Annotated in this window: 57 protein-coding genes (1 of these 57 only partly in view); 50 read left to right on the forward strand and 7 right to left on the reverse strand. The window is 39.5% G+C overall.

The window, feature by feature from the left end; all coding sequences use genetic code 11:
- Positions 1-37: 37 nt before the first annotated feature.
- Positions 38-1,465, reverse strand: a complete 1,428-nt coding sequence (gene pyk / locus B4N43_RS00825) for a pyruvate kinase (protein ID WP_075990855.1) — start codon at positions 1,463-1,465, stop codon at positions 38-40.
- A 134-nt stretch (positions 1,466-1,599) separates the two neighbouring features.
- Positions 1,600-2,094 carry an IPExxxVDY family protein gene (locus B4N43_RS00830; RefSeq protein WP_232475665.1) on the reverse strand — a complete coding sequence of 165 codons (495 nt, stop codon included), beginning with the start codon at positions 2,092-2,094 and terminating at the stop codon, positions 1,600-1,602.
- A gap of 287 nt (positions 2,095-2,381) precedes the next feature.
- Here B4N43_RS00830 and B4N43_RS00835 point away from each other — a divergent pair, with 287 nt between their 5' ends.
- The 8 genes from B4N43_RS00835 (at position 2,382) to B4N43_RS00870 (ending at position 11,092) form a co-directional block, all read left to right on the forward strand.
- Positions 2,382-2,618 (forward strand): acyl carrier protein, encoded by a 237-nt coding sequence (locus B4N43_RS00835; RefSeq protein WP_028070665.1) that lies wholly within the window; start codon positions 2,382-2,384, stop codon positions 2,616-2,618.
- A 27-nt stretch (positions 2,619-2,645) separates the two neighbouring features.
- Positions 2,646-3,899: a beta-ketoacyl-ACP synthase II gene (fabF, locus tag B4N43_RS00840; RefSeq protein ID WP_120333106.1), complete on the forward strand. Its 1,254-nt coding sequence runs from the start codon at positions 2,646-2,648 to the stop codon at positions 3,897-3,899.
- 84 nt (positions 3,900-3,983) lie between these two features.
- Positions 3,984-4,724 (forward strand): ribonuclease III, encoded by a 741-nt coding sequence (rnc, locus tag B4N43_RS00845; RefSeq protein WP_088160073.1) that lies wholly within the window; start codon positions 3,984-3,986, stop codon positions 4,722-4,724.
- A gap of 24 nt (positions 4,725-4,748) precedes the next feature.
- On the forward strand, positions 4,749-6,131 hold the full coding sequence (gene hisS / locus B4N43_RS00850) for a histidine--tRNA ligase (protein ID WP_286732337.1): 1,383 nt from the start codon (positions 4,749-4,751) through the stop codon (positions 6,129-6,131).
- A gap of 243 nt (positions 6,132-6,374) precedes the next feature.
- Positions 6,375-7,370 carry a pyruvate dehydrogenase (acetyl-transferring) E1 component subunit alpha gene (gene pdhA / locus B4N43_RS00855; protein WP_046674850.1) on the forward strand — a complete coding sequence of 332 codons (996 nt, stop codon included), beginning with the start codon at positions 6,375-6,377 and terminating at the stop codon, positions 7,368-7,370.
- A gap of 29 nt (positions 7,371-7,399) precedes the next feature.
- Positions 7,400-9,031, forward strand: a complete 1,632-nt coding sequence (locus tag B4N43_RS00860; protein ID WP_286732338.1) for a pyruvate dehydrogenase complex dihydrolipoamide acetyltransferase — start codon at positions 7,400-7,402, stop codon at positions 9,029-9,031.
- A gap of 382 nt (positions 9,032-9,413) precedes the next feature.
- Positions 9,414-10,604, forward strand: a complete 1,191-nt coding sequence (locus tag B4N43_RS00865) for a serine hydrolase domain-containing protein (protein WP_075990859.1) — start codon at positions 9,414-9,416, stop codon at positions 10,602-10,604.
- 128 nt (positions 10,605-10,732) lie between these two features.
- Complete coding sequence (locus B4N43_RS00870; protein ID WP_145327175.1) at positions 10,733-11,092, forward strand: CoA-binding protein; 360 nt, start codon at positions 10,733-10,735, stop codon at positions 11,090-11,092.
- On the opposite strand, the gene B4N43_RS00875 is transcribed toward B4N43_RS00870, so the two are convergent.
- The 3 genes from B4N43_RS00875 to B4N43_RS00885 form a co-directional block, all read right to left on the reverse strand.
- Entirely contained in the window at positions 11,089-12,339 is a 1,251-nt protein-coding gene (locus B4N43_RS00875; RefSeq protein WP_075990861.1) for an ROK family transcriptional regulator, read from the reverse strand. The two genes, B4N43_RS00870 and B4N43_RS00875, sit on opposite strands and share 4 nt — an antisense overlap.
- 151 nt (positions 12,340-12,490) lie before the next feature.
- Entirely contained in the window at positions 12,491-15,892 is a 3,402-nt protein-coding gene (locus tag B4N43_RS00880) for a DUF1080 domain-containing protein (RefSeq protein WP_286732339.1), read from the reverse strand.
- A gap of 12 nt (positions 15,893-15,904) precedes the next feature.
- Complete coding sequence (locus tag B4N43_RS00885; RefSeq protein ID WP_088160080.1) at positions 15,905-17,173, reverse strand: Gfo/Idh/MocA family oxidoreductase; 1,269 nt, start codon at positions 17,171-17,173, stop codon at positions 15,905-15,907.
- A gap of 383 nt (positions 17,174-17,556) precedes the next feature.
- Between B4N43_RS00885 and B4N43_RS00890 the strand changes: the two genes are divergently transcribed.
- Together B4N43_RS00890 and B4N43_RS00895 are read left to right on the forward strand one after the other, a co-directional pair.
- On the forward strand, positions 17,557-19,698 hold the full coding sequence (locus B4N43_RS00890; protein ID WP_286732340.1) for a glycosyl hydrolase family 95 catalytic domain-containing protein: 2,142 nt from the start codon (positions 17,557-17,559) through the stop codon (positions 19,696-19,698).
- A 165-nt stretch (positions 19,699-19,863) separates the two neighbouring features.
- Complete coding sequence (locus tag B4N43_RS00895; RefSeq protein WP_286732342.1) at positions 19,864-21,111, forward strand: glycoside hydrolase family 88 protein; 1,248 nt, start codon at positions 19,864-19,866, stop codon at positions 21,109-21,111.
- Between the two features lie 195 nt (positions 21,112-21,306).
- On the opposite strand, the gene B4N43_RS00900 is transcribed toward B4N43_RS00895, so the two are convergent.
- On the reverse strand, positions 21,307-25,182 hold the full coding sequence (locus tag B4N43_RS00900) for a hybrid sensor histidine kinase/response regulator transcription factor (protein ID WP_286732343.1): 3,876 nt from the start codon (positions 25,180-25,182) through the stop codon (positions 21,307-21,309).
- 136 nt (positions 25,183-25,318) lie between these two features.
- On the opposite strand from B4N43_RS00900, the gene B4N43_RS00905 reads away from it, so the two are divergent.
- From B4N43_RS00905 to B4N43_RS00940, 8 genes are all read left to right on the forward strand, one after another.
- Complete coding sequence (locus tag B4N43_RS00905; protein ID WP_286732344.1) at positions 25,319-28,600, forward strand: SusC/RagA family TonB-linked outer membrane protein; 3,282 nt, start codon at positions 25,319-25,321, stop codon at positions 28,598-28,600.
- A gap of 13 nt (positions 28,601-28,613) precedes the next feature.
- The gene (locus B4N43_RS00910) at positions 28,614-30,374 is read left to right on the forward strand and encodes a RagB/SusD family nutrient uptake outer membrane protein (protein ID WP_286732346.1); all 1,761 of its coding nucleotides are present in this window, start codon (positions 28,614-28,616) and stop codon (positions 30,372-30,374) included.
- Between the two features lie 167 nt (positions 30,375-30,541).
- Positions 30,542-31,810, forward strand: a complete 1,269-nt coding sequence (locus B4N43_RS00915) for a DUF2264 domain-containing protein (RefSeq protein WP_182983482.1) — start codon at positions 30,542-30,544, stop codon at positions 31,808-31,810.
- A 42-nt stretch (positions 31,811-31,852) separates the two neighbouring features.
- The gene (locus B4N43_RS00920; RefSeq protein ID WP_088160085.1) at positions 31,853-33,127 is read left to right on the forward strand and encodes a glycoside hydrolase family 88 protein; all 1,275 of its coding nucleotides are present in this window, start codon (positions 31,853-31,855) and stop codon (positions 33,125-33,127) included.
- A 396-nt stretch (positions 33,128-33,523) separates the two neighbouring features.
- Positions 33,524-35,551 (forward strand): DUF7594 domain-containing protein, encoded by a 2,028-nt coding sequence (locus B4N43_RS00925; RefSeq protein ID WP_286732350.1) that lies wholly within the window; start codon positions 33,524-33,526, stop codon positions 35,549-35,551.
- Between the two features lie 523 nt (positions 35,552-36,074).
- Positions 36,075-36,710 carry a hypothetical protein gene (locus B4N43_RS00930; RefSeq protein ID WP_088160087.1) on the forward strand — a complete coding sequence of 212 codons (636 nt, stop codon included), beginning with the start codon at positions 36,075-36,077 and terminating at the stop codon, positions 36,708-36,710.
- 158 nt (positions 36,711-36,868) lie between these two features.
- Entirely contained in the window at positions 36,869-37,222 is a 354-nt protein-coding gene (locus B4N43_RS00935) for a DUF7674 family protein (protein ID WP_286732351.1), read from the forward strand.
- A gap of 142 nt (positions 37,223-37,364) precedes the next feature.
- The gene (locus B4N43_RS00940) at positions 37,365-38,318 is read left to right on the forward strand and encodes a helix-turn-helix transcriptional regulator (RefSeq protein ID WP_075990871.1); all 954 of its coding nucleotides are present in this window, start codon (positions 37,365-37,367) and stop codon (positions 38,316-38,318) included.
- Between the two features lie 338 nt (positions 38,319-38,656).
- Here B4N43_RS00940 and B4N43_RS00945 read toward each other — a convergent pair whose 3' ends face one another.
- Entirely contained in the window at positions 38,657-39,127 is a 471-nt protein-coding gene (locus tag B4N43_RS00945; RefSeq protein WP_075990872.1) for a DinB family protein, read from the reverse strand.
- 339 nt (positions 39,128-39,466) lie between these two features.
- Between B4N43_RS00945 and rplC the strand changes: the two genes are divergently transcribed.
- The 32 genes from rplC to argB form a co-directional block, all read left to right on the forward strand.
- Positions 39,467-40,084 carry a 50S ribosomal protein L3 gene (rplC, locus tag B4N43_RS00950; protein WP_046674864.1) on the forward strand — a complete coding sequence of 206 codons (618 nt, stop codon included), beginning with the start codon at positions 39,467-39,469 and terminating at the stop codon, positions 40,082-40,084.
- 5 nt (positions 40,085-40,089) lie between these two features.
- Entirely contained in the window at positions 40,090-40,719 is a 630-nt protein-coding gene (gene rplD, locus B4N43_RS00955) for a 50S ribosomal protein L4 (protein WP_075990873.1), read from the forward strand.
- A gap of 1 nt (position 40,720) precedes the next feature.
- Positions 40,721-41,011 (forward strand): 50S ribosomal protein L23, encoded by a 291-nt coding sequence (gene rplW / locus B4N43_RS00960; RefSeq protein WP_075990874.1) that lies wholly within the window; start codon positions 40,721-40,723, stop codon positions 41,009-41,011.
- Between the two features lie 6 nt (positions 41,012-41,017).
- On the forward strand, positions 41,018-41,845 hold the full coding sequence (rplB, locus tag B4N43_RS00965) for a 50S ribosomal protein L2 (protein ID WP_046674867.1): 828 nt from the start codon (positions 41,018-41,020) through the stop codon (positions 41,843-41,845).
- Entirely contained in the window at positions 41,845-42,111 is a 267-nt protein-coding gene (gene rpsS / locus B4N43_RS00970; RefSeq protein WP_002997495.1) for a 30S ribosomal protein S19, read from the forward strand. Before rplB ends, rpsS begins: the two co-directional genes overlap by 1 nt.
- A 6-nt stretch (positions 42,112-42,117) precedes the next feature.
- Complete coding sequence (gene rplV / locus B4N43_RS00975) at positions 42,118-42,552, forward strand: 50S ribosomal protein L22 (RefSeq protein ID WP_070570408.1); 435 nt, start codon at positions 42,118-42,120, stop codon at positions 42,550-42,552.
- Between the two features lie 11 nt (positions 42,553-42,563).
- Positions 42,564-43,355, forward strand: a complete 792-nt coding sequence (gene rpsC, locus B4N43_RS00980) for a 30S ribosomal protein S3 (RefSeq protein WP_075990875.1) — start codon at positions 42,564-42,566, stop codon at positions 43,353-43,355.
- Positions 43,356-43,414: 59 nt separating this feature from the next.
- Positions 43,415-43,837, forward strand: coding sequence for a 50S ribosomal protein L16 (gene rplP / locus B4N43_RS00985; RefSeq protein WP_046674870.1), 423 nt, complete (start codon positions 43,415-43,417; stop codon positions 43,835-43,837).
- 92 nt (positions 43,838-43,929) lie between these two features.
- Positions 43,930-44,148 carry a 50S ribosomal protein L29 gene (rpmC, locus tag B4N43_RS00990; protein WP_046674871.1) on the forward strand — a complete coding sequence of 73 codons (219 nt, stop codon included), beginning with the start codon at positions 43,930-43,932 and terminating at the stop codon, positions 44,146-44,148.
- Between the two features lie 14 nt (positions 44,149-44,162).
- Positions 44,163-44,417, forward strand: a complete 255-nt coding sequence (gene rpsQ, locus B4N43_RS00995) for a 30S ribosomal protein S17 (RefSeq protein WP_046674872.1) — start codon at positions 44,163-44,165, stop codon at positions 44,415-44,417.
- Position 44,418: 1 nt separating this feature from the next.
- The gene (gene rplN / locus B4N43_RS01000; protein ID WP_046674873.1) at positions 44,419-44,787 is read left to right on the forward strand and encodes a 50S ribosomal protein L14; all 369 of its coding nucleotides are present in this window, start codon (positions 44,419-44,421) and stop codon (positions 44,785-44,787) included.
- A 2-nt stretch (positions 44,788-44,789) separates the two neighbouring features.
- Positions 44,790-45,134: a 50S ribosomal protein L24 gene (rplX, locus tag B4N43_RS01005; RefSeq protein ID WP_070570406.1), complete on the forward strand. Its 345-nt coding sequence runs from the start codon at positions 44,790-44,792 to the stop codon at positions 45,132-45,134.
- Complete coding sequence (rplE, locus tag B4N43_RS01010; protein ID WP_046674875.1) at positions 45,134-45,703, forward strand: 50S ribosomal protein L5; 570 nt, start codon at positions 45,134-45,136, stop codon at positions 45,701-45,703. The genes rplX and rplE overlap by 1 nt, the downstream gene beginning before the upstream one ends.
- The gene (gene rpsN / locus B4N43_RS01015; protein WP_028071569.1) at positions 45,696-45,965 is read left to right on the forward strand and encodes a 30S ribosomal protein S14; all 270 of its coding nucleotides are present in this window, start codon (positions 45,696-45,698) and stop codon (positions 45,963-45,965) included. Before rplE ends, rpsN begins: the two co-directional genes overlap by 8 nt.
- Positions 45,966-46,101: 136 nt before the next feature.
- On the forward strand, positions 46,102-46,503 hold the full coding sequence (gene rpsH / locus B4N43_RS01020; protein WP_223584601.1) for a 30S ribosomal protein S8: 402 nt from the start codon (positions 46,102-46,104) through the stop codon (positions 46,501-46,503).
- Between the two features lie 21 nt (positions 46,504-46,524).
- Positions 46,525-47,079: a 50S ribosomal protein L6 gene (gene rplF / locus B4N43_RS01025; RefSeq protein WP_088160090.1), complete on the forward strand. Its 555-nt coding sequence runs from the start codon at positions 46,525-46,527 to the stop codon at positions 47,077-47,079.
- Positions 47,076-47,438 (forward strand): 50S ribosomal protein L18, encoded by a 363-nt coding sequence (rplR, locus tag B4N43_RS01030; RefSeq protein ID WP_172392455.1) that lies wholly within the window; start codon positions 47,076-47,078, stop codon positions 47,436-47,438. The genes rplF and rplR overlap by 4 nt, the downstream gene beginning before the upstream one ends.
- Before the next feature lie 12 nt (positions 47,439-47,450).
- Positions 47,451-47,969 (forward strand): 30S ribosomal protein S5, encoded by a 519-nt coding sequence (gene rpsE / locus B4N43_RS01035; protein ID WP_075990876.1) that lies wholly within the window; start codon positions 47,451-47,453, stop codon positions 47,967-47,969.
- A 5-nt stretch (positions 47,970-47,974) separates the two neighbouring features.
- A complete protein-coding gene (gene rpmD, locus B4N43_RS01040; RefSeq protein ID WP_046674880.1) occupies positions 47,975-48,154 on the forward strand; it encodes a 50S ribosomal protein L30 in 180 nt (59 codons plus the stop codon).
- Positions 48,155-48,273: 119 nt separating this feature from the next.
- Positions 48,274-48,720 (forward strand): 50S ribosomal protein L15, encoded by a 447-nt coding sequence (gene rplO, locus B4N43_RS01045; RefSeq protein ID WP_070570400.1) that lies wholly within the window; start codon positions 48,274-48,276, stop codon positions 48,718-48,720.
- A 3-nt stretch (positions 48,721-48,723) separates the two neighbouring features.
- Positions 48,724-50,061, forward strand: a complete 1,338-nt coding sequence (gene secY / locus B4N43_RS01050) for a preprotein translocase subunit SecY (RefSeq protein WP_046674882.1) — start codon at positions 48,724-48,726, stop codon at positions 50,059-50,061.
- Positions 50,062-50,070: 9 nt separating this feature from the next.
- Positions 50,071-50,853 carry a type I methionyl aminopeptidase gene (gene map / locus B4N43_RS01055; protein WP_046674883.1) on the forward strand — a complete coding sequence of 261 codons (783 nt, stop codon included), beginning with the start codon at positions 50,071-50,073 and terminating at the stop codon, positions 50,851-50,853.
- A 74-nt stretch (positions 50,854-50,927) separates the two neighbouring features.
- Positions 50,928-51,146, forward strand: coding sequence for a translation initiation factor IF-1 (infA, locus tag B4N43_RS01060; RefSeq protein ID WP_002997456.1), 219 nt, complete (start codon positions 50,928-50,930; stop codon positions 51,144-51,146).
- 45 nt (positions 51,147-51,191) lie between these two features.
- Entirely contained in the window at positions 51,192-51,308 is a 117-nt protein-coding gene (ykgO, locus tag B4N43_RS01065) for a type B 50S ribosomal protein L36 (protein WP_013665024.1), read from the forward strand.
- Positions 51,309-51,338: 30 nt separating this feature from the next.
- Positions 51,339-51,716, forward strand: a complete 378-nt coding sequence (gene rpsM, locus B4N43_RS01070; protein WP_046674884.1) for a 30S ribosomal protein S13 — start codon at positions 51,339-51,341, stop codon at positions 51,714-51,716.
- Between the two features lie 10 nt (positions 51,717-51,726).
- Positions 51,727-52,116 (forward strand): 30S ribosomal protein S11, encoded by a 390-nt coding sequence (rpsK, locus tag B4N43_RS01075; protein WP_046674885.1) that lies wholly within the window; start codon positions 51,727-51,729, stop codon positions 52,114-52,116.
- A 60-nt stretch (positions 52,117-52,176) separates the two neighbouring features.
- Complete coding sequence (rpsD, locus tag B4N43_RS01080) at positions 52,177-52,785, forward strand: 30S ribosomal protein S4 (RefSeq protein WP_046674886.1); 609 nt, start codon at positions 52,177-52,179, stop codon at positions 52,783-52,785.
- Positions 52,786-52,881: 96 nt separating this feature from the next.
- Complete coding sequence (locus tag B4N43_RS01085; protein WP_046674887.1) at positions 52,882-53,874, forward strand: DNA-directed RNA polymerase subunit alpha; 993 nt, start codon at positions 52,882-52,884, stop codon at positions 53,872-53,874.
- A gap of 108 nt (positions 53,875-53,982) precedes the next feature.
- Entirely contained in the window at positions 53,983-54,486 is a 504-nt protein-coding gene (rplQ, locus tag B4N43_RS01090; RefSeq protein WP_088160092.1) for a 50S ribosomal protein L17, read from the forward strand.
- A 157-nt stretch (positions 54,487-54,643) separates the two neighbouring features.
- Positions 54,644-55,789 carry an aspartate aminotransferase family protein gene (locus tag B4N43_RS01095; RefSeq protein WP_286732357.1) on the forward strand — a complete coding sequence of 382 codons (1,146 nt, stop codon included), beginning with the start codon at positions 54,644-54,646 and terminating at the stop codon, positions 55,787-55,789.
- Positions 55,790-55,933: 144 nt separating this feature from the next.
- Positions 55,934-56,896 (forward strand): acetylornithine carbamoyltransferase, encoded by a 963-nt coding sequence (locus tag B4N43_RS01100; RefSeq protein ID WP_075990879.1) that lies wholly within the window; start codon positions 55,934-55,936, stop codon positions 56,894-56,896.
- A gap of 51 nt (positions 56,897-56,947) precedes the next feature.
- Positions 56,948-57,671 carry the 5' portion of an acetylglutamate kinase gene (gene argB, locus B4N43_RS01105; RefSeq protein WP_286732358.1) on the forward strand. 74 nt of this gene lie beyond the right edge of the window, so only the first 724 of its 798 coding nucleotides appear in the window; its start codon is at positions 56,948-56,950; its stop codon lies off the right edge, out of view.

Genomic DNA, 57,671 nt, shown 5'->3' on the forward strand with positions numbered 1-57,671 from the left:
AGAACGCTATTTTTTTTGCTTTAATCCTTATTGTCCATTATAGCTGGGAAACACGGATTGTATTTGTTTTACCTTTTTCGATTAACGGTGTCGAAGCTGTATTGATAATGATAGATCCAGGTTTAACGTAGTTATTTTTTACAATAAATTTGTTAACATCATGGATAGATCCATCCGTGCTTTCGAACTTGTCGTAGATAAAAGTTTTTACTCCCCAAAGTAGGCTGAGTTGTTTCAGTAATTTTTGTGTTCCTGTGAAAACTAAAATATCTACATTTGGTCTATAACTTGTAATTTCAAACGCTGTTGCACCAGATGATGTCAATACCGCAATTGCAGATGCATTTGTTTTTTGAGCAAGGTAAACCGAAGAAGCGCAAATCGCATCCGGAATAAGTGTTCCGTCGTGGATTTCACTAACTTTCTCATTATAATAAGGATAAGAAGTTTGTTCCACGTGGATAATGATTTTGCTCATTGTTTCGATAACGATTTCAGGGAATTCACCGACTGAAGTCTCGCCACTTAACATCACGGCATCCGCTCCATCCAATACGGAGTTGGCTACGTCATTTACTTCAGCACGTGTAGGACGTGGTGTAGTGATCATACTTTCCAACATCTGTGTCGCAATGATCACTGGTTTTGAAAGATCTCTACATTTCTGTACGATGATCTTTTGAAGTCCTGGTACCTCTTCCATTGGAAGCTCAACACCCAAATCTCCACGAGCAACCATAACAGCATCTGTAGCTTCGATAATTGCATCAATATTTTCAATCGCTTCTGGTTTTTCAACTTTTGCGATTACACGTGCATGGCTTCCTTTTGCCTCGATGATTTTTTTACATTGAAAAATATCTTCTGCCGAACGGACGAAAGACATAGCGATCCAGTCTGCACCATGATCCAAGGCAAAATTCAAGTTGTCTAAATCTTCTTCGGTCAACGAAGGGATCGATACTTTAGTATTTGGTAAGTTAACGCCTTTACGTGAAGTAAGGACACCTCCGTGTACAACTTCACAGGTAACAGTGTCTTTATGATTGGTCTCTAAAACACGAAGTTGAAGTTTTCCGTCATCAAGTAAAATGATTTCGTTGGCTTCAACATCGTTTGGAAAGTTTTCGTATGTAATGTAGATTCTGTTTTCGTCTCCGATAAGTTCGTGTGTTGTGATTTCAACTTTTGAACCATTCACGAGAACAGCGCCACCTTCTTTCATTTTTCCGATCCTAATTTTTGGACCTTGTAAATCGGCTAAGATGGCAACATTGAATCCTGTTTCATTATTTATTGCATTTATAGTTTCGATTACCTTAAGGTGATCTTCCTGGCTGCCATGAGAGAAATTCAACCGGCACACATCAACCCCTTTGGCAATCATGTTGGTCAAAACTTGTTTGTCTGCCGAGGCAGGGCCTAATGTTGCGACAATTTTAGTCCTTTTTTGAACTTTTTCCATCTGTTATTTTGTATTTTAAATGTTCTTCATTAATCACAACAAATAGCTCACTATATTGTTGTGTTTTGTCAAAACTAAATCGAATTAATTTAGATCTAAACTGGGGTGTATTTGCTACACTAACCTACAGTTTGCTAAAATATGAGATTTTCTTTAGATTTCAATATTTTTGGCGATATTTCTTTTGCAATGACAACTTCGGGTAATTTGCTGATCCTTTTGATAATATGTTCCACGTCATCCTCACAGATGTAGTTTTTGATAATGATAAAAAAATCAAAGTGGGGGTTTTCGGGAATTAAATAAGTTCCTTCGATGCTCTTATTGTTGATAAGAAAATATTCCGTATCAGCATCGGGGATAAGGTAATGAAAAGCAGTGAAGTGGTAGCTTATTTTTTTCTTTGTGTCAAAGATAATATGATATTCAAGTTCTTCTTCGGGTTTGTTTTTTTGTCGGCCATCATGGTCGTATTTACTTTCTTTTCCTCTGGAAAAATTCAGATTAGTCTCCTTGTTGATAAAATGGCAGAGTCGGTAATCTTTCAGAGAACAGGTGATGGCGAGTAGGGTAAAATCCAACTCTTCGTCCATATCCATATCTAATCTTGCTACTAACTTATTGACCACTTTAATGCTTAAATATATGCTCCTCTGCTAACGAAGGTACTAATAAATTTAAGGTTGGAATATACTTTTTGTGTAAAATTTGAGTTAATTAGCTGAGCGTTTGGAATACAAAATATTTTTTGTTATACTTGAACTAAGTTAATATAGAGTGGGTTAGCTAGTATAAGACGCGAATAAGTTCGGTCGCCTAACGTGGTGACTTTCATCTAAATATCAATTTAGGTTTGAATTTTGATGAAATTTATTTTTCTTTGCACAGATTTATTAAACAATTAAACTATAAAATCATGTCAGATATCGCTTCAAGAGTAAAAGCAATTATCGTTGAAAAATTAGGTGTTGACGAAAACGAAGTAACACCAGAAGCTTCATTCACTAATGATTTAGGTGCTGATTCACTTGACACTGTTGAGTTGATCATGGAGTTTGAAAAAGAATTCAACGTTGCTATTCCTGATGATCAAGCAGAGACTATTGGTACTGTTGGTCAAGCAATCGCTTATTTAGAAAAAAACGTTAACTAACTAATTTAATTAGGCTAATCGTAATAAATGGAGCTTAAAAGAGTAGTAGTAACAGGATTAGGCGCCCTTACACCAATTGGAAATACCGTCTCAGCTTACTGGGAGGCGTTAATAAATGGTGTAAGCGGAGCTGCTCCTATTACGCATTTTGATGCGTCAAAATTCAAGACTCAGTTTGCATGTGAGGTAAAGGGGTTTGATCCGCATGAATTTATGGATCGTAAGGAAGCTCGTAAAGTCGATCCTTTTGTCCAGTATGCAATTGCGTCAACAGATGAGGCAATTAAAGATGCTGGCTTAGATTTTGAAAAATTAGATACAAATCGTATCGGAGTAATTTGGGGCTCAGGAATAGGGGGGTTAACAACTTTCACTGAAGAAGTTGCAAACTTTGCAAAGGGAGATGGAACACCTCGTTTCAATCCTTTCTTCATTCCTAAGATGCTCGTTGATATTGCTCCAGGACATATTTCAATGCGTCATGGTCTTCGTGGGCCTAACTTTTCTGCCGTATCGGCTTGTGCCTCGGCTACCAATGCAATGATAGATGCTTTTAACTATATTCGTATGGGCAAAGCAGATGTGATTGTTACGGGTGGATCAGAAGCTACAGTCAATGAGGCTGGAATTGGTGGGTTCAATGCTATGCATGCTTTGTCAACTAGAAATGACGACCCTAAAACAGCCTCACGTCCTTTTGATAAAGATAGAGATGGTTTTGTTTCGGGAGAGGGTTCAGGTGCCTTGATCTTAGAAAGTTTGGAGCATGCCTTAGCACGTGGAGCAAAAATCTATGCAGAGATTGCAGGGGGTGGAATGAGTGCTGATGCACATCATATCACAGCATCGCATCCTGAAGGATTGGGCGCAAAATTGGCTATGACAATGGCTGTAAATGATGCAGAGATGGATTTTTCAGATATTGATTATATCAATGTTCATGGGACTTCTACACCGGTCGGTGATATTAGTGAAACGAAGGCTATTGTTGACCTGTTTGGTGAACATGCCTATAAACTGAATATCAGTTCAACTAAATCAATGACAGGTCACCTTTTGGGTGCTGCAGGAGCTATAGAAACTATCGCTTCTATATTGGCTGTTCAAAATGATATTGTCCCTCCGACAATCAATCACTTTACAGACGATCCGGAAATTGATAACAACTTGAATTTTACATTCAACAAGGCGCAAAAACGTACAGTTAATGCGGCGTTGAGCAACACTTTCGGTTTCGGTGGGCATAATGCTACCGTTATTGTGAAAAAATATAAAGCTTAATGTTTGATCCTTCAAACATGGTTTGATAATATGAGCTAGCGACAGGTTCTTTAACTAGGACTTGTCGCCTTATTTTTAGAAGAGATGCCTTTTGCAAGGATATATAAATTATATTTTTCGCCAGATCGGGAATACGTTAGAAAACTAAAAAACCTGCTTGGATTTGTCCCCGGAAATGTACATCTGTACAAGATGGCTTTTAGACACAAGTCTGTTGCCGTTACAATTAAAGAGGGCGCAAAGAATAGCAACGAACGTTTAGAATTCTTGGGTGATGCTGTTTTGGGTTCGGTTGTGGCTGAGCTGTTATTTAAGAAGTATCCTTATAAAGATGAAGGGTTCCTGACTGAAATGCGTTCAAAAATTGTCAGTAGAGCAAACCTAAATCAACTTTCTAGAAAGTTGGGTTTTAATGAGCTTATCCAGTTTGATGCGCGAATGATCAGTTTTCCGAATAAACAGGGATCCTTATTGGGTGATGCTTTTGAGGCATTGGTAGGGGCAGTCTATCTGGACAGGGGCTATGTTTTTACAAAGAGCTTTTTGTTGAATCGAATTATTAAACCGCACGTCGATATTCATCTATTGGAACAGACGGAAACAAACTTTAAGAGTCGGTTGATTGAGTGGTGTCAACATACGGGCAAAGAGATCGTATTTCGGCAAACAGACAATCCGGAAGGAGAGTCTTCTAAAATGTTTAGTATTGAAGCGGTCGTTGATGGCATTGTTTGTGGACTTGGCCGTGATTTTAATAAGAAATCTGCAGAGAAATCTGCAGCCGAAAAAGCCTGTGAATTCCTTAAAATTCTGGAAGTAGAATAAAGGATTTTATTAACTTTGCCAAATATGGCAGCAGTAAAACCTTCTTTGGCAAAAGGAACGCGTGATTTTTCACCTTCCGAAATGATCAAACGTAACTATATTTTCGATACACTGAAAACGGTATTCAGAAAATATGGCTATAATGAAATACAGACCCCTTCATTTGAAAATTTGACAACCCTTACCGGTAAATACGGTGACGAGGGTGATAAATTGATCTTTAAGATTCTTAATTCGGGTGATTACTTGGCGAAAGCGCCAGATAACCTGCTTCATGATAAAAATTCCAATAAGCTCATTCCTCATATATCAGAGAAAGCATTAAGATATGATCTTACGGTGCCGTTTGCACGCTATGTTGTGATGCACCAAAATGATATTACCTTACCATTTAAGCGTTTTCAGGTGCAACCTGTGTGGCGTGCAGATCGTCCGCAACGCGGAAGATACCGTGAGTTTTATCAATGTGATGTCGACGTGGTCGGGTCAGAAAGTCTATTGAATGAAGCTGAGTTTATTTTGATTTATCAAGAAGCCTTCGAACGTTTTGGACTGAAAGATTTTAATATTAAAATCAACAACCGGAAAATTCTTTCAGGTATTGCTGAAATCATCGGAAAACCGGAACTGATTGTGGATATGACTGTCGCGATCGATAAATTGGATAAAATCGGGTTGGAAGGTGTCAACAAAGAATTGTTGGAAAGGGGTTTCACCGAGGCAGATCTTGCTATTTTGAAACCTATAATTTTATTGGAAGGCTCGAATGATGAGAAACTGTCTTCCTTAAAAACGATTTTAGCAACTTCTGCTGTCGGTTTAAATGGTATCGCTGAGATTGAGGAAGTGTTTGACTATGTCGGCAAATTAGGTGCTGAAGAAAAATTGCTTAATCAAATCATAGATCTGGATATTACATTGGCTCGAGGCCTCAATTATTATACAGGTTGTATTTTTGAGGTCAAGACGAATGAGGTTGCCATGGGAAGTATCGGTGGCGGTGGTCGCTACGATGATCTCACGGGTATGTTTGGTCTGAAGGGGCTGACCGGAGTCGGTGTTTCCTTTGGTGCGGATCGTATCTATGATGTGTTGGAAGAGCTGGACTTATTTCCTATCGGTAAGGCCGATTCTACCAAACTCCTGATTATAAATTTTGATAAACAACTGGAAAGTTACACCCTGAATTTACTCAATAAGCTTCGGAAGGAAAATATCGCTTCGGAACTCTATGCTTCTCCTGTAAAATTGAAGAAACAAATGGGTTATGCGGATGGGAAAGGAATCCCCTACGTATTATTATTGGGTGACGAAGAGGCTACTTCAGGGCAATTGTCATTAAAGGACATGGAAAGCGGGGAACAGGTAAAGGTAACTGAAAGTGAGCTGATACAAAAACTTCGATAGCAAACAGTTTGCATAAAATAGATTAAGCCAAATGATTATTAAGTCCTTTGGCTTTTTTATTTTCATAAGTTTTTGATTTATTTGATTGTGCCGTTCATTTATTTGTAATCAAATGCTATATACTTTAAATCAAATGTCTTAGAAGTGTCTTAAAGTATAAATAAAATTGATTTTTGGGCAAGGAAATTCGTCCAAAATTATTAGATTTGTAGTCTAGAATAGTAAGAAAATCAAAACTTTGAAATGAGTTCAACACCTATAACAAAAGAGACATATTTGGAGTGGTATAAGTCTATGTTACTTATGCGTAAGTTTGAAGAAAAAGCAGGTCAACTTTACGGACAGCAAAAGATTCGTGGTTTCTGTCACTTGTACATAGGACAAGAGGCTGTAGTCGCTGGAACGATGTCAGTAATCAAACCGGAAGATTCTTTAATCACTGCTTATCGTGATCACGCCCACGCTTTGGCTAAAGGCGTTTCTGCAAATGCTTGTATGGCTGAATTATATGGAAAGATCACGGGTTGTTCAAAAGGTAAGGGAGGTTCTATGCACTTCTTCTCCAAAGAACACAAATTCATGGGTGGCCATGGTATTGTTGGTGGTCAGATTCCTTTAGGTGCTGGTATCGCATTTGCTGAAAAATATCTTGGTACAGATAATGTAAATATCTGTTATATGGGTGATGGAGCTGTGCGTCAAGGTGCATTCAATGAGACATTGAACATGGCGATGTTGTGGAAACTCCCTGTTATCTTCGTGTGTGAAAACAACGGTTATGCAATGGGTACTTCTGTACAACGTACAACGAACATGCAGGATATTTACAAAATGGGCTTAGGTTTCGATATGCCTTCTGCTCCGGTTGATGGAATGGATGTTGTTGCTGTACACAATGCGATGGACGAAGCTGTTCAACGTGCTCGTGCAGGTGAAGGTCCAACATTCCTAGAAATTCGTACATACCGTTACAAAGGACACTCAATGTCTGATCCAGCTAAATATCGTACGAAAGAAGAACTAGAAGCGTATAAAGACCGTGACCCATTGTTGTCGACTAAACATGCTATTTTAGAAAACAACTATGCAGATGACGCTTGGTTTGCAGAAGTTGAGGCTGATGTGAAAAAGGTCGTTGAGGAGTCGGTGAAATTTGCAGAGGAATCTCCTTATCCAACTGCAGATGAATTGTACAAAGATGTATATGTACAACAAGACTATCCATTTATTTTAGATTAATACTCTTTAACTTGATAATATAATAAAGAATGGCTGAAGTAGTAAGAATGCCGAAAATGAGCGATACAATGACCGAAGGGGTCATCGCGAAATGGCACAAAAAAGTTGGTGATAAAGTAAATTCTGGTGATTTAGTAGCTGAGATTGAAACAGATAAAGCTACGATGGACTTTGAGTCTTACCAAGAAGGAACTCTTTTATATATTGGTCCCAAAGAAGGCGAAGCAGTAGCTATTGATGCTGTTATTGCTGTTTTAGGAGAACCGGGTGAAGATTTTCAAGCATTGTTGAGTGGTGATGCACCTGCTGCTGAAAAAGCACCAGAAAAAACCGAAGAAAAAAAAGCAGAAGAAGTTTCTGGTCCAGAATCTTCGGCTAGTACTGTAACTCCTGAAGAATTGGGATGTACTGTTATTACAATGCCTTTGTTAAGTGATACCATGAAAGAGGGGGTCATTGCGCAATGGAACTTCAAAGTTGGTGATACGATAAAATCTGACGATGCTATTGCTGATGTAGAAACTGATAAAGCGACTATGGAGGTTACAGCTTATGCTGATGGCACCTTGTTATATGTTGGTCTTGAAGCTGGACAAGCTGCAAAGGTAAACGACATCATCGCGATCGTTGGTCCTGCTGGAACTGATATCACACCTTTGTTAAATCAAAAATCTGCACCTGCAAAGGCGGAAACTGCTGAAGCTCCTAAAGCTGATTCAGCTGCTGCTGTAACTGCTGCACCGGTAGCATCGTCTTCAAGCGATGATTCTCGTGTGAAAGCTTCTCCTTTAGCACGTAAAATTGCACAAGAAAAAGGTATCAATTTAAGTGATATCAAAGGTTCTGCAGATGGTGGCCGCATTGTGAAGAAAGATGTTGAATCGTTTGTTCCTGTTGCTGCACAACCGGCGGAGACAAAAGCTGTAGCTGCTCCTGGAACAGAAGCAAAAGCAATCACTTTGCCTACATTTGTTGGTGAAGAGCGCTATACTGAAAAACCAGTTAACCAAATGCGTAAAACTATTGCGCGTCGTCTAGCAGAGTCATTGTTTACAGCTCCACACTTCTATTTGACTGTATCAATTGACATGGACAATGCAATGGCTGCTCGTGCGCAGATCAATGAGGTTGCTCCAGTAAAAGTTTCTTTCAATGATATCGTTGTAAAAGCTGTTGCTGTTGCTTTGAAAAAACATCCTGCTGTAAACTCTTCATGGCAAGGCGATAAAATCCGTTTCAATGAGCATACCAACATTGGTGTTGCAATGGCTGTTGAAGATGGTTTATTAGTTCCTGTTGTGCGTTTTGCAGATGGTAAATCATTGTCACATATCTCTGCAGAGGTGAAAGACTTCGCCCAAAAGGCGAAAGCTAAAAAATTACAGCCTGCGGATTGGGAAGGATCTACATTTACAGTTTCCAACTTAGGTATGTTTGGAATTGATGAATTTACATCCATTATCAACTCACCAGATGGAGCTATTCTTTCTGTTGGTGCTATTCAAGCAGTTCCTGTTGTTAAAAACGGTGCTGTAGTTCCTGGTAATGTAATGAAAGTGACTTTGGGTTGTGATCACCGCGTGGTTGATGGTGCAACTGGAGCTGCATTTTTGCAAACATTAAAATCTTTGGTTGAAAATCCAGTAAGATTATTAGCATAATCCTTTAATAGAGGAATTAAAAGCCACTTTAGTAATAAAGTGGCTTTTTTTATGGCCTTAATTGATTAAGCTCATTCCACAGGAAAGCTTTTTTTACCGATAATTTCTATCGTTATCCGTTTGGTTGAAGGAAGTACAGGTTGTTCAACTCTATAGTGAAAGAGACGCTGTGCGTAAAAAAGGTAACATATACGATGAATAACAATTATTGTAGGGAAAAATTCGTTTTTTTATACTAAAATCTTCATTTTAGCATTATTATCAGTATGCTGGTCCTTCTATTACGAGCTTCAATAATTTGATATTATTTAGGACACAGGAAATAGGGGGTATTTATTGATATACAATACAGAAAACACAAAAATCCGGGAGACTTAGTATAGTGAAATTATTTTTTTTAAAGGGAATGGTCGCTCTTTTGTTTGTATCTACAGTGGCTTGTAGTTCAAAAGAGAAAAAACAGAAGGAAGCAGCGATAGCGCAGGCAAAAGTGGATAGCACAAGGCTCGTCTATAATCCAAATAATGCAGATCAGAAGATCGATGCTTTTATGAAAAATCTTCATTCAAAAGCTGCATTCAATGGGAATGTTCTTGTTGCGAAAGATGGTAAAATCCTATATCAGAATACATTCGGCTGGGCAAATTACTTAAAACGGGATAGTCTAAAAATTGATGACAAATTTGAACTCGCTTCCGTTTCTAAACCGCTTACAGCTGTCGGAATTTTAAAGTTAGTAGAGGCAGGAAAGTTACGTCTCGATCAAACGATCAATGACTTCTATCCGGATTTTCCTTATCCTGGTATTACCATAAAAATGTTATTGACACACCGTTCGGGATTACCTAATTATGTTTATTTTTCCGAGGAACATTGGCCTGATCGTAAGAAAGGAATGACGAATCAGGATGTGATGAAAATGCTGACTGAATTTAAACCCAATCGCTATGGTGCGCCAGGAGGGCGTTTCTTTTACAATAACTCCAACTTTATGGTCTTAGGGGCCATTATTGAAAAGATATCAAAGCAAGATTACGCTACGTATATGAAAGACAGCGTATTTAATGTTGCAGGAATGACAAATACAGCTGCACTTTCTAAGGCAGTGTATGATAAAATTCCGACTAACGTTATTGGACATGACAAGGTATGGCGAAGATCGGTCGTGCAAAATTTTCAGGATGGACCGCTTGGTGACAAAGGAATTTATAGTACGGTGCGTGACCTTTATCGTTTTGATCTTGCTTTGAGAGATGGACGATTGTTAAAGCAGTCAACATTGGATTCGGCATACCGAGGATATCCGGATGCCAAAAAGGGAATTTTTAGCTATGGTTATGGTTGGCGTACGTTTGAGCATGGTAATGATCATATCGTATACCATACAGGTTGGTGGCACGGTTTTAGACATATTTATGTAAGAGATTTAAAGAGAAACATAGTTATTGTTTTACTTTCTAATATGACAAATGGAAGCTTGGTCAAATTGGACGAGCTTTATAAAATCATGGGAATGCCAGTATTGCGTAAAAATGCGTATAGCAACCATGGTGATTTTATCATCGATGAGTAATTTTTGAGCGATGCTACTTTGAGAATTTAGATTATCTTCTTTATCCTATTGTAACGAGAAGGCAAAGAAGATAATCTACATGCCCTGAGTATGCATGCAACAGGTAAACACAAAAGATATAAAAAGGGATGAAAAAAACATTGATTTTAGGTGCTAGTACCAATCCTTCACGTTATTCGAATAAAGCTGCAAATATGTTGCATAAACATGGGCATGCTATCGTTAATATTGGCTTGAGTGGAGGGGAAGCCGCCGGAGTTCCTATTGAAAAGAAAGGTGATATCCATACAGATATTGATACTGTGACAATGTATCTTAGTGAGCCTAATCAGAAAGAATATTACGATTATATATTAGCGACGAAGCCAAAACGAATAATATTTAATCCTGGTGCGGAGAATGCAGAATTGGAACAGCTCGCTATGGAGCACGGTATTAAGACAGAAAGAGCCTGTACTCTTGTCTTGTTGAGTACAGGGCAGTTTTAGATTTTGGATTTATGAAGCAATTCAACCGATAGGTACTTCGTGATAAAATAATTTGTCAGACCCACGGTATTGCTGTCGAGATTTAGACTTGACACTTTGATGTCACAATGTTCCTTCAAAATGGCCATGGTATAGGAATTTATGGCTTGTTGTATCGGAATCGTGATCAATTCATTTGCTTTTGCAATTTTTCCACCCAACACGATCAATTCGGGATTGAGTAGCTGTATTAAAGATGCAAATGCTTTTCCTAGGTTTGTTCCTAGTTTTGAAATCTGATTTATTGCAAATTGATCACCCTTGTTTGCCGCTTCAATAATATGTGTCGGTGTTAAATGTTGTAATTCATCGGGTTGTAATTCATTTAATTTAGTCAGCTCTCCTTTTTGGATTTCCTGTTTAGCATTGTTGACCAAAGCAATTCCGGAAGCTACGGTTTCCAAACAGCCTCTTTTCCCACAATAGCAAAGTTCACCGTTGTCGATAAAGGGCATATGTCCTACTTCGCCGGAGTAGCCATCACGGCCTAGGTAGACTTCGCCATTGGACACGATTCCTAAACCTATCCCCCAATCCATTAGGATAATTAAACTGTTTTTTGTGTTTTTTGCCAATCCAAATTTCAATTCAGCATAAGCTGCACCTTTAACGTCATTCAGAATGAAGACCGGTTTTTTATATATGCGCTCAAAATAGTTTGTTATGGATTGATTGTCGTCATGTAAAAAAGTCTCGTTAGTACCTTCTTCAGCATTGATTAGTCCTGGCATGCCAATAATAATCCCTGTTAGGTTCTCAGTATCAACTGATTTATCGATAAGATATTGATCAACGATTTGTGTGATAGCGGCTAGATTTTCTCCATTTCGAGATAATTCATTATCCAGCTCAACAGTTTCAGCAATAATGTTCTGGTTGTTGTCCATTATGCTCAGTGTGATGGAGAAACGTTGGAGTTCAATCGATAGCACCTGAAACAATCCATCACATAGCTTATATAAATTGGGTTTACGTCCACCAATAGATTCTCCTTTGTCAAATTGACGGATAAAATCATCTTCCAGCAATTCTGCAATAAGGCTATTTACCGTAGGCAGGCTTAAATAGAGGTTTTTTACAATGTCATTTACCGATACAGATCCTAATTCGGCTATTAATTTTATAATGGAGATTTTGTTGAACAGATTTTTCTTTTCAGGTTTACTCTCCAATTTTTTGTTAATCAGTAAGTTTACGGCTTTAGTCATAAAACGTCAAATTTTGAAATAGAATCCTCAGGGCTTTAATTTAGCAAAAGTTTTGGAATCATTTGGTTATTTTTCTCACTTGACAAGCAAGTGGGCTAATTAGCAAAAAGGGGATAAGATTCCTTATCCCCTCTCTACGTATAAGTTTAGACTATTTGAGTTTTTTTACTCGAATATCTTTAAAGAATACTTCGGTACCGTGTCCTAGAAACCCGATATGACCAGAGGTTCGTTTAAGCCCAGGATGTTGTTTGCCATCCAGGGTTCCATTTTTGCTTGCCTCGGCGATATCCGCATCCACGATAACCGCGCCATTCAGTGTAACTTTGATGCGATTTCCTTTCACCACGATTTCCTCGGAGTTCCATTCACCTACGGGTTTTAAATGACCTTTTTTGGCAGGAACAACTCCATAAATTGAACCGTGATATTGGTATTGCTTTAAGTCTTTATAAACATCTGCACCATCATCAAGTACCTGGATTTCCATGGCCTCATATGCGGCATCCCCCTCCAGAGGAGCGCGTATTCCCACACCATTGTTGGCACCAGGCGTTAATTTGAAGTCGAAGCGATAAATGAAGTCTGCATATTCTTCTTTTGTGTAAAGGTTTCCACCAAATTTTGCATTTGGATACACCCAGATATAACCTTCGTCGTTGACAACATAAGCTTGGTTTTCTGTCCACTTGTCGAGGTTTGTTCCATCAAAAAGTACTTCAAAACCTTCTTTTTTCTCTTGATCGCTCAATTTAAAGATTTGTTTTCTTGGGAATTCCTTGATAAAAAGATCTCTATAATAAACAACTGAACCATGCGCTTGTAACTCAATTTGTTCGGTAGGGAAAATTGATTGGTTTCTATCCCAATAGTTTTCAAGAGGAATATTATCGGTTACTAACTGTCCATTTAACCAAACTGTGACTTTATCGTCTACCATTTTGATTTTAAATGTATTCCATTCGCCAGTAGCATTGTCGGCAACCTTCAACGGTTTGCTTTCATTTTTCTGGTTGTTATATAATCCGCCAGAGCCAACTTGGGCGCCGACTCTTGTATTCGCAATATCCCAAATTTGTACTTGGGGAGTACCTCTCAAGTAGATACCGGCATCACCTTCTATACCGCCATAGTTTTCCAATTTCCAGTCTACCAGCATTTCAAAATCGCCATATTTCTTTACGGTCGCCAGATTATCGCCTTTACCACTGAAGGCAATTTCACCATTGGATGCTGTCCAACCTTTGCGCATGATATCGTCGGCTTTAGCTTGTTCTGCTGCTAAAGTTTTCTCGTTCATTTTACTGCGTTTGATCGGATCTGCTACCAAACCTTTCCAGCCACTTAGGTCTTTACCATTGAACATCGAAACATAACCTTCTTTGATCGGCATTTCAGCGAGATAGCGAACAACAGCTTCCTTAAGGTATCCACTTTCACTACCCGACAATTTACCGATTACCTGTTCAAGAACCTCTCTAACCTTTTTGCCATAGAACTTGTTGTCCATTGCAATGTTCATCGCTACATTGGCCGCAGTTCCGCCAAGTTGCGCGTCGCTCATTAAATCAGCGGCAAAAACTAAAGACTGGTATGTTCCTGTAGGTTGTAACGCAGATAATGCTGCTTTTTTCTGATCTGTGGTTTTGGCAACGTTGAATGCATCTCTTAATAACAAAGTTTTCTGTTCAGGCGTATTCGAAGAAGAAGAAATTGATTTAATTAATCCACTGTATACCGTATTGAAAAGATTATCGTCTTTTTCTGTTCGGGAAAGAGATACCAATTCTGGCAGTGCGTTGGAGGTAGACCAGCTAGCCAAAGACTCAATTGCTGCGGACCGTAGACCTGTATTATTGTTGTTAAGGTATGCAGTTACAGCTTTCAATGACTGGGCGTCACCAAGCCCAGCAAAAATAGGGAAATACTTAGCGGTATTAGGCGCTGCAGACTTCGATATATTAGCTGCTAGTTTTTCTGTTAATCCCTTTGAATTTGTGCTTGACTGAACCACATTGACAATGGCACGTTGCAATAGCACGGCAGATTTATTGTCTGTTGTATTGTTTAACCTACCGAATAGTTCTTCTAAGTCCGATTCCTGAGCGACATTTGGGAGTGCTTTGTTGATCGCTTCTTCGACAGCAGGGTTTGCACTCTTTATGGCTAATACAGCTTTGGATGATGCATTGTTGGAACGTTTACTTAAAATATCCAGCAATTGAATCTTTTTGTCGTCGTCTACAGTGGCAAGTGCATTGTTGACATCAGTAACGACATTTGCATCTTTCGATGAAAGGATCAATGCTTTTACCGAATTGTTAAATTGTTGATCAGCGTTGAGCGCCTGGATTAAGGTATTGGTTTCTTTACCCTGAGATAGTGTATTTAGTGCACTTAATCCAGCTAATTTAGTTACGGGAGACTGTGTTTTATTTACTAATGCCTGGATTAGTTTTAAGCTGCTTGCCGAACCATTGTGGGCTAAGTAGTTCAATACACTTTCTTGCACTTCAGGAGTACCCTTGCTTGCTAAAGCAAGCAAGCTTTTTGCGTCGGCGCCTTTTCCGTATTTTCCGAGTAATTGTAATGCAATGTTACGGTAAGCACCATTATCGCTCTTAACAGCTGCTAACAAGTTCTTTTGTTGTTTCGCTGGGTCGATGGTTGTCAATAATTTAAGCGATGCAATTTGGCCGTTGATCGATTTTGCTTTTTGTGATTCCTGGAAAAACTTGTTTAGGAACTTAACCGCATCTTGGTCGTGTTTATTGTCGATCAATGCTTGAGCATAGTCAATACCAAGTCCTACTGCATCCAATTTGTCATAGCTATAGCCGGCAGCATTTAGTTTTTCCTGGAATAGCGATTCAGAAGCTGTGCCCCCGATTTTGCTCAGCGCGATCAATGCTGTTCGTTGGAAGCCATCCGAATTATATTTTTGCGTTAATCCTAAAATGGCACTTTCAGCATTTTTATCTTTTAGATCTCCGAGTGCTGTAACCAGGGCAATGGCAGTTTTCTCTGTTGTGGATGCTGCTAAAGCTTTTTCTAAGGCTGCTGTCGATTCAGGGGTACGAATAGATACTAGGGTTCTCGCTGCTGCATCGGCGAGATAATCGTTTGTCAAACAATTAGCGACAGCTGGTATAGCTGTATTATCGGCGCATTGACGTAACAGGCGTAGGGCAAAGACCTGATTTGTTGGTTCACTCAATTGCGCTATGGATTTTGCCAATCCTTCAACGAAAACTCTTTTTTGTTGTTCTTTACCAGGCTGATTTACATAGAACGAATAGCTGTTTGCCGCAAATTCTATCGGAGCATTGTTGCTACCTGGTGCTTTAAGTCCTTTGAGGAACGTAACGACGTCATCAGAAGAAAAACCTTCCAGCTCATGCATGGCAAGTAAAAACTTTTCTTTTTCTTCAGCCGGCTGTTGTGCCAATACGTCTGCTATTTTAGTTGCAGTCGTTCTATTTTGTGGTTGCTGAGCGTAGGTTGCACTAGATATAAGAAGCAATACGGTCAGCGAATTGAATATTCTTTTCATTGGGATATCTTTTTAAATAGACCAAGGGCCTCTCATTGGTTGGTGAATTAATCTATTTGCGGCGTCGTCATTAATAAATAGCTCATTTTGGGAGTCATATTTTAGTGATCTGTTCAGTCGCAATGCTGCTAATCCCATATTGACCAAGGTACAAGAACGGTGTCCATTGATCTCATTCAGTGCAAACTTTTCTCTTGTGCGAACGGATTCCAAGAAGTCAGTAATCTGTGGTGCAGGTTCAGGGTACTGTGCAAGTTTTCTTTCCAAATCTGGTATATCTGATTGGAATCCTCGATATAATTTACCTTTTGGACCTTCAATATAGGCTGCCTTTTCATCTTTTGCTTCACCGTCTAAAATGATCTGACAACCATCGGCATAGGTAAATGTAATTCGTCTCCATGTGCCCACGGCATCCGGATGTTGCTGCGGAGCATCAACGTCGACGGTAATCGGACTTTCGTTGTCTTTACCTAAGAAGTATTGAACAGGATCCATATAATGTTGCCCCATATCTCCTAGACCGCCACCATCATAATCCCAATATCCTCTAAAAGTGGTATGCACGCGGTGTTTATTGTAAGGCTTATATGGCGCCGGACCTAACCAGAAATCGTAGTCAAGTTCAGCCGGTACTTTCTCCTCTGGTAAATTTTCCTTTCCTACCCAATAGAACTTCCAGTCAAATCCGGTATGTTTGCTTATTGTAACTTTCAAAGGCCAACCTAACATGCCAGTATCAACTAATTTTTTGATTTTGCTTACTGGAACATTCATTCCATAAAAATCATCCTTGAAACGAAACCAGGTATTTAAACGGAAGATATTGCCATGTTGTGCAATGGCTTCTTTCACTTTTTTACCCTCACCGATAGTACGTGTCATTGGTTTTTCACACCAGATATCTTTTCCTGCTTTTGCCGCTTCAATGGACATCAGTCCATGCCAATGTGGTGGAGTAGCAATATGCACAATATCTACTTCTGGAGATTTAATCAACTCCCTAAAGTCATGGTATTCCTTCACACCACCGCCTAAGTCTGCTTGTGCTGCCGCTAGATGGGTTTTGTCCACATCACAAATGGCTACTGTTTTAGTTCCGGCGTAGCCAAAGTGTCCACGGCCCATATTGCCGACACCAATTACACCTTTGGTTAGATGGTCGCTCGGAGCAAGATAGCCCTGTCCTCCGAGTACAAAGCGTGGTACAATAGAAAATGCCGCAGCACCGACCACGGATTTTTTTATGAAATCACGCCTTGATGAATTCTGTTCTTTCATTTTGGTTGGATTAGTTGTTTTATAATTGATCCACTATTAGGCTGTTAAAAATAACGGCATTGGATATTTAATCTTAAAAATAGATAAAAAACTAATAAATGTAAACTGATAACTAAAATTTTACGTATTGTTTATTTGTGTTTTGTTAAAAAATAACAAAAGAATACTGTTGAATTCATTTCTTTCATATATAGCTACCTCATTATTGCCTATGCTGTGTTGTTTTATCTACTAAATTGTTACATTTCAGTGTGGTAGCTATTCGATGTGGTAGACAGAAAAGGACTTGATCTCGATTTTCCTCAATCGTTTTCGTAAAAGAGGCTTGATTTCAGGAGAATAATCCAGCATCTTTATGGTCGCTCTGATAGCATTAAATCCTAATGATGAATCTAAGAATACTGTTTTTACTCGTTTGCATCCTATGCCAGCCATTTGGAGGATCAGCTCAATTTAGAATTCCAGTGTTGGGCCATACGATTTATGAAGGAGTGTTTACTGGAAATGGTCTCCTGGGAACGATGACTTACTTAGCCGGTAAGAATTCGATGCGTGTGGATATTGGAAGAACTGATATTTATGATCATCGAGCGAATTCGGCCGATAAATTGTTTGATCAGGCGCGTATGTCGTTAGGTCATTTTGAAATAGAATTTGAACGCCCGATTGTGCAGGCACAAGGAGAAATTCATTTAAAAGATGCCTATGCTGAGGCGAAAGTCGGCACAGACCAAGGGATGGTGAGAATTCGGACGACCACCTTATCAAATGACAACATTATTTTGCTAGAGGTATTTAAAAAAGATTTTAACGGGAATTACCATCTTACATGGAAACCCGACGAAGCCATCAGCCCAAGGATGGGATTCAGCTATACGCAAAAACCGAAAAACTATCCGACAAATCCAAAAGGAAGTTTTGGCACCCAAGGCGAAATAAAATATTTTGATCAGCCTCTTCTAGCCGGGGGAGGGTATGTGACGGCTTATTGTGGCAGATCCGGCAAAGAAGTGGATACCTATTTAATTACCGTAGATTATAACCAGCAGGGAACCGCTTATGTCAAAAAGGCGATCAATTATGTTCAGAATTTTAAAGAACAAAAGTTAACGAAGGGACTGGCGTCCCATCGCAAGTGGTGGACAGACTATTTTGTAGCATCTACACTGGAGCTGCCAGATACGGTTTACCAGCAGTTTTATGAAATGCAACTGTATAAGCTTGCCAGTGCAACAAGGTCAGATAAACCCGCTATGGATTTACAGGGGCCCTGGACAAGTCCAACTCCGTGGCCAGCGTACTGGCTTAATCTTAATATGCAACTTGCTTATTCCCCTGTTTTCAAAGCGAACCAGCTCGGTATTACAAACTCGTTGATCCAGATGATTGATCGGAATAAAGATAATTTAAGACAAAATGTTCCCGAGCCTTATCGCTATAACAGTTTGGCTGTAGGTCGCTCCTCGGGGCCAAGCTTATGGAGTCCTGTTCTTCTGGCAAAAAATGTTTCATTGGATGCGGCTTCCGATGGTGAAAAGGAGCTAGGTAATCTCGTATGGCTGTTGCATAGTTATTATCAATATTATCGAGCGACCCTGTCGCAGGAAGTATATGATCGCTTATTTCCGCTACTGAAGGAAGCGATAAATTATCATTTGCACTTATTGGAAAAGAATCAAGCAGGAAAATACCATATCGGTGTGAAAACCTATTCACCAGAATATTCAAAAGGGTATGCTTATGATACAAATTATGATCTTTCTATTTTCAAATGGGGGCTCAAGACGCTTATTGAGCTGGATCAAGAAAGAGGCGGCAAGGATAAACTTCATGCTGTCTGGACAGACGTATTGGCCAACTTGATTGATTATCCACAAGATGTCGATGGCTTTATGATCGCAAAAGATCTACCGTATGGCGAGTCGCATCGTCACTATTCGCATCTAATGATGATTTATCCTTTTTACGATATAAACTGGGATCAGGTAAATAATCAAGCTCTTATTGAGCGCTCTATTGCACATTGGCAGAGCAAAAAGCAATTGTTGCAGGGCTATTCATTTACGGGGGCTGCCTCTATGTATGCCATGATGGGAAGAGGAGACTCGGCTTTGGCTTCGCTGGATGTGCTATTGCAGAAATATATTAAAGCCAATACACTATATGCTGAAAGTGGTCCGGTGATAGAAACCCCACTGGCAGCGATGGCCAGTATTCAAGAATTGTGTATGCAGTATTGGAATGGTGTATTACGCGTGTTTCCTGCTATTCCTCATAAATGGAAGGATGTTTCCTTTACCAATTTTTTGACAGATGGTGGAAATCTCGTATCAGCAGAGCGGAAAAATGGAAAAACGGCCAACATCCGGATCAAAAGTCAATATGGAGGTCGTCTACGTTTAAAATCCGATATCGGAATACCAGAGGTAAAGATACAGGGAAAAGGTACGTTTGATATAAGGAGAGATGGAACAATTGATCTGAAGCTTGATAAGGGAGCAATCGCTTTGATTAATGTACATTGATAAAAGTAAGCTAAAGAAATTACGTTGAAACTGAATATTCAAGCTCCTTGAGCCAATTGCTTAATATTCCTCGATCAATTGAAATAAAGAAAAAGAGCGGATTATTTAGGTATAGAATTAAAGCGCTAATGCGCTGACCAAATAAAAATAAAAGAATAGAAAATAATGAAATTAAAACAACTTTCCGTGTTATTATTGGCCATTTTGGGTACTTCGACTGTCGGTCAGGCGCAAACGGCAAAACCGAATCTATCCAAAGCGTTTATTCAGCAGCAGCTAGATGCTGCAGCGAAGCAAATAAAAGTCCTGGCGAACGAAACTCCGACAGAAAAGTTTCCAAAAACTTTCGAAAATGGCAAAGAGGTATTTTCTTCGTCGAGCTGGTGGTGTTCGGGGTTTTATCCAGGGACATTGTTGTATTTATATGAAGGCACCAAAGATGAAGGGTTATTAAAGAAAGCAACCGAGAAATTGACCTATCTAGAAAAAGAAAAGAACAACAAGGGCACACATGATTTAGGGTTTATGTTATTCTGTAGTTTCGGAAATGCACTTCGTCTCACGGGCGATACGCAAAAGTATGGACCAGTACTCAGCACCGGTGCGAATTCCTTAGCATCTCGCTATAGTCCCATTACCAAAACGATCCGTTCTTGGGATCACGGATCATGGCAGTATCCGGTTATAATCGATAATATGATGAATCTGGAGTTTTTGACACAGGTGTCTAAAATGACTGGAGATAAAAAATTCTATGATATTGCGGTATCTCATGCTGAAACAACTTTGAAAAATCACTTTAGAAAAGATTATAGTTCATACCATGTGATCGATTATGATAAAAACACAGGTAAGGCGATTGGTAAAAAGACCCATCAGGGCGCATTTGATGAATCGGCATGGTCAAGAGGACAAGGATGGGCGCTGTATGGTTATACCATGATGTACCGCGAGACAAAGAAGGAAGAATTTTTGAAGCAGGCCCAGCAAATCGCAAAGTATATCCTAAGCAATCCGAATTTGCCTGCTGATCTGGTTCCTTACTGGGATTTTGATAAAGATAAAATTGCGCAGTCAGATAAAATGTATCCGAATAAGGATCTGCGGGATGTATCTGCGGCGGCATTATATGCATCTGCTTTGTTAGAGCTCTCACAATATACGAAAGGGAGCGAAGCTTTGAATTATTTTGAAAAAGCAGAAACTATTCTTAAAAATCTGTCGAAAGCACCTTATATGGCACCTTATGGTCAAAATGGAGGTTATATATTACAACATAGCGTTGGAGCGCTACCGTTGAATTCGGAAATCGATGTGCCTTTGACCTATGCCGATTACTATTATGTGGAGGCCCTGGTCCGATATCAACGCTTATTGGCGGGCGAACCAATGATCAAAGAGATTGCTAAATAAGGCTGTCAACAGCTAAAAGCTTATTTTAGTGGGATCAGATCGTTTAAAAAATGATTTGTTTTAAGTAAGATTCGAACTTGATTAAAAGCGCAGTTAAAGCTAAAAGACAGAGGTGGCGTAGCCACCTCTGTCTTTTTATTGGCTCTTACGGAGTTTATTGGATCTTATAGAGACCACAATTCGATATAGCAGGGTTTAGCTACTTTGGTTAGGCGTCGCGGTCTGTTCCGATGGATTGTATCCAAACTGTTTTTTAAATTCCTTGCTGAAGTATTTTCTGTCGGAAAAGCCCACGGTATAAGCCACTTCACTGATATTCATGGTCGATGTCAGTAATTCTCTCGCTTTGTTTAACCTATACGTTTTGACATAATTGTTGAGTGACAAATTGGATATGGCCTTCAACTTGCGATAGAGAATTGGTGCGCTCATTCCCATTGTACGCGATATATAATTAACATCAAAGCCATCTGACTGGATATTAGCTTCGATCAACTCATTTAGGGATGAGATGAATTGCGCATCAAGTTCATTGTCGAATGAAGCTGTTTTGACCTGAAATTCTTTACTCTTTTTGTGGCTGATAGCCATGAGATTCTGAGCGGAGAGAAATAGTTGTTTATTGTCGAAGGGTTTTGTCAAATAGATATTGGCGCCCAGTTCTAGTGCTAAGGTTTGTGAATGGCTATCGGTTACGGCCGTCAGCAAAATGAACGGAATGTGGCTTGTTACCATATTTGTTTTAATGGCCTGACACAATTGAGCACCGTCCATGTAAGGCATCATGAGGTCTGAAATAATCAGATCAGGGATATATTCCAATGCTTTGGAAAGAGCCTCTTCACCATTGTTTGCTGTAATGATCGTGTAGGTATCCTGAAATAGATTGACAACTGTTGCTAATAATTCTTTATTGTCTTCTACAATTAAAATAGTTTGTTGTAAGGAAGTATCAAGCGTGCTTGGTACAGGTGTGCTAACGTCTTCTGTTTCCTTTCCAAGGAGGCCTATTGCTTGCAGCTCTACTTTCTCGCCAGCTTGTTTCGGTAAGGTTACCGTAAATACCGTCCATTTTCCTTTTTCATCGTCCTGTGAAAAACAACGAATGTCTCCCTTGTGTTGCAGCACAATTTGTTTGGTAAGTGCCAATCCAATGCCTGTGCCGATCGCATCATTAGCTTGTTCTTCACGATAGTATTCTTCAAATATTTTAAACTGATTGTCTGTAGCAATGCCAATGCCGTTATCAACTATGTTTATGGAAAACGAGTCATCACTTTCGATCAACTCCAAGTAAACTGTACCATAATCGGGTGTGTATTTGATAGCATTGGACAGTAGATTAAACATCACTTTATCAAATTGCACGGTATCGATGGATTGTAATCCTACTGCATCCAACTGACGTATATAATAGTTGAGATGTTTTGTTTTGGCAAGGTCATTCAGTAGGTAGAACGTGTCTTCTATGTATTCTCTAAAAGAGATGTCGGTTTTCTTCAGTACAAAGTGTTTGTCATCGAATTTTTTAAAGTCCAGCAGCTCGTTGATAACACCAAGGAGCTTACTGGCATTCTTTTTTATCCGTTTTACTTTGTTTTGTGTAGAAGTCAGATTGGCCGTTTCGGAAATAATTTCGTCTAATGGAGCTGTAATCAAAGTCAACGGTGTGCGAATTTCGTGCGATATCTGTGTAAAGAATTTTATTTTCTTTTCCTGTTCCCGTTCTGAATTGATCAACATCTCACGTTCGACAACAAACTTGATGACAAAATGTACACCCAAGGTAAACAAGCCGGCATACAACAGATAGGCCCACCAGGTTCTCCAAAAGGGAGGTTTAATATCGATATTGATCCGTAGGGGTATACTGCTCCAAATGCCATCGTTGTTACTGGCGAATATGGTCAAAGTATGCATTCCGACTGGAATATTGGTATATCGTATTGACGGAGTACTTGTTTCAACCCAATCCTTGTCAAAGCCATCAAGCTTATATCGGTATCTATTCTTTTGTGGTTTGATGAAATTAGAACCTGAGAAATTAATCGTAACAAAGTTTTCATCATGTCGGAGTTTGAGCTGATAGCTGTTGTGATCGGTCGTTTTCTGAAGCCGTCCGTAGTTCAATGGTGTCTCTTCGAGAAAGATATTCCGGAAGAGTACCTCGGGGATAGTCTGATTGAAAATTATTGTTCGGGTATCCATGGCAACTACGCCATTGAGTGTTGTGACGAATAGTGTTCCTGTTTTGCTGGCAAAGACTTTGGCTCCAAGTAGATTTTTGACCGGTAAACCGTCATACTGATTCAGGAGGTAGCTATGTTTTGTTTTGGGATTATAGCATATTAATCCATTTTTACTGGTAAGCCATACCTGATTGTTCACAAAGATGGGCCAGCCTAGCGAATTGTTCGGAAAGCGAGAGACCTTGGTTAATTGATCATGCTGATCAAAATGATATAAGTATTCTTTGGATGTCAGCCAGATGTCCCCGTTCGGGTGAACATAAAACCCACCTAGCGTTAATGTATCCAGCTGTTTTATTGGGTTTATGTTTGATTCATTTGGTTTTTTGCGAAAAAGTGTACCTCCTCTGAGAAAATAAGTCTGCTGTTTATTGTCCGCTTGGATATCATCAATTGTACCTGTTTTTAATGCAGCGTTATACGCTGCAGGTTTTCCAGGATCGACGATGTAAAGCCCTTTATTGGTTCCGAGGTAAATGCGATGTACGGGATCGACGTAAATGCTATAAATATTGTTTTTGAGATTCAAGACATCTTTTTCCAGGTAAAAGTGTTGTGTGTTTCCAGATTGTGCATCGATAATGGAGTAGCCCCCGCCATACTGTGCCGCATAAATTTTGTTATCTCTAACATATAGATCCTTGATCAGGTTTGACCGGGTCAATTTTGACAAAGGAGAGGTCGTTTCTGTTCTTTTGTCAATTTTGTTGATTCCCTCTTCCTCCGTTCCTATCCAATAGGCATTGTCTGATTCGGCGAAGCTACCGGTGATATCACTATTGAGGCTGAGACCAGGACGCGAACGTGTTGAGTAATGCTGTATGGGGATCAGTTCGGGGTAGATGGCATTGATTCCGCCGAAATAAGTTCCTATCCAGGTGATCTGTTGTCGATCAATAAAAATATCATAGATTGAATTTTGACTCAATGAGTTTTTGACGGAGGTATTATGTTTATAGTTTAAGAAATGTGGTGCCCCATTAAAGATGGAGAGTCCTTTTAATGTACCGATCAGCAGGTCTCCCTGTTTAGTTGGGACAATTTTCCGGATGTTATTGCTGAGCAGATTGCTATTTGTTTCTGTTAAGTTATTCCATTTTTTATCAGCGAAGTTATATTGGAATATTCCATGCAATTTTGTGCCAACCCACAGGATGTTTTTATGGAGATATAGGGCACAGAAAATACGTTCTTTTAAAGGGAGCGCAGGCAGTATCAGATTCTGGATATGGAGGACCTGATTATTTTGCAATGAAAAAGATTCTATGCCATTGTAACTGGCTATTATATAGTTGTTGGGGCTAGTTTGAATAATGGATTGCACCCGCGGACGGTCAAGAATTTTCTTGAGATTGTAGGTTCCAGCTGTCGGGACAGCCTGATAGAGTCCTTTGTCAGTGCACAAAAATATCTGGTCTGAAAGAAACTGAATGTCGGTAACAGCAATTTTTTCCTGAAAAGGTTTTCCCTGTTTAAATACGGCTTTACGTTTGTCGATGTCGAAAATAAATAACTGCGTTGCTGTAGCAATAAAAAGGGCATTATTTGCGTTGATGGCAATCTTGTTAATGTAATCTACCTTTTTAAATACCGTATCCTGTACGAGGATATTGGTGATATTTTGGGAGTCATAGACAAAAAGGTTGGCTCCGCCACCGAACCACAGTTTACCTTGTTTATCTTGAGCAATTGTTAATACCGCCTGTTTATCCAATACGTTCTCCTGGCTCAGTGTCTCAAATTTCAGATTCTGGGCATGACCAATGGAAATGATGGATATCAGCAGTAAAAAATGTCTCGATAAAATAGGTAGTATGCTCATGGTTATGGGGTATTTGTGTCAAATTTAAGATTTTACCCCCAAATATTTATGAATTTCACCCCTCTTAATTTGCTTATAGACTCATCTTTGACCTATTAAACAACCAATTTTTATTATAAAACTAATTTCCTAAAGTATGGCAAAGTTTTACAAAGTTGGACTGTCTGCTATGATGATGTTTACTGTGGGTGCGAGTATGGCACAACAGAAAATTTCAATTACGGGGCGGATTACAGACAGTCAAGGAGCACCTTTATCGGGTGTAACGATTCGAGAAAAGGGTGGAAGTGTTTCTACTTCTACAAATGCAAACGGTACCTATTCATTGTCAGTTGGCTCCAATGCAACAATTGTCGTTTCCTATATCGGTTATCAAAATCAGGAAGTTGTTGTCAATGGACGTAATGTCGTCAATGTAACTATGGATGGTACAAGTGCTGCCATTGATGAAGTTGTAGTCGTGGGGTACGGACAACAGAAGAAGGCGAAATTGTTAGGGTCGGTTGCGACGATTGATGGCAAGAAGCTTGAAAGTAGAGCGGTAACGAACGTATCTTCGGCACTTTCGGGGCTTGCAGCCGGTGTCCAAGTCAAAGTCGGTAATGGTAAGCCTGGTAGTGATGGAGCAACCATTCGCGTACGCGGTACAGGTACCATGAACAATAATGATGCTCTTGTCATTATTGACGGTATTCAGGGGGTAATGGATGCAGTAAATCCGGAAGATATTGAAACAATATCAGTATTAAAAGACGCGTCTTCGGCAGCTATCTATGGTGCGCGGGCCGCGAATGGAGTTATTGTCATTACAACAAAGAAAGGAAAAGGCGGACAAGCGCCGCAAATAAAATATTCAGGTTTGTTTTCGAGAACAACGCCAAGCGCAAAGCCTGAATTTGTAAGCGATTATTTGAGACATATGAGCTTGTTTCAAGAGGCCGCAGAAAATATCGGCGAGAAAGGCCCATATACGCAAAGTGCTATTGATACCTGGACGGCGGCAAATGCTGATCCAAATGGTTTGACTGCTCAGGGCATACCAAATTATGTCGCATATCCCAATACAAACTGGGGCGATTGGATTTATGAGAATGCCTGGTTAAAAAGTCATAATGTCAGTGTTTTGGGGGGGAGTGAAAATATCCGCTACAATCTATCTGGAAGAATACAGGATAACCCTGGCATTATGCACAATACAGGGATGAAACGCTATGAAGGGCGGGTGAATCTGGAGACAGATGTTACCAACTTCCTGACCGTGGGTACACAGACATTTGTTGTTAAAGAAGAACGTTCTATGGCTTCAGATGCCAATCTGTATAATTTTTTGCGGCAAACTACACCAGGTATTTACCCAATGTATGACAGTAAGTTTGGAAGCGCTGTGCTCAGCTCCGGAGAATCATCTCAGCTGAACAATTTATTGACCTACCTTTACGATAATAAAGGAAGTAATGAACGTACACGGCTCAACGCAACCTTATTTGCAAATGTTAAACTTTGGAAGGGTTTGACATTTGAAACGAAATTTAATTACCAGAGCCGATTTGATGAAGTGAAAACCTGGTCTGATCCGTCACCACGGTATGACTTTTCAACCATGACGATTACGTCGACTCCTGTTAACCTTGCGACCTCGACGACTGGACAGTCCTATAATAAAATTTACAGAAAATCTTTTGATAACGTATTGCGTTATAACACGACGATTGGTAAACATACGATTGGTGCATTAGTTGGTCATAATGAATTTTATTACAACGATTCTGGATTTAGTGCTTCTACAAAAGGATTGATAGATGCTACCATTACTAATATCGGTACAGGAACCGAGATGAATAGCATCTCCGGCGCAGAATCTGATAACTCCATGCGTTCTTTTTTCGGTCGCTTTAGCTACGATTATGATGGGAAATATTTAGCCGAATTTAGTTTACGCCGAGATGGTTCATCAAAATTTGGTCTTGGCAAGAAATATGGTACTTTCCCTTCTGTTTCGTTAGGATATATATTGTCTAAGGAATCATTTATGAAGGCGGTAGATCCTTATTTGCAAGATATTAAAATTCGTGGATCGTGGGGTAAATTAGGGAATGATGGCGGAGACGATCTCAACGTATATGGATGGCATGGTGTGTATGGCCAGGTAGGTTATTCTTTCAACGGCGCGCAGGCTAATGGTCTTAGATTGTCACGTTTTGGCAATAACTTGTTGCAATGGGAAGATTCCGAAAATAAGGAGCTTGGATTGGAATTTGCAACATTAAACCGACGCGCATCCGTGGAACTAAGTTTATACGATCGTAAAACTTCAAATATTATTCGTACAGCGCAGATGCCAATTACTGCGGGTACTGCTAGTGCTCCCTTTTATAACCAGGCCGCTATGCGTAATAAAGGAATTGAGCTTAACCTGAACTGGCGGGATAAGATCGGGGATTTCAGTTATAACATTGGTGGTAATTTCTCGTATAATAAAAATAAAGTTACGGAATACGAGGGTAAGCTGGTTCAAGGTATGGTTGATGACGGAACGGGAAAAATGGTATGGCAGACTAATTTAGGTGATGTATCTACAGGTGGTGTAAACCGAAGACTTGAGGGATACCAGTTGGATGAATTCTATTTACGTCAAGTATATAGAGGAAATGGTAGTTATTTTAATTCCGACGGATCCGTCAATGTTAACGGTGGACCTACTACAGGGATGATCCGTACGGATCAGGATTACGAGTGGGCAAAAGCGATGAAAGCTGCTGGTTATTCTTTTGTAACCTCATCCCAAGCCATTGCGGATAGCTATGGTTCGAATGCACGGATGTATTATGGAGACTTGATCTATGCCGATCTGAACGGAGATGGTATTTATGGAAATAATGCCGACCAGTACTTTACCGGAACGTCGACAAGTCCTAAATATATCTATGGATTTAATCTCGGATTCTCTTATAAAGGTCTTGATATGTCTATGATTTGGGCAGGAGAGGCTGGAGGACAGTATTATTGGACAGATGCTGGTTATAATAACAATGTGTTGATCCTTGGTAACCAGGTAACCACTCGTATTGCAGATGACCATTATTTCTATAACCCGGCGGCACCAAATGATCCACGTACCAATCAAAATGGATATTTCCCAAGATTGAAATACGGAACTTCTGCAGAAAATATCAATAATCAGGCAAGCGATTATTGGTTGTATAATGCAAATTTTTTAAAGCTTAGAAATTTGCAAATAGGTTATACGTTTGATAAGAAACTAACTGAAAAAGTTAAAGTACGTAGTTTAAGGGTATTTTTCTCTGGAGAGAACCTATTGATGTTTACTGATTTTCCGGGGTTAGATCCAGAAGTTGGTGCAGGAGCAGAATATCCAACAATGAAACAGTTTGCTTTTGGTTTGAATATTGGATTCTAAAAAGAGAAAGATTATGAAAAATAATATAAAAAAATATAATTTGTGGAGTAAAAAAATATTGCTTAGCGTGACTCTCGGTTCAGCAACATTGTTTTCTGCTTGTCAGAAGGATTTATTGGATACAGTACCTAAAACACAGGTATTGACCAATAATATGTGGCTAACTGAAAACCTTACGGACCAAGGTGTAAATGGTGTATATCAAGGTTTGCGCCTCGGTCAGATGCTTTATGTATATGATTCCTATGTTACTCTCCAAGGCCGGGATAATTCAACCTTGATGAATGCAACGGCAACAAGTTCATCGGGGATTTTTTCATCCACTTGGCAAAATTTATATGAAGGTGTTCATCGGAGCAATAATGCGATCTATGGGATAGCCAATGTGTCACCAGTGGGAGCAGAGAAAAAGGCTAAATTAACTGCAGAAGTAAAATTCTTACGCGCCTATTACTATTATCGATTGAATCAGTTGTATAAAGGAGTGCCTATTTATACCGATCCAATCGAATGGGACAAAGTTGATAAACCAAGGAATACTGAACAGGAAGTTTGGAGCTTTATCATTAAAGATCTCACGGATTGTATCAACGAAGCTCAGTTACCAAATCGCTATGATAAAGGAAATGCAAACTTTGGTAGGGTGACAAAATCTGCCGCTTATGCGCTCCGTGGCAAGGTTTATATGTATACAAAAGAATGGGCAAAAGCAATCGCTGATTTCGAACAGGTTAAAAACTTGGGACACAGTTTGTTTAGTAATTATGCGTCTCTATTTAAAGGAGATAATGAACAAAGTCCGGAGATTATATTTAGTATTCAGAATATCGCATTGGCAGGATACGGTTCGGATTATCAGTTCAGATTTGGGTCGCGCTCAGCATTTGGATCCAATTGGAATACTTATTTAGTACACCCTGATGCGGCAGACCGCTATCAACGCAAAGATGGATCTAAGTTTAATTGGAACGATTACTTGCCAGGCTATAATCAGATGGCACCGGGCCAAAGGGAGGTGTTTTTCCTTCGGAATAATTTGACTGCTACTGAAATATCGAATATAGAAAAACGGACGACAAACAAGCTTGATATGTCTTTGTATTTGCCTACCGGTAATGAAGAACGCCTGAAGAAAGCCTATGAAGATCGTGATCCTAGATTAGCTAGCAATGTCATTCTACCATATTCTACATTTGTGGGAGCCAATGGTGCAACAGATCAAACCTTTACTTCTAGATGGCCATATAGACAGGAGTTTGGTGGCGTGTTTGATTTGAGAACGGATATCGTCACTGATTTTTACTACTACCCACGTAAGTTTGTTTACGAAGGTGCTAATCCAGGTATCCCAAACAGAGAAGCTGGCGCATATGATTATATCGTCATGCGTTATGCGGATATCCTTTTGTTATGGGCGGAGGCATTGAATGAGTCGAAAAAACCAGGCGAAGCTGTGCTTAAGGTAAATGAGGTCAGAAAGCGTGCAGGAGTTGGAGAGTTATCGTTAGGAATTGGTGAGCAGGATCTTCGGAAAGAAATTCGTGAAGAACGCCGTCGTGAGTTGATGTGTGAAGGTGTTATCTATTTTGATGAGTTGCGTTGGAATACATTGAAAGAAACATCCTTTTACACAGGAAACGGCATTAAGCAAGCATGGGGAGGAGTCGTTTCTCCGTATGACTGGAGAGGTGATCAGCTCTATACATTGCCAATTCCACAAGTGGAACGGGAACGAAACACAGCCTTGACACAAAATAGTGGCTGGGACGATTAAGAAATAGGAGAAGATTTTTCTGTCTCCTGTAAAGAAGTTGTTATCAATCGCTCATGCAATCGTTTGCTCGAGCGATTGATTTCTTTTTGTTTGTTTTTTTTAGTTAAAATAAAGATTTTTAATGTTTTGTGTAACACTTCGATTGTGTTCGTTATAAACCAATGTCAATGAAAAGAAGACTCTTATTAAAACTATTGGGCGGTGCCGGGATGGGAGCCCTGGCGACATCTTTTGCTGGTGAAGCGAAAGCCAATGTTACCGCGTCGGAAAGAAATAATTACCGCGAGAACGATCGTGCCTATTGGGTATCTATCTTACACAAGATGGCAGCTCCCATATTGAGCAATATCAGTAAGGAACAATGGCGTAAAAATATGCCGATGGAGGTGAGCCCGACTTTTGATAGTAGGGATCCCGGCGTTGGATACCTGGAAGCCTTTGGGCGTTTGTTGGCTGGAATGGCACCTTGGCTGGAATTAGCGGATGACGCAACCGAGGAAGGTAAATTGCGTAAAAAATTACGTGACCAAGCATTATTGGGTATACAATATGGTGTAGATCCAAAATCTCCGGATTATTTTACTTGGCGAGGACCTTCATCTCAGACCCTTGTGGATGCAGCGCATCTTGCACTGGCTTTTCTGAGAGCCCCAAAAGCTTTATGGCAGCCTTTGGACCAGGCCACTAAGCAAAGAGTCGTCGAAGAGTTTAAACTATTGCGCAAAATTAAACCGAATGAGAGCAATTGGCTGCTTTTTGCGGCAATGACAGAAACATTTCTTTACAGCATAGGAGAGGAATGTGCACGGGAAAAGATCGATTATGCGGTCAATAAATTTGATCAGGAATGGTATGTGGGGGATGGCTGGTATAGTGATGGTGCCCATTTTAGTTTTGACCACTACAATGGTTATGTGATCCATTGTATGCAGGTGGAGTCACTGCGTCATAACATTTCAGCGGGAGGAAAATACAAGGAAATGTATGAGCGAGCCTATAAACGAATGCAGCGTTATGCGCATCACCTGGAACGCATGATCTCTCCGGAAGGGCATTATGTCGTTGTTGGACGCTCCTCAACTTATAAAAATGCCGCATTCCAGCCTCTAGCGACTGTTGCTCTAGAAAATAAGCTGCCCGAAGATATTTCGAAGGGTCAGGTCAGAGCCGCATTGACCACGATACTCCGCCATATTTATATTGACAAAACCTTTGCACCCTCAGGATGGCTGCGTATGGGCGTAGTGGGTGATAAACAATCCAATCTCGCAGATTACTATACAAACGCAGGCTCGATGTATGTGGCCTCTCTGTCATTCTTGCCATTGGGGTTACCGGCAGACGATGAGTTCTGGACCTGTGCTCCACAACCCTGGACTTCCCAAAAATGCTGGAATGCTGAGCAATTTCCCAAGGACTATTATGTAAGTTATTAAACGAAAAAAGAATAAAAAAGCAAAGATTAAGGACTGGATAAAATGAAGATACAACACTATATTACGGGGGCTTTAATGATCGGACTAGGAATGCAGGGAATTTCCTGTTCCAGTCAGCGAAACTTAGGGACAGTGAAATTGGGGCTTGACAAAGAATTTGTCCGTACCAATTTAGAAAATGCACACAAGCAGATCGCCTACCTCGCAGCATCGATCGATGAATCGGATATGCCTACAACCTATAAAGATGGTAAATATGTGAATTGGGGTTCAAGCTGGTGGTGTTCTGGATTTTATCCCGGTACAGTGCTCTATCTCTATGAATATACCAAAGATGAGAAGCTATTAACGGAAGCCAAAAGTAAGTTGAAGGAGCTCGAGAAGGAAAAGAACAACAAGGGAACACATGATTTGGGTTTTATGTTGTACTGCAGCTTTGGTAATGCATTACGCTTGACGGGAGATTCGGCTGCTTATAAGGAAATTTTAAGTACCGGAGCAGCCTCATTGGCGACCCGTTTCCACGAAGCACCCAAAACTATCCGTTCATGGGATGGGGGCAAAAACTGGGATGGCCAACCTTGGACTTACCCAGTGATTATTGACAACATGATGAACCTGGAGTTTCTGACGGAAGTTTCCAAAATGACAGGTGATAAGCGTTATCGTGATATTGCGGTGCAACATGCCAATACAACGATGGTCAATCACTACCGAAAAGATTACAGTTCCTACCATGTCGTGGATTACAATCCAAAGGATGGAAGCATTATTTCGAGAAAGACTGCTCAAGGTGCGTTTGATGAGTCTGCATGGGCTAGGGGACAGTCTTGGGGACTGTATGGTTATACGATGATGTACCGCGAGACCGGCGACAAGAAATATTTGGAGCAAGCTCGACATATTGCACAGTTTTATCTGAATCATCCCAATCTTCCAAAAGATCTGATACCTTATTGGGATATGGACCAGAACAAGCTTACTCCGGATAGTAAATATTATAGCCAGAAAGATCTTCGTGATGTGTCGACCGCTTCGGTGACCGCTTCGGCTTTGCTGGAACTGGCGCAATACACAACAGGTGGTGAAAGCCAGCTGTATATCTCAAAGGCTGAGCAGATGTTGCGGTCTTTATCATCTAAACCCTACAAAGCAGATTATAAAGAAGCCGGTGGCTATATTTTAAAACATAGTGTTGGTTCGATTCCACATAAAACAGAGGTTGATGTTCCTTTAACCTATGCTGATTACTATTATGTAGAGGCATTGGTTCGGTATGATCGGTTGCTCCAAGGAGAAAAGGTAATCAAGCCATAGAAACTATCATAAGTGCCTAGTCTTTGAAACAATGTTTGATTTATTGTTTCAAAGACATGATAATAATTCTATTGAATACTACAATTTTTAGAGCGAATTTTTTATTAGGTCACAATAGATCATGAACCATAAACATATATCAAATCCTGCTCCTTTGATATGGAAAGATGGTTCAGTTCTTATCGTTTTTAAAGGACGTAGCCGTGGAAAGAACTATCCATTTCAGAGCGAGCTAAAAAGAGGTAAATAGCCAAGAGAAATTTTCATTGGGAGGATCTCTTGTTCAGGGCTGTTCCATTAGTAGCAATAGATAAACAATATGATCTACATCTCCCGGATGTATTAGAGGCATATTGTTCCAATTATAAACTACCAATATCATAAATCTAACAAAGAATGAGAACAACAAACAGTAAACTCAGATTCATTGCAGTCGCACTGATGAGCACACTTTCGGCAATGATGGCCTGTCATAAGGATATGCTGAAGCCCGAAAGCTCTATTGCTCAGCTGCAAAAAAAAGCAGCTACTTTTGATTCCGCAAATGAGGTCAGCCTTTTGCCCGTCGCAGATGCGTATGTTCAGGATGGGACTAACGCCAGTACCAATTATGGTGATAATAGTTGGCTGATTGCCAAAGATGATGCTCCAGGTTATCGAAGGGATATCTATCTGCGTTTTGATCTGACCGCATTGCCCAGCAATGTTGCTAGTGTACAGTCAGCACGTGTTGAATTGGCTGGTGGGGTTTCCAGTGCTGCGGATACAGCAAATGCCAAGTGGCTGTACTACACAACGCTTGAAAAAGATTGGGGTGAGAAAACGATCAATTGGAATAATGCGCCAGCGACAGGGACAAAGCTTGGAGAGGTCAATGGAAAACTAAAAGTTACAAATGGAATTGTCTATCTCGATATTCCCTCCTCAGTGATTCAAGAAGCTTTGGATTCGGACAGAAAATTGTCTATTAAGATTGTCGCACAGCGAAAAACCTCCGGTTCTACTTCATTTTATTCCGACTTTCAGTCTAAAGAAGCACAGGATGTGGGACTTCGACCAAAATTGAAAATTGATTATACAGCATCGGGGCCAAACTTTTATAGCAACCTAGTCATGGATAAAGTAACCTTTGACTCCATTCAGCTTGATCTAGCAACATTATCCGCCGCCCAAACGCTAATAAACAATCAAGTTACTGTTAAAGCAAATGATGCATTGAATACAGTTCCTGTTCCGGTTGCAAAAATTTCAGATCCCGATGGCAAGAATAAAGTGCAGACTGATGCAGCTAAGGTGTATTCGTTGGCGCTACAATATTTTTTGTTTCAGGAGCAGGCAAATGCAGGGCAATATGTTGATAAGGCGAAGGAATTTCTTCTTTCTTGGGCAGCCGTTAACGCAGCAACAAGCCAAACTCCCGATGAAAGTATATATCTTCCATTTCTTACAGGATATTCACTTATTCGTGCAAAAATTGATGCTAACAGCAGGGTGACGATCGACAATTGGTTACGGACAAGATATAACTTTTACAAAACTCAATCGGTCAGAACCAATAATTGGGAAACTATCCGTAATCTGTTGATGATTGATATCGCTTATATACTGAATGATGGAGCGCTTATCAACCAAGCGACGTCAGATTTTAGTACTCATCATAATAAAAATTATCGTGCGGATGGGGCTAGCATAGATTTTCTTGGCAGGGATGCCTTTGCCTATCATGTGTATGATCTAGAGTTTATCGGACAGATTGGTCGCACTTTTTATATCAAACGAGGCCGGCATATGCTTGATAGTTTGGTAAATCACCGTGCTACAAAATGGGTTAATTTAAGAATTAATCCCAATGATACGCCAGTCTTGGGTGGATCTATTAGGGATGCGGTCTCTTTTATGGCCCCTTATGTCTTGGATCCTGACAATAATATTCATCTTGAATTTGTCAACACCGAATGGGCTCCTGACAAAACTAGAGCTGATTATAATAAACCGTTTAATGCGGCAGGATCCAGCTATGCTTTTGTCCAGATGGCATCCATTATGAAGGGCGAGATGTTCGGTTTCCTGAAAAAGTTAAATCCTAGTTTCAACAGATATACTGATTTGCGTTACTATATTAACTCTTATGGGCCATCTTTAAGTACTTCGCCTATGACCAATGTGACATTGTATGGTGATACTCCTTTCCGTGGCTGGTATAAACAGCTTGGCATTGGAAGTTACAGTCTTACTGATTTGCAAGGACTGGGTGTTACGAACGACCAACTGAGCAGTATTAGTATTCCAAAAGGTTTTAAGGTTACACTCTATGAAAATGGAGATTTTACAGGAGATTCTGTGCTATTAACTGGACATACCATTGATTTGTCAATCTTAAACTTTAACGATAAGACATCTTCGCTGTTGATTGAATATCTTTAGTCAATTTATCTAAATGAAAAGGTGTTTTTTGTAATTATAGTGTGTGCTTGACCTATGTCCATTTCTTCTATGTAGAAACATTGGTGCGATATGACCGGTTGCCCCTTGGAGAAAAGGTAATCAAGCAATAAGAGCTATTTTTTTGAGTTTTCAACAAAGTTATTAACACGATGTGGAAAAGTGAAGTATGTAAGGTACTTCACTTTTTTTGTTTTATAGGATTGAACCCGCTCTATCTTACGACATGTTTCTTCATGTCGTATTTGATCCTATTCTCTGTCAAATACAGGCTCTTTCGTCTAGTGCACATAACAATATCTAGCTTATATCAATTTCTATATTAACAGGGCTTTTATAGGGGTATAACAGGGGATTAGCAGGGGGTTAACAGGGGTAATACCCCTATTAACCCCCTGCTAACCCCTAGTAAAAATAGTGTTACTCCTCTTTTAATAGGGAATTTGGTGTTATCTTGGTAATAATTTATATACCAATTAATTATAAACAAAAGGAGAGAAACTTTATGGCAATTTTACAAAATGGTCCGAACGGCCCTATTGTTGGGAAATTTGGTTCGGTGAATGCTTACCTATTGAATGGCCAAAATATCATACGCGGCGGTAAAAGAAAACGAACGTCTCCGCCTAGCGAGGCCGAGCTATTAAATAGAGAAAAACAGAAAATTGCAGGTAAGTTTGCCGCATGGAATAAAAGAATTCTTGAGTTTGGCTATCAGTCTCTAGCGAAAAAGGGAAGTCGTGTAGGTGCTTTCCAATTGGCACAGCGCCACATTTTTAAAGAAACTCTTGAATTAGATGAAGAGAATAAGCCTTTTGTTAACCTTGAAAAGCTATTGCTGTTTTCGGGTCCGCTTACCCCATTAGCCAACTGTCAAGTAAGCTTGGATGGCGACCAGATTGATCTTAGCTGGACTGTAGATGATCAGTATAAAAGTAGCATATATAAAATCAATTTGGGATTGATAAGCTTAGATGCCGAGTCGCATCTAAGAACCTCTATTGCCAATGTCAATCAGGGCACCTGCTCGTTGCAATTTGAGGAGATAAGCAGAAAAACAGGTGATCTCCATGTTTATGTTGGTGTGTGGGATACACTGGAGGGAGACTTCTCGAATTCCATCTATTGTGGGGTTATATAGTTGTTTTCGACGGAATCCATAAGCTGGCTTAGAAAGATGTTATGTGCAAAGATAAGATTAGTGGCAAGGCTTTATAATTTAAAGCTTTGCCATTTTTGAGATTATTCAACTTAAATAGAGCTAGAAGAGATATGAATAATATGTTTTGATATTGTGCTATGAAAAATAAAGATTTATTTATCGCCGATTTGATTAGGATATTTCCAAATTTAGAAGAAGAAATTCTGGATGAAGATTATAGTTTTTCTATTACTTTACAAATGGGAAGTCTTAAACGGTATATTCAGAAAGCTATAGATGATGACAACTCAGATCTATTTGATGCTGTGGTAGCTTTTCTTAACGAAAATTTGCCTTTGGTTGATAAGAAGGTACAGAATACAATTTTTATTAGCTTTTTAGAGAAATTAGACTTCTCAGGTACACCCAAATTTAAACAGAAGCTAGTTGGAACCTTAAGAAGAACTCATGGTTACTGGAAGTTACACGATCGGAAAAAAATACCTGGTTAAATTAAGATTGGACTATGGATATGAATTTAGAATATGATAGTTGTAATTGTAGTTTTCGAATAGCGAATTATCATTATGTTTGAGAGCTAACTTTGCACTTTAAAGCTTAAATCGGTGTATTTTTTGTTGTACTTTTATCCCAATGACCGATATTCAAAAGAGATTCGACCGCATACTTGCTATTTATATGCATCTACAGGCTAAACCTGTGGTCACTGCTGCTGCTTTGGCAGAACGCTATGAAGTAAGTCCGCGTACGATTTATCGTGATATCAGATCCCTGATGCAAGCAGGGATTCCGATTTACGGTGAAGCGGGAAGCGGTTATTCTTTGGTGGAGGGATATAAAATGCCACCTCTGCAATTTACCCGAGAGGAGGCATTGAGTTTTGTGGCAGCGGAGAAACTGGTGGAAAAGTATACAGATCGGAATCTTGCGCATCATTTTACAACAGCATTGCTAAAAATGAAAGCCATATTACGGGGTAACGAAAAAGAACAGGTAGCCTTAGTTGGGGATAACTTTCTGGTGCGCGGTGGGCGTCATCAATTCAATGAGAAGCTAACCCATGGCACCAATATACTGATCGAAAGCATCGCTGCTAAAAAATGTGTGGAAATCTATTATTCCAAACCTTCGGATAAAACTCCAGAAAGGCGTGAAATCGAAGCTGTGGGTATTTTTGTGGAGAGCAAGTTTTGGTATGTCCTCGCTTTTTGTAGATTACGACAAGATTACAGGCAATTCCGTTTGGACAGAATAAACAATATTAGAATACTTGCCGAAGATTTTGGAAAAGAGCATCCCGAGTTATCTTTCTTTCTGAATAAACGTCATGACGTTCCCACGACAAAAGTCGTTGTGCAAGTAGATAAGGATATGGCCCGCTATATGGAATGGGATCGTCACTATTTTGGTTTCCAAAAGGAAACTGTCACCGATAATTATGTAGAGATGCATTTCGAATGCATTAATATGGAGAACGGCTTTGCGCGCTGGTATCTGATGTTTGCTGATAAAGGAACAATTATTGAACCCGAATCGTTAAAAGAGGTCGTAAAGCGTCTGCTTTCATCGGCTTTGGAACAAATCTAAAAGATACTATCCATAACCTAATTTACAGTAGTTTTTTGAGCAACTGCGGATGCAGAGATTCGATATGCCTTCGGTATCTGTTCGAGCCTGCTTCGTGTCAGAGTCAGCTTGTATCCGCGGTGAGTCTGACATGAGTCCGTGGTGACTCCGAGTTTAACTCGGAGTCACCACGGTTGTACTTCTTTCTCACCCCGCATTTATGTGCGATAGGGCACGAATCAGACCAGAAAGAGGGGCGAATAGAAATCGAAGGATGCTCAAATAGTGGGAATAACACGGACTCAAGATCGGCGCAATGGATAATCGGTGCGAGTATGAGTTTTTGAGGAGGTGACTAACTACCCTCTTTCCCAAAAAAATGGAGGTTCTATACCAAGTAATCTTAGATAAACAAATCCTTGGCCACGGTGGTGGATTTCATTATCGATAAAATAAAGGATGCTGTGAATGACTGGCGATTTGTACTGGCCGAATAGGTTGAATTCTTCGGCAAAGCGTTCTTCTGGAATTTGATTGAACAATTCACTGATCTGAGGAGTAGCTTCATCCCAGGCCTGAAGCAATTGTGCTTTGGTCGAATAACTGAGATTCTCATTGAGTTCGCCGCTCTTGTTGGTGACAATTTCTTGGAGACCTGGCGCAGCAATACCTAATAGCTCCTTAATCATATCTGCAAAAGTGCGCATGCCTTCTACTTTGTAATTGAACAATCCTTCTTCTGGAAATTTTTCAATAGTCTGTCTTGTCAGGTTTCTGTGGCCTAACCAATGCTGAAGTAGCTCGTTTTTGGAAATGATTTCTGTTTTCATGATTCTCGTATTTTAAAGTTTTTATAGTAAGCAATACATCGCCTTCTGCGTTGTACGATAGTTCAAAATTAGGGTGATCTGTGACAACTGTATGGCAGCAGAAATAAATGCAAGTAATTTTATTTTTCTGGAGGTGATTTAATCGGAGCGGAGAGCTGGATAGGTATTATTCGGAAATTTGACGCGGATAAAGAAAAGATCTAGAAAATAAAAAAAATAATTCACTAATTATTTGACAGTTATAAAAATGTTTGTAACTTTGCAGTCCCTTAATGGGAATAGTATGTCTTGAGCGAAGCCCTACTGCTTCGAAGGACTTTTAATTAATTAATTTACAACATGTCAGGTATTATTGGAAAAAAAGTAGGAATGACGAGCCTGTTTAACGCTGATGGGAAAAATATTCCTTGTACAGTGATTCAGGCCGGGCCGTGCGTGGTTACGCAGATACGTACGGAAGAAAAGGATGGCTACTCGGCAATTCAACTTGGTTTCGACGAAGCTAAGGAGAAAAACACGACAGCTCCTTTGAAAGGGCACTTTGCGAAAGCAAACACAACGCCTAAGCGTAAGTTGGTAGAGTTTAAAACTTTCCCAGATGCAAAACAACTTGGTGACGTAGTTGACGTTACTCTTTTTGAAGAAGGTGAGTACGTAGATGTAGTCGGTACTTCAAAAGGTAAAGGTTTCCAAGGTGTAATGAAACGTCATGGATTTGGTGGTGTAGGTGGTGCGACTCACGGTCAGCACAACAGATTACGTGCTCCAGGTTCATTAGGTGCTTCATCATGGCCTTCACGCGTATTCAAAGGTATGCGCATGGCTGGTCGTACAGGTGGTGACAGAGTTAAAGTTCAAAACTTACAGGTGTTGAAAGTTTACGCTGAGCAAAACCTTATCGTTGTTAGTGGTTCCATTCCAGGAGCTAAAGGTTCTTATGTAATCGTAGACAAATAGTAGAGATGGAAGTTAAAGTTTTAAATTTATCAGGTAAAGAAACAGGTGCCAAGGTGCAACTTCCTGAGTCGGTATTTGGGTTAGAGCCTAACGATCATGCGATCTATTTGGATGTGAAACAATACTTAGCGAACCAACGCCAAGGAACTCACAAATCTAAACAACGTAACGAAATCGCGGGTTCTACTCGTAAATTACACAAACAAAAAGGTACTGGTGGTGCTCGTGCGGGTTCTATCAAATCTCCATTGTTTAATGGTGGTGGTCGTGTATTCGGTCCTCAACCTCGTGACTACTCGTTCAAATTGAACAAAAAATTGAAACAAGTAGCACGTAAATCAGCATTGTCTTACAAAGCAAAAGATAATAACATTGTGGTATTGGATGAAGTAAAATTCGATGCTATCAAAACTAAAAACTATGTTGCTTTAATCAATGCGTTGAATGTAGCTGATGAGAAAACATTGTTGGTATTGCCAGCTTACGATGAAATTGTTTATAAATCAAGCAGAAACTTGAAAAAAGCAAAAGTTATTGTTGCATCTGATTTAAATACATATGATGTATTGAACGCAACAAAATTATTGTTGACTACAGATTCTGTTAAATCTTTGGAGGAAGCATTAGCTAAGTAATATGGAAATTATTAAAAAACCTATCTTGACTGAGAAAGCTTCTATGTTAACGGAGAAATTAAACCGTTACGCTTTCAAAGTAGATCACAGAGCAAACAAAATCCAGATTAAAGCAGCTGTTGAGGCTATGTTTGGTGTTACAGTTCTTGCTGTAAACACTGCAGTAGTAGCTGGTAAAGCAAAAAGCCGTTACACAAAAGCAGGTTTCGTATCTGGTAGAGCTCCTAAGTATAAAAAGGCTGTCATTACTATTAAAGACGGCGAAACTATTGACTTTTACAGTACTATATAATAAAAAATGGCAGTTAAAAGATTCAAACCGGTAACCCCTGGTACTCGTTTTAGAGTAGGCGCTGACTACTCTGATGTTACTACAAACGTTCCTGAAAAATCGTTAGTAGTAAAAATCAACAAGAAATCAGGCGGTCGTAATAACTCCGGTAAAATGACTATGCGTTATCTCGGTGGGGGACATAAAAAAGTATACCGATTAATTGATTTCAAACGCGATAAAAAAGATATCCCTGCAAAAGTAGCTACTATCGAGTACGATCCAAACCGTACTGCTCGTATTGCCTTGTTGCATTACGCTGATGGTGAAAAACGTTACATCCTTGCTCCAGCTGGTTTAGTAGTTGGTCAAACTGTAATCGCAGGTGATAAAGTTGCCCCAGAAGTTGGTAATACATTACCATTAGCAAACATTCCATTGGGTTCTATCATCCACAACATTGAATTAAATCCTGGTCAAGGTGGTTCAATTGCTCGTTCGGCTGGTACTTATGCTCAATTGTCTGCTCGTGATGGTAAATATGCCATCATCAAATTGCCTTCGAGCGAAACACGTATGATCTTATTGACTTGTGTTGCTACAATTGGTTCAGTATCGAACCATGAAAGATCTAACCAAGTGTTAGGTAAAGCAGGTCGCAAACGTTGGTTAGGTCGTCGTCCAAGAGTTCGTGGTGTTGCGATGAACCCAGTAGATCACCCTATGGGTGGTGGTGAAGGCCGTACTTCAGGAGGTCACCCACGCTCACGTACAGGTGTATTAGCTAAAGGCTTCAAAACACGTTACAAGAAGAAAACATCGAATCGTTACATCATTGAGAGAAGGAAAAAATAATGGCTCGTTCAATTAAAAAAGGTCCTTATATCGATCACAACTTAGAAAGAAAAGTTCTTTCTATGAATGAAACTAACAAAAAGTCAGTTATCAAAACATGGTCTCGTAGATCAATGATTTCACCTGATTTTGTTGGCCATACCTTCGCAGTGCACAACGGGAATAAATTTATCCCTGTTTATGTAACAGAGAATATGGTAGGTCACAAGCTTGGTGAATTCGCGCCTACGCGTACATTCAGAGGCCACGCAGAAAAGAAAAAATAATAGGTAATGGAAGCAACAAAAAAACTTAAAAAGTCTGTCTTAATTAGACAACGCAAAGAGCAAGAGAAAGCTCAAAAAGGAGGAGCTTCGGATGCCAAATTATTGAACTGCCCTACTTCGCCTCGTAAGATGCGTTTAGTGGTAGACTTAATTCGCGGTCAACGTGTTGAAAATGCATTATACATTTTGAAACACTCAAGTAAAGAAGCTGCTGCTCGTGTAGAAAAATTATTATTATCTGCAATCAAAAACTGGGAAGCCAAAAACGAAGGTAAATCAGTGGAAGAAAGCGAACTAATTGTAAAAGAAGTATCAGTAGGTGGCGGTCGTCAATTGAAAAGATTGCGTCCAGCTCCTCAAGGTCGCGGATACAGAGTTCGTAAACGTTCAAATCACGTTACGTTGGTAGTTGATAGCAAATTAAACGTTGAACAAAACTAATTTATTGAGAAATGGGACAAAAAGCAAATCCAATAGGTAGCAGATTAGGAATCATCAAAGGTTGGGATTCTAACTGGTTCGGAGGTAAAAACTATTCCGATAAATTAGTTGAAGACGAAAAAATCAGAAAATATCTTTCTGTTCGTATTGCAAAAGGTGGTGTAGCTAAAGTTGTTATCGAAAGAACTTTAAAACGTATCACTGTTACAATTCACACTGCTCGTCCAGGTATCGTTATCGGTAAAGGTGGTCAAGAAGTTGACAAGATCAAAGAAGAGTTGAAAAAACTGACTAAAAAGGATGTTCAAATCAACATTTTCGAGATCAAACGCCCTGAGTTAGATGCTAAGTTAGTAGCTGAAGGTGTCGCTAAACAATTAGAGGCACGTATTTCATTCCGTCGTGCAATGAAAACTTCAATCGCTTCTACCATGCGTATGGGTGCAGAAGGTATCAAAATCATGTGTTCTGGTCGTTTAGGTGGTGCTGAAATGGCGCGTACTGAACAATACAAAGAAGGAAGAACTCCTTTACACACATTGCGTGCTGATATCGACTACGCTTTAGCTGAAGCATTGACTACATACGGTAAAATCGGTATCAAAGTTTGGATCTGTAAAGGTGAGGTTTACGGTAAACGTGACTTATCTCCAAACATTGGTCAAGCATCTGGTGTAAAATCACGTGGCAACCACGAAGGTGGTGGCGAGCGTCGTGACAACCGTAACAACAAAGGTGGTCGCGGTGGAAACAACCGTGGTGGAAACCGTGGTGGAAACAACCGTGGTCCGAAAAAAGATTAATAGTTATTTAGATTACAACAAAAACCTGCTGAAAAAGCAGATTTAAAAAGTATACGAACATGTTACAGCCAAAAAGAACGAAGTTCAGAAAGATGCAGAAAGGCCGCATGAAAGGTAACGCTTCTCGTGGAGCGGAGTTAGCTTTCGGTTCTTTCGGTATCAAAACAATGGAGCAAGCATGGATCACTAGTCGTCAAATCGAGGCAGCTCGTATTGCGGTTACACGTTATATGAAACGTGAAGGTCAAGTTTGGATTCGTATTTTCCCTGACAAACCTGTTACGAAAAAACCTGCAGAGGTACGTATGGGTAAAGGTAAGGGTGCTCCAGAATACTGGGTAGCAGTAGTACGCCCAGGCCGTATGTTATTTGAAGCAGAAGGTGTGCCTTTGGAAATTGCCAAAGAAGCTTTACGCCTTGCAGCGCAAAAACTTCCGGTTCAAACTAAGTTTGTGATTCGTAGAGACTACGTTGAAGCATAAAAATCTTGGTAATGTCATCATTTAAGCGTTAGGGCCGTTACCCCTAACGCTATATATAAAGCGATGATAACCCAAATAACAACTGAAAAAACATGAAAAATTCAGAAATTTTAGAATTATCTAATGAGGACTTAAAAGCTCGTCTTGTAGAAGAGAAAACAGCCCTTACAAAATTGAAATTTGCACATGCTGTTTCAGCTATTGAGAACCCTAACGTGATCAAAGCAGCACGCAAAACTATCGCTCGTATCAGTACAGAGATCAGTGCACGCAAAGCTGCAGCTAAAAATGAAACAGCCTCTGAGGCGTAAAATTTAAAGTCGAAATGGAAAGAAATTTAAGAAAAACAAGAATCGGCTTAGTAGTTAGCAACAAGATGGACAAATCTATCGTGGTATCAGTGGAACGTAAAGTGAAACACCCGATCTATGGTAAGTTCGTTAAAAAAACTACTAAATTTAAAGCTCATGACGAAACTAATACCTGCGGTATCGGCGATACGGTATTAATCATGGAAACTCGTCCGCTGAGTAAAACAAAAAACTGGAGATTAGTAGAAATTATAGAAAGAGCTAAATAACATGGTACAACAAGAATCAAGACTTAATGTAGCTGACAATAGCGGTGCTAAACAAGTTTTAGTAATCCGTGTATTGGGCGGTACGCGCAAGCGTTATGCATCAATCGGAGATAAGATTGTTGTATCGGTGAAAAGCGCTATGCCTTCAGGAAACGTGAAAAAAGGTTCCGTTTCTAAAGCAGTAGTGGTTAGAACGAAAAAGGAAATCCGTCGTAAAGATGGTTCATATATCCGTTTCGATGACAACGCCGCTGTATTATTAAATAATAATGATGAACCACGTGGTACACGTATCTTTGGCCCTGTTGCCAGAGAGTTGCGTGAGAAACAGTTCATGAAAATTGTATCATTAGCACCGGAGGTTTTATAATTATGGCACAGAAAACAAAAACAACTACGCACAAAATCAAAATTAAAAAAGGTGATTTAGTGAAAGTTATCGCTGGTAACTCTAAAGGTGTTCAAGGAAAAGTATTAACTGTTTTAGTGGATAAAAATAGAGCTATCGTTGAGGGCGCTAACATCGTAAAAAAACACACTAAACCAAGTGCAGCTAATCCTAATGGTGGTATCATTGAGAAAGAAGCTGGTATTCACATCTCTAATTTAGCTGTTATCGATCCTAAAACAGGTGCAACTACACGTGTAGGTCGTAAGTTAAATGCAGATGGTAAATTAGTTCGTTACGCTAAAAAATCAGGGGAGGAAATTAAATAATGACTTACGTACCAAGATTAAAAGTGAAATATGCGGAAGAAATCCGTAAAGCACTTCAAGAAAAATTTCAGTATAAAAGTATTATGCAGGTTCCTAAACTTGAGAAAATCGTTGTTTCACAAGGCGTAGGAGCTGCAACAGCTGACAAAAAATTAATCGATAACGCTATCGCTGAGTTGACTTTAATCACAGGTCAACAAGCCGTTGCTACAAAATCGAAAAAAGATATTTCAAACTTTAAATTACGTAAAGGTATGCCTGTAGGGGCACGTGTTACTTTACGTGACAACAATATGTTTGAATTCTTGGATCGTTTGGTAGCAGTATCGCTTCCACGTATTCGTGACTTCCGCGGTATCAACGATAAAGGTTTCGACGGACGTGGTAACTATAACTTAGGTATCACTGAGCAAATCATTTTCCCTGAGATCAACATTGATAAAATCAACAAGATCCAAGGTATGGATATCACTTTCGTGACTTCTGCTCAAAATGATGTTGAGGCTTTAGAATTGTTGAAACAATTCGGTTTACCATTTAAAAATCAAAATACTAATAACAATGGCTAAAGAAGGATTAAAAGCACGCGAAGTAAAACGCGCTAAATTGGTAGCTAAATATGCGGCAAAACGTGCAGAATTAAAAGCTGCTGGCGATTACGTTGCATTAGATAAATTACCTAAAAATGCTTCTCCAGTACGTTTACACAATCGTTGTAAATTGACTGGCCGTCCTAAAGGATATATGCGTCAATTCGGTATCTCTCGTGTAACTTTCCGTGAGATGGCTTTAGATGGCAAAATCCCAGGGGTGAAAAAAGCTTCTTGGTAATTAAAAAAAAATACTTAATTTTGCCCGGGCAATTCAACTGAGGATTGCCGGGGTTTTTGCATTTTAAAATTGTTTAACAGATAGAAGGTCCCATACCAATGGTTGGGAGGGAAACCGCTGTCACAAATTTTCATATATAATGACTACAGATCCAATTGCGGATTACCTTACACGAGTAAGGAATGCCATCAAGGCCAACCACAGGGTTGTTGAAATTCCTGCATCGAACCTAAAAAAAGAGATCACTAAAGTTCTTTTTGATAAAGGTTACATTGCTAATTACAAATTCGATGAGAATGGCGTACAGGGTACGATCAAAATCGCATTGAAATATAATCCAATTAGCAAAATTCCGGCTATTCGTACGTTGACACGTGTGAGTAAACCTGGTTTAAGAAAGTATGCAAGCGTTGATACTATGCCTCGTGTTTTGAACGGTTTAGGTATTGCTATCTTGTCAACATCGAAAGGTGTAATGACAGATAAAGAAGCTAGACTTCAAAATGTTGGTGGTGAAGTTTTATGTTACGTTTATTAATCTAGGTAAAAGCACAAAGAAATGTCAAGAATTGGAAAAGCGCCTATCGCTATCCCTGCTGGGGTAACTGTTACTATTTCGGACAAAAACTTAGTTTCAGTAAAAGGTCCTAAAGGCGAATTAACACAACAAGTTGACCGTGACATCACGATTGCTCAAGAAGAAGGCAATATCGTTGTAACACGTCCAACTGATCAAAAGAAACACAAAGCATTACACGGTCTATACCGCTCCCTGTTGGCTAACATGGTTCACGGTGTGACTGAAGGTTACAAAACTACGCAAGAGTTAGTCGGTGTAGGTTACCGTGCTTCAAGTACTGGTAATGTATTAGAGTTAACTTTAGGTTTCTCTCACCAGATTGTTTTTGTATTGCCAAACGAGGTTAAAGTATCAACTACTGCTGACAAAGGTAAAAACCCTACAATCACTTTAGAGTGTGCTGACAAACAATTGATCGGTCAGGTAGCGGCTAAAATCCGTGGCTTCCGTAAACCAGAACCTTACAAAGGAAAAGGTGTTAAGTTTGCAGGTGAAGTATTGAGAAGAAAAGCAGGTAAATCAGCTAAAAAATAATAATCATGGCAGGACAAAAAGCATCTCGTAGAGAGAGAATCAAAAAAGGAATCAGAAAAAACCTTGCTGGAACGTCTGAACGTCCACGTTTATCGGTTTTTAGAAGTAACAAAGGTATCTATGCGCAAATCATTGATGACAATGCAGGTAAAACATTAGTTGCTGCATCTAGCTTGTCAAAAGAGTTTGTTGCATCTGGTAACAAGGTTGATCAATCTAAAGCTGTAGGTAAATTGGTGGCTGAAAAAGCAGTAGCAGCAGGTATTAATAAAGTAGTTTTTGACCGTAATGGGTACTTATACCATGGCCGTATCAAATCTTTGGCTGAAGGTGCTCGCGAAGGCGGTTTAGACTTTTAATCATAGAAAGAAATGGCATTAAGCAATATAAAAAGAGTAAAATCAAGCGAAATTGAATTAAAAGATCGCTTAGTAAGTATCCAACGTGTAGCTAAAGTTACTAAAGGTGGTCGTACTTTCAGCTTCTCTGCAATTGTTGTAGTAGGTGATGAAAACGGTATCGTAGGTTACGGTTTAGGTAAAGCTAAAGAGGTAACTGAAGCAATCACGAAAGGTATCGATGACGCAAAGAAAAATTTGGTAAAAGTTCCTATTATCAAAGGTACTGTTCCTCACGCGCAATATGGTAAATATTCTGGTGGTTCAGTTTTGATTAAACCAGCTGTAGGTGGTACGGGAGTTTTAGCAGGTGGTGCAATGCGTGCAGTATTGGAGTCTGCTGGTATCAAAGATGTATTGGCTAAATCATTAGGTTCTTCTAACCCACACAACGTGGTAAAAGCAACTGTAACTGCTTTAGCAGAAATGCGTGATGCGTATACAGTAGCACAACACCGCGGTGTCGATTTGAATAAAGTATTTAACGGTTAATTATCATGGCAAAAATCAAAATCACCCAGATAAAGAGCGTTATCGACAGAAGCGAGCGCCAAAAGAAAACTATTGAGGCATTGGGTTTGAAAAGAATCAACCACTCAGTAGAAGTTGAAGCTACTCCATCAATTATTGGAATGGTACGTAAAGTAAACCATTTAGTAGCTATCGAAACTATTTAATATTAGCATATGGAAGAGGTCTTTGGGCTTCTTCCATTACTTGTTATTAATAATCATTATTTTTTAATCGCTAGTACCTGTTTAGTGAGAGCGAAGGGCTAGCACAATTTAGTTTAAAAATGAACTTAAGTAATTTAAAACCTGCAAAAGGTGCAGTAAAAAGTAGCAAACGTATTGGCCGTGGTACTGGTTCTGGTCGTGGTGGTACTTCAACGCGTGGTCACAAAGGTGCTGGTTCTCGTTCAGGTCACTCTACGAAAATCGGTTTCGAAGGTGGTCAAATGCCTTTGCAACGTCGTGTGCCTAAATTTGGTTTCAAAAACATCAACCGTGTTGAGTACAATGGTGTAAACCTAGATACTTTACAAGCGTTGATCGAGAAACACAATTTAACAGCTGTAGATTTCGACGCATTGAAAGCTCATGGTTTAGTGTCTAAAAATGACAAAGTTAAAATCTTGGGTCGCGGTGAATTGAAAGCTAAAGTTGAAGTAACAGCGCACGCGTTTACTGCTTCTGCTCAAAAAGCTATTGAAGCTGCAGGCGGTTCTATCGTTAAAATTTAATAAATGAAGAAACTAATCACAACCTTAACCAATATTTGGAAAATCGATGATTTACGTACGCGTATTCTAAATACCTTACTTTTTCTTTTGATTTACCGTATTGGATGTCACGTGGTATTACCAGGTGTAAATCCTCATGCTTTGGCCTCTGGTCAAAAAGAGGGTTTATTGGGCTTACTGGATATGTTTGCGGGGGGATCTTTCTCTCGTTCGGCTATCTTTGCTTTAGGGGTAATGCCATATATCTCGGCATCCATTGTTGTTCAATTGCTGGGCATCGCGGTTCCTTACTTCCAAAAGATGCAGAAGGAAGGGGAAAGTGGTCGTCAAAAAATGAATCAAATTACTCGCTATTTAACTTTAGGGATTACTTTGCTTCAGGCTTTTGCTTATGTACGTACTCAAATCGAGCCAAGTGCTAAGACAATAGCTGACCCATTATTCACTATTCTAACTGCTATAGTTTTGACAGGCGGTACTTTATTTGTGATGTGGTTAGGGGAAAAAATTACTGATAAAGGTATCGGTAATGGTATTTCTTTGATCATCATGACTGGTATTATCGCTCAATTGCCAAGTGGTATCACTGCGGAATGGGTTTCTAGAATGGCGAAAGGTGGTGGTGGTCCAATTCCATTGTTGCTTGAATTTGTAGCTTTGTTCTTTGTTGTGATCTTTACGATCTTGATCGTACAAGGTGTTCGTAAGATCCCTGTACAATACGCGAAGAAAATCGTTGGAAACAAGCAAGTCGGTGGAGTACGTCAGTATATACCGTTAAAGGTAAATGCTGCAGGTGTAATGCCTATCATTTTTGCGCAGGCAATCATGTTTGTGCCAATGAGTTTAGGACAGTTCTTCCCAAATCTTCAGTCGGAATTTTTGACTTCGTTGAGTAACTATACGTCTGTAGCATATAACGTGACATTTGCGGTGTTAATTATCGCATTTACGTTTTTCTATACAGCGATTATGGTGAACCCACAACAGATGTCGGACGACATGAAGAAGAACGGAGGTTTTGTACCGGGTATTAAACCGGGATTGGAAACTAGTAATTTTATAGACCGCGTAATATCAAATATTACATTTCCAGGTGCAATTTTCTTAGCGATCATTGCTATTCTACCTGCTATTGCAAGTTTGTTTGGTATTAATAATCAATTTGCGCACTTCTACGGTGGTACGTCATTATTGATTTTAGTAGGTGTGGTGTTGGATACTTTGCAACAGATCGAATCTCATTTATTGATGCGTCATTACGATGGATTAATGAAAACAGGTCGTATTAAAGGTCGTTCGGCCGCGTCTGTTGAGGGAATGGATCATTCGGCAATTTAATTTCTTTAGATGTCTAAAGTATTTTATAAGTCAGCAGAAGATATAGAGCAATTGCGGAAGTCAGCAGATGTGCTTTCGCAATTGCTTGGTGAAATCGCAAAAGTGATTAAACCTGGGGTAAAGACTATATCTCTTGATAAATTAGCTTATGAGTATATTCATGATAACGGCGGGACGCCTGCGTTCTTAAATTATCAGGGATTTCCATATTCTTTGTGTATATCTGTCAACGATCAAATTGTACACGGCTTTCCAAGTGATTATGAAATTAAAGATGGAGATCTTGTTTCGGTCGATGGTGGTGTCAATCTGAACGGCTTTATCAGTGATTCAGCATATACTTTTGGTGTAGGTGAAATATCTGAAGAAGCACAGTTGTTATTGGATGTAACAAAGGAATCATTGTACAAAGGTGTTGAACAGGCGGTGGCTGGTAAACGTGTTGGGGATATTTCTTCAGCTGTTCAGGAGTATGTGAGCAAATTCGGATTCGGAATTGTTCGCGAGCTGGTTGGACACGGAGTTGGTTATCATTTACATGAAAAACCTGAGGTTCCTAATTATGGGAAACGAGGTGCTGGTCCTAAATTGGAAGAAGGTTTGGTTATTTGTATCGAACCGATGATCAATGCGGGGCGTGCGGGTGTTCGTTTTTGGGATGATGGTTGGACAGTAAGTACAGTGGATGGGAAATTATCAGCGCACTTCGAACAGATGGTTGCAATCCGAAAAGGAGAACCAGATGTGTTGCTGACATTCGAACATGTAGAGAAAGTTTTGAACAAAAAGTAGTTGGTTTTCAATTATTTTTATTTATCTTTGCACTCCTGTTCGCAGGCTTTTAAATTAAATTTAATCGAGAATATATGGCTAAACAAGCCTCAATAGAACAAGACGGTATAATTAGAGAGGCACTTTCTAATGCTATGTTTAGGGTAGAGTTGGAAAATGGACATGAAATCATTGCCCATATTTCTGGTAAAATGCGCATGCACTATATCAAAATTTTACCTGGTGATAAAGTTAAATTGGAAATGTCTCCGTATGATTTGACTAAAGGAAGGATTACTTATCGCTATAAATAGCTGTAAGCCCTTGTATTAGCGCAAGCTTTTGAAAAAATAAATATCATGAAAGTAAGAGCATCAATAAAAAAACGTAGCGCGGACTGTAAGATCATCCGTCGTAAAGGTAAAGTTTTTGTAATCAACAAAAAGAACCCAAAGTTTAAACAACGTCAGGGTTAATTCATTAAAAAAATAATAGCTTAATATTATATGGCAAGGATAGCAGGTATTGATTTACCTAAAAACAAAAGAGGTGTGATCGGCCTTACCTATATTTTTGGTATCGGTCGTACAAGAGCTGAATATATCTTGGAAAAAGCTGGTATCAGCGAAGATGTGAAGGTACAAGAGTGGAATGATGAGCAATTGGCAGCAATTCGTACCATCATTAACGACGAATTGAAAGTGGAAGGTGCATTGCGTTCTGAAATTCAATTAAACATCAAACGTTTAATGGATATCGGTTGTTACCGTGGATTGCGTCACCGTAAACACTTACCAGTTCGTGGTCAACGTACTAAAAACAACTCACGTACTCGTAAAGGTAAACGTAAGACAGTTGCAAACAAGAAAAAAGCTACTAAATAATAAATAAGAAATGGCTAAAACTAAAAAAGCTGCAAAAAAGCGTATCGTTGTTATCGAACCTGTAGGTCAGGCTCACATTAACGCAACGTTTAACAATATCATTGTAACTTTGACAAATAATCAAGGTCAAACTATTTCTTGGTCTAGTGCTGGTAAAATGGGTTTCCGTGGTTCTAAAAAGAACACTCCATACGCTGCTGGTCAAGCTGCACAAGACTGTGGAAAAGTTGCTCACGACTTGGGTTTACGTAAAGTTGAAGTGTTTGTTAAAGGACCTGGTGCTGGTCGTGAATCGGCAATCAGAACATTGCAAACAGTAGGAATCGATGTGACTACTATCAAAGATATCACTCCACTTCCTCACAACGGTTGTCGTCCTCCAAAACGCAGAAGAGTTTAATTAATTTAAAGATAAGATTCATCGGCTATAGGCTGATAGATACTTTAATTGTAAAAGAAAATGGCTAGATATACAGGACCTAAGTCCAAAATTGCCCGTAAATTTAGAGAGCCGATCTTCGGCCCAGATAAAGCGTTAGAAAAGAAAAATTACCCTCCTGGACAACATGGAGCTTCTAAACGCAGAGGTAAACAATCTGAATATGCTATTCAGTTGTTAGAAAAACAAAAAGCAAAATACACTTACGGTGTATTGGAGCGTCAGTTCTCAAACTTATTTGTTAAAGCTGCCTCTAAACAAGGTATTACAGGTGAGATCTTCTTGAAATTGTTAGAAGCTCGCTTGGATAACGTAGTTTACCGTTTAGGTATCGCTACTTCTCGTGCCGCTGCTCGTCAGTTGGTATCCCATAAACACGTTACTGTTAACGGCGAAGTTGTTAACATTCCATCATATAGCTTGCGTCCAGGTGACGTTGTAGCAGTTCGTGAACGTTCTCAAACACTTGAAGCCATCACAAATTCAGTTGCAGGTCGTACTGTAAACAAATTTTCTTGGTTAGAGTGGAATGCGAAAGAATTGACAGGTACTTTCTTAAGCTATCCAGAAAGAGCTGACATTCCTGAAAACATCAAAGAGAACTTAATCGTTGAGTTATACTCTAAATAATAAATAAAATAGAAGAATGCATAGTCCAATTTTTGGGGTATGCATCTTCTATTGTATTACAATTATTATTACAAATAAAACATTAAAAGAAAATAAATGGCAATTTTAGCATTTCAAAGACCGGATAAAGTTATCATGCAAAAATCTACGGATTTTGATGGTACGTTTGAATTTCGTCCATTGGAGCCTGGTTTTGGTGTAACCATTGGTAATGCTTTGCGCCGTATTCTATTGTCCTCTTTAGAAGGATATGCAATTACGTCGATAAGGTTTTCTGGCGTTTCGCACGAATTTTCAACGATCAAAGGTGTTGTTGAAGACGTAACTGAAATTATCTTGAACTTGAAACAAATTCGTTTCAAAAAAACAGGTGAGATTGGTGACAACGAAAAGGTATTTGTAGTAATCAATGGTCAAGAGCAATTCTTAGCTGGTGATATCACAAAATTCTCTAATAACTTTACGGTCTTAAACCCAGACATGGTAATCTGTAACATGGATAATTCAGTGACAATTGAATTGGAATTGAGTATTGCCAAAGGTCGTGGATACGTAAATGCTGATGAGAATAAAGTTGTTGATGCTCCAGTAGGTGTTATCGCAATCGATTCGATCTTTACTCCGATCAAGAATGTTAAATATACCATTGAGAATTACCGTGTAGAGCAAAAGACTGACTACGAGAAATTGTTGTTGGATATCTCTACTGATGGCTCAATTCACCCCGAAGAAGCTTTGAAAGAAGCTGCTAAGATCTTAATTCAACACTTTATTTTATTCTCTGATGAGAATATGCTTCTTGAGTCTCAAACGAAAGAAGAAACTAAAGTTGTTGATGAAGAAATCTTACATATGCGTAAGATCTTGAAAACAGAATTAGTAGATCTTGATCTTTCAGTTCGCGCATTGAACTGTTTGAAAGCTGCGGATATTCGCACATTGGCTGAGTTAGTAACTTATGACGTAGCTGATATGTTGAAATTCAGAAACTTCGGTAAAAAATCGTTAAGTGAAATCCAAGAGTTGGTTAAATCGAAAGGTTTATCATTCGGAATGAACTTGGCAAAATACAAATTAGACGAAGAATAATAATTTATTAAGCGACCACTAGTCGTAATTCCTTTTGGCTGTCTGGATATGTGATCTTCACATAAATGACATATACAAAAACGGTACGATTAGTATAATAAAATCAAAATGAGACACGGAAAAAAAGTAAATCACTTAGGCCGTACGGATAGCCATAGAAAAGCAATGTTGGCTAACATGGCAACATCATTAATCCTACACAAACGTATTACAACTACTTTGGCTAAAGCTAAAGCATTACGTACGTATGTTGAGCCTTTGATTACTAAATCTAAAAACGACACAACACACTCTCGTCGTACAGTATTCGCTTATTTGAAAGATAAAGACGCTGTTTCTATCTTATTCCGCGAAATTTCTGAAAAAGTAGCTAACCGTCCAGGTGGTTACACTCGTATCATCAAAATGGAAAACCGTTTAGGTGATAACGCGGAAATGGCTTTCATCGAACTAGTTGATTACAACGAAATCTACGGTAAAAAAGCTGCTGCTGCTGAGAAAAAAGCTACTCGTCGTCGTGGTGGTGCTAAAAAAGCTACTACTGCTGAAACTGAAGCTCCTGCAGAAGTTAAAGCTGAAGTAGAAGGTGAAGAAAAAGTAGACGGAGAATAGTCTTCTTCTGATCTAGCATAAAAAAGTCCTCTTTTTAAGGGGACTTTTTTTATTTTATGACCATTCCTACCGTTATAACTAATATATTTGTATTGCTAAAATCTGATAGCTTTTTCTATTACTAGCTATTTCGTTTATCAATCTATAATTCATTAAGATGAAACCATTTGATGTTTATCCCATTAATCCCATTAACATAGTAAAAGCTGATGGATCAACGGTGTGGGATGCCGAAGGAAATGCTTACTTGGACTTGTATGGTGGCCATGCTGTGATATCGATCGGACACACGCACCCACATTATGTACAACGCATCACAGAACAATTGAGCCGTATTGGGTTCTATTCCAACTCTGTCGAGATTCCAATTCAGCGTGAACTTGCCCGATTGTTAGGGGAAGTTTCGGGAAAGGTTGATTATGATTTATTTCTTTGCAATTCTGGCGCGGAAGCAAATGAAAACGCATTGAAGCTGGCTTCTTTTTACAATAAGCGAAAAAAAGTCATAGCGTTTTCAAAAGCTTTTCATGGAAGGACTTCATTGGCCGTAGCGGCAACAGATAACCCGAGTATCGTAGCTCCCGTCAACGAGACCGATAATATTGTATTTCTTCCTTTCAATGATGAAGCGGCTTTGACTGAGGCTTTCGCATCATATGGTAATGAAATTTCATCTGTTATCGTAGAAAGTATCCAGGGCGTAGGTGGAATCAGAGAAGCGTCAGTATCGTTTCTTCGATTAATCCGGTCTCTTTGTGATCAATATAATGCTGTGTTTATTGCGGACGAAGTGCAATGTGGGTATGGAAGAACAGGCTTATTCTATGCGCAGGACTATTCAGGCGTTGAAGCCGATATTTACACGATGGCAAAAGGTATGGGCAATGGTTTTCCAATTGGTGCAATCAGTATATCGCCCAAATTTAAAGCGACTTACGGGAGTTTGGGGACGACATTTGGTGGCAATCATCTCGCATGTGCTGCCGCACTGGCTGTATTGGAGATTATCCAACAAGATAAACTGATGGAGAATGCGGCTCAAGTCGGACAATATCTTATTGATGAGCTTAAGCAAATCGAGGAAATTGTCGAAGTGAGAGGCCGAGGATTAATGATCGGTATAGAACTACCTGAATCTTTGGCCCATGTGAAGAAAGATCTCTTGGTAAAGAACCGTATCTTTACAGGGGAGGCTAAGCCTTTTGTGATTCGCTTGTTGCCTGCTTTGAATATTACGAAAGATCATGCTGATCAGTTTTTATCGGCATTGAAAGCACATATCAAAGCAGTAACGGTTGCATAGAACCTTAAAGCTGTCGATCAAATTATCCAATAGCCACACATTGGCTCATGTAAATTTGATTGCGCTGTAGTAGTTAGAATATATACTGAGTGTGACGGGCCTATTGATTGCTCGTTGAAAATGCACTCGAATAAATAAATATAGATGAAAAAGTTTTTCTCTGTTAAGGATGTGTCTAGTGTAGCGGACGTTGTTCAAGAAGCGTTAGCTTTGAAAGCGGCACCATATGACAATCAGGACCTTGGTCAACATAAAACGTTGGGACTTGTATTTTTGAATCCGAGTTTGCGTACGCGTCTGAGCACACAAAAAGCGGCAATGAATTTGGGCATGAATGTGATGGTCATGAATATGGATAAAGATGGTTGGGCGCTTGAAACACAGGATGGTGTTGTGATGAACGGGACAACTGTTGAACATATTCGCGAGGCCGCTGCTGTTATGGGTGAGTATTGTGATATTTTGGGACTTCGTTCCTTTCCAAAATTGAAAGATCGTGAAGAGGATTATAGTGAAGACCTGTTCAACAAATTCATTAAGTACTGTGGTGTTCCTGTTGTTTCCTTAGAGAGTGCAACACGCCATCCACTGCAGAGTTTGACAGATATGATTACCATCACTGAGTACAAGAAGACTGAAAAGCCGAAAGTGGTATTGGCTTGGGCTCCGCATGTTAAGGCATTACCTCAAGCGGTACCTAATTCTTTCGCAGAATGGATGTGCAAAGCACAAGAAGAGGGATTGGTTGATTTTACGATAGCTCAACCTATGGGCTATGAGTTAAGTGAAGAATTTACCGCTGGAGCAACCATATCTAATAATCTTGAAGAAAGTTTAAAGAATGCTGATTTTGTCTATGTGAAAAACTGGTCTTCTTATCAAGAATATGGCGAGGTATATGGTGTTGATGAAGATTGGATGATGGATAACAAGAAGCTCAATTTGACGAATGATGCCAAAGTAATGCATTGTTTGCCAGTAAGAAGAGATCTTGAATTGTCTTCTGAGATTTTAGATGGACCAAATTCACTCGTGATTAAAGAGGCTAGCAACCGTGTATGGGCTGCTCAGGTTGTTTTGAAACGTATGTTAGAGGATTTGGCATAGTCCAATCCTATAGATTATTAAAAAACTATTTTTATTGGGAAAAGTTGCGTAATGGCTAATAGTGTATTAAATATAATTAAAATTGGCGGGAATATTATTGATGATGAACGCCAATTGGATTCTTTTTTGGAAAAGTTCTCTGCATTGTCAGGGAAAAAGATTCTTGTACATGGCGGTGGTAAAATAGCGACTCGCCTGGCTAGTGAACTTGGAATTGAAGCCCAAATGATAGAAGGGCGTCGTGTGACAAATGAGGAAATGTTACGCATTGTAACAATGGTATACGCTGGATTGACAAACAAGACAATCGTTGCTAAGTTGCAAAATTTGAAATGCGATGCCGTCGGATTAACCGGAGCTGATGGGGATGTCATAAAAGCTATAAAGCGTCCTGTAAAAGATATCGATTATGGCTTTGTAGGTGATTTGTTGCATGACTCTGTAAATACCCTGGCCACCAAGAAGTTTTTGGAAGCAGGCTTTGTTCCTGTGTTTTCAGCTATTACACACAATGGCCTTGGACAATTGCTCAATACCAACGCGGATACTATAGCTTCTTCATTGGCGGTGTCTTTGGCTTCATTATATGAAACTTCTCTGGTTTATTGTTTTGAGAAGAACGGCGTTTTACGCGATGTAACAGATGAGAATTCAGTAATCCCAACGATTAAGTCAGAAGAGTTTGAACATCTTAAGGAATCCGGCGTGGTGAATGACGGGATGATTCCTAAGTTGCAAAATGCATTCAATGCTATAAATAAAGGTGTTCAAGAGG

The sequence above is a fragment of the Sphingobacterium sp. UBA1897 genome, from assembly GCF_002337775.1.
Classification (GTDB): domain Bacteria; phylum Bacteroidota; class Bacteroidia; order Sphingobacteriales; family Sphingobacteriaceae; genus Sphingobacterium; species Sphingobacterium siyangense.

Bases quoted from the DNA above. Each gene is read 5' to 3' on its own strand.
- rpsD (WP_046674886.1), top strand. From the start codon at position 52,177: ATGGCTAGATATACAGGACCTAAGTCCAAAATTGCCCGTAAATTTAGA.
- rpsQ (WP_046674872.1), top strand. From the start codon at position 44,163: ATGGAAAGAAATTTAAGAAAAACAAGAATCGGCTTAGTAGTTAGCAAC.
- B4N43_RS00930 (WP_088160087.1), top strand. From the start codon at position 36,075: ATGGCAATTTTACAAAATGGTCCGAACGGCCCTATTGTTGGGAAATTT.
- B4N43_RS01095 (WP_286732357.1), top strand. From the start codon at position 54,644: ATGAAACCATTTGATGTTTATCCCATTAATCCCATTAACATAGTAAAA.
- pyk (WP_075990855.1), bottom strand. From the start codon at position 1,465: ATGGAAAAAGTTCAAAAAAGGACTAAAATTGTCGCAACATTAGGCCCT.
- pdhA (WP_046674850.1), top strand. From the start codon at position 6,375: ATGAGTTCAACACCTATAACAAAAGAGACATATTTGGAGTGGTATAAG.
- B4N43_RS00835 (WP_028070665.1), top strand. From the start codon at position 2,382: ATGTCAGATATCGCTTCAAGAGTAAAAGCAATTATCGTTGAAAAATTA.
- rpmC (WP_046674871.1), top strand. From the start codon at position 43,930: ATGAAAAATTCAGAAATTTTAGAATTATCTAATGAGGACTTAAAAGCT.
- rplN (WP_046674873.1), top strand. From the start codon at position 44,419: ATGGTACAACAAGAATCAAGACTTAATGTAGCTGACAATAGCGGTGCT.
- B4N43_RS00860 (WP_286732338.1), top strand. From the start codon at position 7,400: ATGGCTGAAGTAGTAAGAATGCCGAAAATGAGCGATACAATGACCGAA.
- rpsN (WP_028071569.1), top strand. From the start codon at position 45,696: ATGGCTAAAGAAGGATTAAAAGCACGCGAAGTAAAACGCGCTAAATTG.
- B4N43_RS00920 (WP_088160085.1), top strand. From the start codon at position 31,853: ATGAAGATACAACACTATATTACGGGGGCTTTAATGATCGGACTAGGA.
- rplX (WP_070570406.1), top strand. From the start codon at position 44,790: ATGGCACAGAAAACAAAAACAACTACGCACAAAATCAAAATTAAAAAA.
- B4N43_RS00935 (WP_286732351.1), top strand. From the start codon at position 36,869: ATGAAAAATAAAGATTTATTTATCGCCGATTTGATTAGGATATTTCCA.
- rpsS (WP_002997495.1), top strand. From the start codon at position 41,845: ATGGCTCGTTCAATTAAAAAAGGTCCTTATATCGATCACAACTTAGAA.
- rplQ (WP_088160092.1), top strand. From the start codon at position 53,983: ATGAGACACGGAAAAAAAGTAAATCACTTAGGCCGTACGGATAGCCAT.
- rplF (WP_088160090.1), top strand. From the start codon at position 46,525: ATGTCAAGAATTGGAAAAGCGCCTATCGCTATCCCTGCTGGGGTAACT.
- B4N43_RS00905 (WP_286732344.1), top strand. From the start codon at position 25,319: ATGGCAAAGTTTTACAAAGTTGGACTGTCTGCTATGATGATGTTTACT.
- rpsK (WP_046674885.1), top strand. From the start codon at position 51,727: ATGGCTAAAACTAAAAAAGCTGCAAAAAAGCGTATCGTTGTTATCGAA.
- B4N43_RS00945 (WP_075990872.1), bottom strand. From the start codon at position 39,127: ATGAAAACAGAAATCATTTCCAAAAACGAGCTACTTCAGCATTGGTTA.
- hisS (WP_286732337.1), top strand. From the start codon at position 4,749: ATGGCAGCAGTAAAACCTTCTTTGGCAAAAGGAACGCGTGATTTTTCA.
- infA (WP_002997456.1), top strand. From the start codon at position 50,928: ATGGCTAAACAAGCCTCAATAGAACAAGACGGTATAATTAGAGAGGCA.
- B4N43_RS00915 (WP_182983482.1), top strand. From the start codon at position 30,542: ATGAAAAGAAGACTCTTATTAAAACTATTGGGCGGTGCCGGGATGGGA.
- fabF (WP_120333106.1), top strand. From the start codon at position 2,646: ATGGAGCTTAAAAGAGTAGTAGTAACAGGATTAGGCGCCCTTACACCA.
- B4N43_RS00890 (WP_286732340.1), top strand. From the start codon at position 17,557: ATGATGAATCTAAGAATACTGTTTTTACTCGTTTGCATCCTATGCCAG.
- B4N43_RS00910 (WP_286732346.1), top strand. From the start codon at position 28,614: ATGAAAAATAATATAAAAAAATATAATTTGTGGAGTAAAAAAATATTG.
- rplE (WP_046674875.1), top strand. From the start codon at position 45,134: ATGACTTACGTACCAAGATTAAAAGTGAAATATGCGGAAGAAATCCGT.
- B4N43_RS00880 (WP_286732339.1), bottom strand. From the start codon at position 15,892: ATGAAAAGAATATTCAATTCGCTGACCGTATTGCTTCTTATATCTAGT.
- rplD (WP_075990873.1), top strand. From the start codon at position 40,090: ATGGAAGTTAAAGTTTTAAATTTATCAGGTAAAGAAACAGGTGCCAAG.
- rpsM (WP_046674884.1), top strand. From the start codon at position 51,339: ATGGCAAGGATAGCAGGTATTGATTTACCTAAAAACAAAAGAGGTGTG.
- ykgO (WP_013665024.1), top strand. From the start codon at position 51,192: ATGAAAGTAAGAGCATCAATAAAAAAACGTAGCGCGGACTGTAAGATC.
- rnc (WP_088160073.1), top strand. From the start codon at position 3,984: ATGCCTTTTGCAAGGATATATAAATTATATTTTTCGCCAGATCGGGAA.
- rpsC (WP_075990875.1), top strand. From the start codon at position 42,564: ATGGGACAAAAAGCAAATCCAATAGGTAGCAGATTAGGAATCATCAAA.
- rplB (WP_046674867.1), top strand. From the start codon at position 41,018: ATGGCAGTTAAAAGATTCAAACCGGTAACCCCTGGTACTCGTTTTAGA.
- B4N43_RS00885 (WP_088160080.1), bottom strand. From the start codon at position 17,173: ATGAAAGAACAGAATTCATCAAGGCGTGATTTCATAAAAAAATCCGTG.
- secY (WP_046674882.1), top strand. From the start codon at position 48,724: ATGAAGAAACTAATCACAACCTTAACCAATATTTGGAAAATCGATGAT.
- B4N43_RS00895 (WP_286732342.1), top strand. From the start codon at position 19,864: ATGAAATTAAAACAACTTTCCGTGTTATTATTGGCCATTTTGGGTACT.
- rpmD (WP_046674880.1), top strand. From the start codon at position 47,975: ATGGCAAAAATCAAAATCACCCAGATAAAGAGCGTTATCGACAGAAGC.
- map (WP_046674883.1), top strand. From the start codon at position 50,071: ATGTCTAAAGTATTTTATAAGTCAGCAGAAGATATAGAGCAATTGCGG.
- B4N43_RS00925 (WP_286732350.1), top strand. From the start codon at position 33,524: ATGAGAACAACAAACAGTAAACTCAGATTCATTGCAGTCGCACTGATG.
- B4N43_RS00875 (WP_075990861.1), bottom strand. From the start codon at position 12,339: ATGACTAAAGCCGTAAACTTACTGATTAACAAAAAATTGGAGAGTAAA.
- rplC (WP_046674864.1), top strand. From the start codon at position 39,467: ATGTCAGGTATTATTGGAAAAAAAGTAGGAATGACGAGCCTGTTTAAC.
- rpsE (WP_075990876.1), top strand. From the start codon at position 47,451: ATGGCATTAAGCAATATAAAAAGAGTAAAATCAAGCGAAATTGAATTA.
- B4N43_RS00940 (WP_075990871.1), top strand. From the start codon at position 37,365: ATGACCGATATTCAAAAGAGATTCGACCGCATACTTGCTATTTATATG.
- rplV (WP_070570408.1), top strand. From the start codon at position 42,118: ATGGAAGCAACAAAAAAACTTAAAAAGTCTGTCTTAATTAGACAACGC.
- rplW (WP_075990874.1), top strand. From the start codon at position 40,721: ATGGAAATTATTAAAAAACCTATCTTGACTGAGAAAGCTTCTATGTTA.
- rplO (WP_070570400.1), top strand. From the start codon at position 48,274: ATGAACTTAAGTAATTTAAAACCTGCAAAAGGTGCAGTAAAAAGTAGC.
- B4N43_RS01085 (WP_046674887.1), top strand. From the start codon at position 52,882: ATGGCAATTTTAGCATTTCAAAGACCGGATAAAGTTATCATGCAAAAA.
- B4N43_RS01100 (WP_075990879.1), top strand. From the start codon at position 55,934: ATGAAAAAGTTTTTCTCTGTTAAGGATGTGTCTAGTGTAGCGGACGTT.
- B4N43_RS00870 (WP_145327175.1), top strand. From the start codon at position 10,733: ATGAAAAAAACATTGATTTTAGGTGCTAGTACCAATCCTTCACGTTAT.
- B4N43_RS00900 (WP_286732343.1), bottom strand. From the start codon at position 25,182: ATGAGCATACTACCTATTTTATCGAGACATTTTTTACTGCTGATATCC.
- rplP (WP_046674870.1), top strand. From the start codon at position 43,415: ATGTTACAGCCAAAAAGAACGAAGTTCAGAAAGATGCAGAAAGGCCGC.